Source organism: Pseudoalteromonas luteoviolacea, from assembly GCF_001696455.1.
In the GTDB taxonomy this organism is placed as follows: domain Bacteria; phylum Pseudomonadota; class Gammaproteobacteria; order Enterobacterales; family Alteromonadaceae; genus Pseudoalteromonas; species Pseudoalteromonas luteoviolacea_C.
In genome coordinates this window covers 1-57,671 of record NZ_MAUJ01000010.1, presented here as the reverse complement: position 1 = coordinate 57,671, position 57,671 = coordinate 1, and the positions used below count along the sequence as shown (strand labels likewise).

At 43.9% G+C, this 57,671-nt stretch carries 49 protein-coding genes and 1 tRNA gene (1 of these 50 running past the window's edge); 29 read left to right on the top strand and 21 right to left on the bottom strand.

Going from position 1 to position 57,671, the window contains the following annotated elements; genetic code table 11:
- Nucleotides 1-376 carry the beginning of an isochorismate synthase gene (locus A7985_RS21610; RefSeq protein WP_247684831.1) on the bottom strand. The gene continues 854 nt to the left of window position 1, outside the view, so only the first 376 of its 1,230 coding nucleotides appear in the window; its start codon is at nt 374-376; the stop codon falls past the left edge of the window.
- A 333-nt stretch (nt 377-709) separates the two neighbouring features.
- Here A7985_RS21610 and A7985_RS21605 point away from each other — a divergent pair, with 333 nt between their 5' ends.
- The gene (locus A7985_RS21605) at nt 710-2,335 is read left to right on the top strand and encodes a cyclic peptide export ABC transporter (protein WP_065792524.1); all 1,626 of its coding nucleotides are present in this window, start codon (nt 710-712) and stop codon (nt 2,333-2,335) included.
- 293 nt (nt 2,336-2,628) lie between these two features.
- Nucleotides 2,629-4,998, top strand: a complete 2,370-nt coding sequence (locus tag A7985_RS21600) for a TonB-dependent receptor (protein WP_065792523.1) — start codon at nt 2,629-2,631, stop codon at nt 4,996-4,998.
- A gap of 47 nt (nt 4,999-5,045) precedes the next feature.
- Here A7985_RS21600 and A7985_RS21595 read toward each other — a convergent pair whose 3' ends face one another.
- The 5 genes from A7985_RS21595 to A7985_RS21575 all read right to left on the bottom strand — a co-directional run bounded on the left by A7985_RS21595 (nt 5,046) and on the right by A7985_RS21575 (nt 9,441).
- A complete protein-coding gene (locus tag A7985_RS21595; RefSeq protein ID WP_065792522.1) occupies nt 5,046-5,732 on the bottom strand; it encodes a 4'-phosphopantetheinyl transferase family protein in 687 nt (228 codons plus the stop codon).
- Between the two features lie 112 nt (nt 5,733-5,844).
- Nucleotides 5,845-6,234, bottom strand: a complete 390-nt coding sequence (locus A7985_RS21590) for a hypothetical protein (RefSeq protein WP_065792521.1) — start codon at nt 6,232-6,234, stop codon at nt 5,845-5,847.
- Entirely contained in the window at nt 6,227-7,849 is a 1,623-nt protein-coding gene (locus A7985_RS21585; protein ID WP_065792520.1) for a S41 family peptidase, read from the bottom strand. The genes A7985_RS21590 and A7985_RS21585 overlap by 8 nt, the downstream gene beginning before the upstream one ends.
- A 199-nt stretch (nt 7,850-8,048) precedes the next feature.
- The gene (locus A7985_RS21580) at nt 8,049-8,669 is read right to left on the bottom strand and encodes an endonuclease (protein ID WP_065792519.1); all 621 of its coding nucleotides are present in this window, start codon (nt 8,667-8,669) and stop codon (nt 8,049-8,051) included.
- 64 nt (nt 8,670-8,733) lie between these two features.
- Nucleotides 8,734-9,441: a hypothetical protein gene (locus tag A7985_RS21575; protein WP_065792518.1), complete on the bottom strand. Its 708-nt coding sequence runs from the start codon at nt 9,439-9,441 to the stop codon at nt 8,734-8,736.
- A gap of 188 nt (nt 9,442-9,629) precedes the next feature.
- Here A7985_RS21575 and A7985_RS21570 point away from each other — a divergent pair, with 188 nt between their 5' ends.
- Both A7985_RS21570 and A7985_RS21565 read left to right on the top strand, forming a co-directional pair.
- Nucleotides 9,630-10,010, top strand: a complete 381-nt coding sequence (locus A7985_RS21570) for a hypothetical protein (protein WP_065792517.1) — start codon at nt 9,630-9,632, stop codon at nt 10,008-10,010.
- 609 nt (nt 10,011-10,619) lie between these two features.
- Entirely contained in the window at nt 10,620-11,804 is a 1,185-nt protein-coding gene (locus A7985_RS21565; protein ID WP_065792516.1) for a DUF3103 family protein, read from the top strand.
- Nucleotides 11,805-11,990: 186 nt separating this feature from the next.
- On the opposite strand, the gene A7985_RS21560 is transcribed toward A7985_RS21565, so the two are convergent.
- Nucleotides 11,991-13,631 carry an endonuclease gene (locus tag A7985_RS21560; protein WP_065792515.1) on the bottom strand — a complete coding sequence of 547 codons (1,641 nt, stop codon included), beginning with the start codon at nt 13,629-13,631 and terminating at the stop codon, nt 11,991-11,993.
- Between the two features lie 271 nt (nt 13,632-13,902).
- Here A7985_RS21560 and A7985_RS21555 point away from each other — a divergent pair, with 271 nt between their 5' ends.
- From A7985_RS21555 to A7985_RS21540, 4 genes are all read left to right on the top strand, one after another.
- The gene (locus tag A7985_RS21555) at nt 13,903-15,720 is read left to right on the top strand and encodes an assimilatory sulfite reductase (NADPH) flavoprotein subunit (RefSeq protein ID WP_065792514.1); all 1,818 of its coding nucleotides are present in this window, start codon (nt 13,903-13,905) and stop codon (nt 15,718-15,720) included.
- Between the two features lie 54 nt (nt 15,721-15,774).
- A complete protein-coding gene (cysI, locus tag A7985_RS21550; protein WP_065792513.1) occupies nt 15,775-17,499 on the top strand; it encodes an assimilatory sulfite reductase (NADPH) hemoprotein subunit in 1,725 nt (574 codons plus the stop codon).
- Between the two features lie 37 nt (nt 17,500-17,536).
- Nucleotides 17,537-18,277: a phosphoadenylyl-sulfate reductase gene (locus A7985_RS21545; protein ID WP_065792512.1), complete on the top strand. Its 741-nt coding sequence runs from the start codon at nt 17,537-17,539 to the stop codon at nt 18,275-18,277.
- Nucleotides 18,278-18,457: 180 nt separating this feature from the next.
- Entirely contained in the window at nt 18,458-18,967 is a 510-nt protein-coding gene (locus tag A7985_RS21540; protein WP_065792511.1) for a DUF4124 domain-containing protein, read from the top strand.
- Between the two features lie 44 nt (nt 18,968-19,011).
- Here the strand turns inward: A7985_RS21540 and A7985_RS21535 are convergent, their stop codons facing one another.
- From A7985_RS21535 to A7985_RS21525, 3 genes are all read right to left on the bottom strand, one after another.
- The gene (locus A7985_RS21535) at nt 19,012-20,118 is read right to left on the bottom strand and encodes an NAD(P)/FAD-dependent oxidoreductase (protein WP_065792510.1); all 1,107 of its coding nucleotides are present in this window, start codon (nt 20,116-20,118) and stop codon (nt 19,012-19,014) included.
- Between the two features lie 86 nt (nt 20,119-20,204).
- A complete protein-coding gene (locus tag A7985_RS21530) occupies nt 20,205-20,651 on the bottom strand; it encodes a PaaI family thioesterase (RefSeq protein WP_065792509.1) in 447 nt (148 codons plus the stop codon).
- Nucleotides 20,652-20,671: 20 nt separating this feature from the next.
- On the bottom strand, nt 20,672-21,055 hold the full coding sequence (locus tag A7985_RS21525; RefSeq protein ID WP_065792508.1) for an RNA-binding S4 domain-containing protein: 384 nt from the start codon (nt 21,053-21,055) through the stop codon (nt 20,672-20,674).
- 163 nt (nt 21,056-21,218) lie between these two features.
- Between A7985_RS21525 and A7985_RS21520 the strand changes: the two genes are divergently transcribed.
- Nucleotides 21,219-21,491, top strand: a complete 273-nt coding sequence (locus A7985_RS21520; RefSeq protein ID WP_065792507.1) for a hypothetical protein — start codon at nt 21,219-21,221, stop codon at nt 21,489-21,491.
- Nucleotides 21,492-21,585: 94 nt separating this feature from the next.
- Here the strand turns inward: A7985_RS21520 and A7985_RS21515 are convergent, their stop codons facing one another.
- Nucleotides 21,586-22,449, bottom strand: a complete 864-nt coding sequence (locus A7985_RS21515) for an extracellular solute-binding protein (protein ID WP_247684833.1) — start codon at nt 22,447-22,449, stop codon at nt 21,586-21,588.
- A gap of 168 nt (nt 22,450-22,617) precedes the next feature.
- Here A7985_RS21515 and A7985_RS21510 point away from each other — a divergent pair, with 168 nt between their 5' ends.
- Nucleotides 22,618-25,347, top strand: coding sequence for a putative bifunctional diguanylate cyclase/phosphodiesterase (locus A7985_RS21510; RefSeq protein ID WP_081310670.1), 2,730 nt, complete (start codon nt 22,618-22,620; stop codon nt 25,345-25,347).
- An 80-nt stretch (nt 25,348-25,427) separates the two neighbouring features.
- Nucleotides 25,428-26,249 (top strand): arylamine N-acetyltransferase family protein, encoded by an 822-nt coding sequence (locus tag A7985_RS21505; protein WP_065792505.1) that lies wholly within the window; start codon nt 25,428-25,430, stop codon nt 26,247-26,249.
- A gap of 26 nt (nt 26,250-26,275) precedes the next feature.
- On the opposite strand, the gene A7985_RS21500 is transcribed toward A7985_RS21505, so the two are convergent.
- Nucleotides 26,276-26,938, bottom strand: coding sequence for a DUF2959 domain-containing protein (locus tag A7985_RS21500; RefSeq protein ID WP_065792504.1), 663 nt, complete (start codon nt 26,936-26,938; stop codon nt 26,276-26,278).
- Between the two features lie 86 nt (nt 26,939-27,024).
- Between A7985_RS21500 and A7985_RS21495 the strand changes: the two genes are divergently transcribed.
- Genes A7985_RS21495 through dtd form a run of 3 tightly spaced genes read left to right on the top strand, consistent with a single transcriptional unit; the run spans nt 27,025 to nt 29,295 of the window.
- A complete protein-coding gene (locus A7985_RS21495; protein WP_065792503.1) occupies nt 27,025-27,897 on the top strand; it encodes a virulence factor BrkB family protein in 873 nt (290 codons plus the stop codon).
- An 8-nt stretch (nt 27,898-27,905) separates the two neighbouring features.
- Nucleotides 27,906-28,856 carry an alpha/beta fold hydrolase gene (locus tag A7985_RS21490; protein WP_065792502.1) on the top strand — a complete coding sequence of 317 codons (951 nt, stop codon included), beginning with the start codon at nt 27,906-27,908 and terminating at the stop codon, nt 28,854-28,856.
- Nucleotide 28,857: 1 nt separating this feature from the next.
- Nucleotides 28,858-29,295 carry a D-aminoacyl-tRNA deacylase gene (gene dtd, locus A7985_RS21485; RefSeq protein WP_065792501.1) on the top strand — a complete coding sequence of 146 codons (438 nt, stop codon included), beginning with the start codon at nt 28,858-28,860 and terminating at the stop codon, nt 29,293-29,295.
- Here dtd and A7985_RS21480 read toward each other — a convergent pair.
- On the bottom strand, nt 29,292-29,987 hold the full coding sequence (locus A7985_RS21480) for a spermidine synthase (protein WP_065792500.1): 696 nt from the start codon (nt 29,985-29,987) through the stop codon (nt 29,292-29,294). The genes dtd and A7985_RS21480 overlap by 4 nt on opposite strands.
- A 164-nt stretch (nt 29,988-30,151) precedes the next feature.
- Here A7985_RS21480 and A7985_RS21475 point away from each other — a divergent pair, with 164 nt between their 5' ends.
- Complete coding sequence (locus A7985_RS21475; protein ID WP_065792499.1) at nt 30,152-31,048, top strand: bifunctional GNAT family N-acetyltransferase/hotdog fold thioesterase; 897 nt, start codon at nt 30,152-30,154, stop codon at nt 31,046-31,048.
- 47 nt (nt 31,049-31,095) lie between these two features.
- Here the strand turns inward: A7985_RS21475 and A7985_RS21470 are convergent, their stop codons facing one another.
- The 7 genes from A7985_RS21470 to cysG all read right to left on the bottom strand — a co-directional run bounded on the left by A7985_RS21470 (nt 31,096) and on the right by cysG (nt 39,227).
- Nucleotides 31,096-32,115 (bottom strand): phospholipase A, encoded by a 1,020-nt coding sequence (locus A7985_RS21470; RefSeq protein WP_065792498.1) that lies wholly within the window; start codon nt 32,113-32,115, stop codon nt 31,096-31,098.
- Nucleotides 32,116-32,305: 190 nt separating this feature from the next.
- Nucleotides 32,306-33,076: a 3'(2'),5'-bisphosphate nucleotidase CysQ gene (cysQ, locus tag A7985_RS21465; protein ID WP_065792497.1), complete on the bottom strand. Its 771-nt coding sequence runs from the start codon at nt 33,074-33,076 to the stop codon at nt 32,306-32,308.
- Between the two features lie 12 nt (nt 33,077-33,088).
- The gene (gene cysC / locus A7985_RS21460) at nt 33,089-33,685 is read right to left on the bottom strand and encodes an adenylyl-sulfate kinase (protein ID WP_065792496.1); all 597 of its coding nucleotides are present in this window, start codon (nt 33,683-33,685) and stop codon (nt 33,089-33,091) included.
- Nucleotides 33,686-33,696: 11 nt separating this feature from the next.
- Nucleotides 33,697-35,391, bottom strand: a complete 1,695-nt coding sequence (locus A7985_RS21455; RefSeq protein ID WP_065792580.1) for an SLC13 family permease — start codon at nt 35,389-35,391, stop codon at nt 33,697-33,699.
- A gap of 64 nt (nt 35,392-35,455) precedes the next feature.
- Nucleotides 35,456-36,871 carry a sulfate adenylyltransferase subunit CysN gene (gene cysN, locus A7985_RS21450; protein ID WP_065792495.1) on the bottom strand — a complete coding sequence of 472 codons (1,416 nt, stop codon included), beginning with the start codon at nt 36,869-36,871 and terminating at the stop codon, nt 35,456-35,458.
- Nucleotides 36,871-37,770: a sulfate adenylyltransferase subunit CysD gene (cysD, locus tag A7985_RS21445; RefSeq protein WP_065792494.1), complete on the bottom strand. Its 900-nt coding sequence runs from the start codon at nt 37,768-37,770 to the stop codon at nt 36,871-36,873. The genes cysN and cysD overlap by 1 nt, the downstream gene beginning before the upstream one ends.
- Nucleotides 37,771-37,805: 35 nt before the next feature.
- A complete protein-coding gene (gene cysG, locus A7985_RS21440) occupies nt 37,806-39,227 on the bottom strand; it encodes a siroheme synthase CysG (RefSeq protein ID WP_065792493.1) in 1,422 nt (473 codons plus the stop codon).
- 395 nt (nt 39,228-39,622) lie between these two features.
- Between cysG and deoC the strand changes: the two genes are divergently transcribed.
- A complete protein-coding gene (deoC, locus tag A7985_RS21435) occupies nt 39,623-40,384 on the top strand; it encodes a deoxyribose-phosphate aldolase (protein WP_065792492.1) in 762 nt (253 codons plus the stop codon).
- 43 nt (nt 40,385-40,427) lie between these two features.
- Here the strand turns inward: deoC and A7985_RS21430 are convergent, their stop codons facing one another.
- Nucleotides 40,428-41,225 (bottom strand): hypothetical protein, encoded by a 798-nt coding sequence (locus tag A7985_RS21430; protein ID WP_065792491.1) that lies wholly within the window; start codon nt 41,223-41,225, stop codon nt 40,428-40,430.
- Nucleotides 41,226-41,641: 416 nt separating this feature from the next.
- Between A7985_RS21430 and A7985_RS21425 the strand changes: the two genes are divergently transcribed.
- From A7985_RS21425 to A7985_RS25875, 13 genes are all read left to right on the top strand, one after another.
- Nucleotides 41,642-41,718, top strand: a tRNA-Trp gene (locus tag A7985_RS21425).
- Nucleotides 41,719-41,845: 127 nt separating this feature from the next.
- On the top strand, nt 41,846-42,223 hold the full coding sequence (gene secE / locus A7985_RS21420; RefSeq protein WP_023400589.1) for a preprotein translocase subunit SecE: 378 nt from the start codon (nt 41,846-41,848) through the stop codon (nt 42,221-42,223).
- A 4-nt stretch (nt 42,224-42,227) separates the two neighbouring features.
- Nucleotides 42,228-42,785: a transcription termination/antitermination protein NusG gene (nusG, locus tag A7985_RS21415; protein WP_065792490.1), complete on the top strand. Its 558-nt coding sequence runs from the start codon at nt 42,228-42,230 to the stop codon at nt 42,783-42,785.
- A 186-nt stretch (nt 42,786-42,971) separates the two neighbouring features.
- Nucleotides 42,972-43,400, top strand: a complete 429-nt coding sequence (gene rplK / locus A7985_RS21410) for a 50S ribosomal protein L11 (protein WP_010387320.1) — start codon at nt 42,972-42,974, stop codon at nt 43,398-43,400.
- Between the two features lie 6 nt (nt 43,401-43,406).
- Nucleotides 43,407-44,111, top strand: a complete 705-nt coding sequence (gene rplA / locus A7985_RS21405; protein ID WP_063358452.1) for a 50S ribosomal protein L1 — start codon at nt 43,407-43,409, stop codon at nt 44,109-44,111.
- 335 nt (nt 44,112-44,446) lie between these two features.
- Entirely contained in the window at nt 44,447-44,941 is a 495-nt protein-coding gene (gene rplJ / locus A7985_RS21400) for a 50S ribosomal protein L10 (protein WP_023400586.1), read from the top strand.
- A gap of 72 nt (nt 44,942-45,013) precedes the next feature.
- Nucleotides 45,014-45,376, top strand: coding sequence for a 50S ribosomal protein L7/L12 (rplL, locus tag A7985_RS21395; protein WP_023400585.1), 363 nt, complete (start codon nt 45,014-45,016; stop codon nt 45,374-45,376).
- Nucleotides 45,377-45,639: 263 nt separating this feature from the next.
- Nucleotides 45,640-49,665: a DNA-directed RNA polymerase subunit beta gene (gene rpoB / locus A7985_RS21390; RefSeq protein WP_065792489.1), complete on the top strand. Its 4,026-nt coding sequence runs from the start codon at nt 45,640-45,642 to the stop codon at nt 49,663-49,665.
- A 104-nt stretch (nt 49,666-49,769) separates the two neighbouring features.
- A complete protein-coding gene (rpoC, locus tag A7985_RS21385) occupies nt 49,770-53,951 on the top strand; it encodes a DNA-directed RNA polymerase subunit beta' (RefSeq protein WP_065792488.1) in 4,182 nt (1,393 codons plus the stop codon).
- A 447-nt stretch (nt 53,952-54,398) separates the two neighbouring features.
- Nucleotides 54,399-54,773, top strand: coding sequence for a 30S ribosomal protein S12 (rpsL, locus tag A7985_RS21380; RefSeq protein ID WP_010387308.1), 375 nt, complete (start codon nt 54,399-54,401; stop codon nt 54,771-54,773).
- A 101-nt stretch (nt 54,774-54,874) separates the two neighbouring features.
- Nucleotides 54,875-55,345, top strand: coding sequence for a 30S ribosomal protein S7 (gene rpsG, locus A7985_RS21375; protein ID WP_039611450.1), 471 nt, complete (start codon nt 54,875-54,877; stop codon nt 55,343-55,345).
- Nucleotides 55,346-55,372: 27 nt separating this feature from the next.
- Nucleotides 55,373-57,487 carry an elongation factor G gene (gene fusA / locus A7985_RS21370; RefSeq protein WP_065792487.1) on the top strand — a complete coding sequence of 705 codons (2,115 nt, stop codon included), beginning with the start codon at nt 55,373-55,375 and terminating at the stop codon, nt 57,485-57,487.
- Between the two features lie 57 nt (nt 57,488-57,544).
- A partial coding sequence (locus A7985_RS25875) for a GTP-binding protein (RefSeq protein WP_033023824.1) occupies nt 57,545-57,671 on the top strand: 127 nt, incomplete at its 3' end.

Here is a 57,671-nt window from a genome sequence, read left to right as displayed (position 1 = left end):
GAGGGTTACCGGTGGCATCTGATTCTGACACTTGAGAATTTAACCACTGACTAAATACGCTTTTATCCCAACGGGCTACCGTCTTGGGGATAATAAACTGGGCATTCTGGTGTTTACAAAAAGGCAAGACTCCAAAGGCTATAGCGTTGTCGCTTTCACCTTGGTGTACACGCATTTGAGACTGAAGTTCCTCAACTAAATATTCAGTATTAGCAATGGGAATACTAAAGCGGTGTTTAATACCATGACCAAGTAAGCAGGTGTTGCCTGATACAAAAAGACAATCTTGATCTAATAGAAATTCGCCCAAAGACTGAGCTTGCGCTAAGTTGGATATTTCGCCAGCATGCATAATGTAACCTTTTTGCGTTGTCATTCGACTGCCGTAATAAATGCGGTCAGCCCTCAATGTGTGTTCAAGACGTGTCAATCACAAAAAGATTTAGTGCTGTGTAGGATTGTTCTGTTCTGACTATGTGACGGGCAGTAAAAATAAGACATTGGTGTGTATGCTTTGGGGTAACCTTGTTGGCCAAAAATTACTTAAATTAGCGGTTTAAATGCATTGATATTGCCGTTCTACTGGAAAGATTTTGGTCAATTTTAAGGCTTGATTGTGCGCCTACTATAAAAGCGCAGTGGATTATGAATTTTTTTGCATAGCTCTCGTCCTGTATCTAGTCCTAGTCTTATTTAAAAGAGAAGTAACGTGCTTGCTAATCTAATCCGCGCCACATGGTGGCGTTTTATTGCAACGGCCGTCACCAGTACCTTGTTTGGCCTCGTCAGTGTTGCGCTCGTTGCGCTGATCAATGAAATTATCAATAGTTCTGAGCAAGCGCGCTCAGAGCAATTTACCTATTTTGCCATTCTGGCAGTATCGGGTGTGATCTTACAGTTGTGCTCAAAAATCTTTGCTGAACAACTGACTGAGCAAAGCCAAGCCACAGTGCGAAATCAAGTCGCTGAACACGTCGTCAATGCGGAGTTCAATGATGTGGAGGCGCAAGGCGCTGGCAAAATCAAGTCGTGTTTGACGGAACACAGCCTGCGGGTGTCGGAGTTTTTCCAACGTTTACCGGGGATTTTAACGAATGCCATGATAGTGCTGGGCAGCTTTGCTTATATGGCTTGGTTAGATTGGCGCGTATTTATCTTTGCCGTGTTAACGCTGTTAGTAGGCTCAATTGGATATAGTCTGGCTAATGCGACGGCATTTAAAAAAGTCACCGAAGCTGCGCACGTTCAAGATACTTTATACAGTCAGTTCGACTCTATTTACGACGGTGCGAAGGAACTGAAGTTACACAAATCAAAGCGTCGAATTTTTGTTGAGCAAGTGATTGGAGACACCATTAAATTATTGCGTACTCGTCGCGTGCAGGGGGCAACGATTTATCACTACGCTGCATCTTGGGGTGGGTTCAGTATTTTTGCGTTCATTGGCGGCGCATTGTATTTCCTATCTGGACAAGGAAGTGACGCCACTAAAGTGATGTCTGGCTTTGCCTTATTGTTTCTTTACATGTTAACTCCGCTAGAGGTGATGTTAGCTGCGATTCCAAAAGCTGCTGCGGCCAAAGCATCGGCTAATACCATTACGGAAATGACGTCAAAAATGCATTTGATTGCGCAAACACCTCAAACTCAGTTAGAAACTTTCGACAAGATTGAGTTAAAAGCGCTGAGTCACGGTTACTATCATGAGCAAAGTGATGAAGTTTTCGCACTTACTCCGATTGACTTGACCTTACATCGCGGAGAAATCGTGTACCTTGTTGGGGGCAATGGCAGTGGTAAAACGACCTTTGCGAAACTGTTATGTGGCTTATACCGTGCTAAAGAAGGCGCGCTATATGTTGATGGTAACCCTATTAGCGCTGCACAATTAGACGGTTATCGACAACTATTCAGCGCAGTTTTCAGCGACTTTCATCTTTTTGATAGATTGCTTGATTGCCAAGACAAAGTTTTACAAGAAAAGGGGAATGGACTAATCAGAAAGCTCAACTTGCATCACAAAGTGGCAATCAAAGATGGCGCGTTTACCACCCAAAAACTGTCTCAAGGACAGCGCAAACGTTTAGCTTTGGTCGTCACGTATTTAGAAGATAGGCCTTTTTATATCTTCGATGAGTGGGCGGCAGATCAAGACCCAGTATTTAAGGATGTATTCTATCAAGAGTTATTACCTGAGCTCAGTGCTAAAGGCAAAACCATCTTTGTCATTACGCATGATGATAAATATTTCCATCTTGCCGATAGGCTACTGCGCATGGAAAATGGTTGTTTAACTGAGTGCAGTAATCATCTTGCAAGTAAAATAGCGGGCTAAATAACCCTATTTTTAAAAGGTGGTCAATGGACTGTGCTTAGCATGGTCCCACCATGACATAAAATCGAAATCTCCCCGGTAAGTTTCACTACGCCTCAACTACTTTATTACTTTCCCCAAAAATTAGCTGTTTAATCCTGTAAAGATCATATTTTTGTAAATTTAATTGAAAGTTGACTCACATTTTGAATAAAAAATAAATGGAAAGAAAATAAACACTTCCTCGATTATGCAAAGAAAAGGTACAATGATAATGATTATCATTGTTTATTTAATTGTTTAAGGAGGATGCTGTGTCTGCATCATTAGGTCGACTAGGTCGTTTTTCTCCACTTTATTGCGGTGTTGCTATGGCACTGAGCGTACACAGCGGTGCTGCGCTAAGTGATGAACAACAAGAGCTGGAAAAAATAGTTGTTACCGGGCAGAAAATCGATAGAAGCTTGCAAGAAACGCCCACCAGTGTGGCTGTCATCACGTCTGCAGCGATGGAAAAAGAGAATATTCAAGACTTCTATGATATTACAATGCGTACCCCGAACGTATCTGGTGACCCTAGCACGGGTTATCGTATTCGTGGTATTGATTCATATACCATTACCGGTGGTGGTAACGGCGGTCTAGCTCGAATTTATGTTGACGGTGCAGCATTGTCTGGAGACATGACTGCTGCGGGAGCATTCTCAACGTGGGACTTACAGCAAGTTGAAGTACTGCGCGGTCCTCAATCTACATTACAAGGGCGCAGTGCGTTGGCAGGTGCTGTGGTTGTAAAAACGCGCGAAGCTGAGCATACCTCTTCAGGTAAAGCGCGTGTGATCTACGGCCAAAATGGTGAACGGCAAGCCGCGGTGGCATTTGGCGGCAGCTTAATAGAAGATGAGTTGGCATTTCGCGTGGCGGCGCAGCACAAGCAGCAAGACGGTGAAATCTATAACCCAGTGCTGAATAAAACCATGGATGACAAAGAGAGTGATTTTGTTCGTGTTAACTTAGCGTATACACCCTCTGCAATGACTGAGCTAACGGCTCGTTTAAGCTACGCAAATTTCAGCAGCGAAAATGGTACGTTATTCCAATCCAATACGTCGCCAGATGCAAAATACCCAGTAACCGATTTATTTGATAAAAGATACCTGTTCATTAATACCGACGCCTACACTGAAAATGATTCAGCCCGTTGGGTATTGAATGTAGATTATGATCTATCGGCACAGTGGCAGGTTTCTTATACGGGTTCATATAGCGATAGCGATTATACGCGTTTAAATGACAGTGACTTTGGTATTGCCAAGTCGGATGTATGGCAGCAATCCAATGATGACAAACGCCGCGGCCATGAGCTTAAGTTCACTTATTCAGGTGATAAGCTAAGCGGTATACTTGGAGCATTCGTTGCGAATGATGATCGCAACATGAGGACGGACTCGCAAATTAGCTACGGTTTTACTGAAACAGGCGTCCGCGATCAACTTATTGCCCAGTTCACAAAATTAGGGTTACCAGCAGAAGCGATGGCTGATCAAGTAATTGGTATTTATCGTGCAGCCGGTGCTGACCCTGTGATGGTAAATGGTGCAACTAACCCAATTGAAGAAGTCGAAAACCAAGCAATTTTTGGTGATTTTGTTTATCAAATTAATGACCAATGGTCAGTGTTTGGTGGCGCGCGTTGGGATAAAGAAACACGTGCGAACTCATCGGTGGCAAGTCAAACCTTAGCACCAGAGACAACATTACCCGATCCACAAGGTTTTGCACAAAACCCTTTGATGGTTCAGCTGATCACGGGTGTTAACCAGCTGATTGCAGCCAATGCGCAGCGTGCATCAGGCGTGCAGCCTAGAGCTGAAGAATCATTTACGACCTTTTTACCTAAACTTGGTTCAACGCTTCATATCGACGAGGATATGTCAGTGAGTTTGAGCTATCAAAAAGGTTACCGTTCAGGTGGCTTAGGTGTAAACACCACCAAAAATACGATTTACACTTATGACCCAGAGTATACGCATAACTATGAACTAAGCTTGCGCAGTACCTGGCTTGATGAAACCTTAGTACTTAATGCCAATGCATTCTACATCGATTGGCGCGACCAACAGGTACGTGTGCAATTGTCAGGCAATCTTTTTGACCTAGAAGTAGTCAATGCGGGTAAGTCAGAGGTTAAAGGTTTTGAAACCAGCCTTGATTACGCTTGGTCGGATACGACCAAGGTATTTGCGGGTTTAGGTTATGCTAAAACTGAGATCACAGACTTTGAATTTAATCGTTCACAAGTGGTAACGGGTGATGACTTTGTCGGCCGCGCATTTCCAAAGAGTCCAAACTGGACCGCAAACCTCGGTGTTGATTATGACTCTGGCACAGGTTGGTTGGCAAATATCAATGTGAATTACCAAGATGGTGCAAAACAGTTTGCAGCGCCAGTGTATCAATCAGTGGATGAAAATGGCGATCGTGTATTGGACGATCCAGAAATTCCGGGTCGCACAGTGGTGAACGCTCGTGTAGGCTATAAGCCGGCTGATTGGGGCGTATTCTTAACGGTTGATAACCTGCTTGACCGTGAGTACACCAATTCACAAGGTAGTCGCCGCTGGAACTATGTTGAACTTGGTCAGCAGAGGCAAGTTGCACTACAGCTAGAGTATAGCTTCTAGTCGTCTATCTATAAAAAACGTGCTTGTGCACCGTTTTTTGTGTGTATTTATTGCTTTATATGCACGCATTCGGTTAATACCATATTGTTTGCACACTGATAATACACCGTGATTTCAAAACCTTGTGGTAACGTTTCATGGAGCGACGAGGTGAGTGCAAAACGCAACGTGCTATCACTGCAACTTACGAGACGTGCGGCATCGAATCCGAAAAAATTCTGTACTTGGCCGTAGAGCGCCTTGTAAATGCTTTCTTTGGCAGAAAAAACCAGTGTAAGTGGCCGTTCATGTCGCTGGCCAAGCTGCGCAAACACCTCGCTTTCATCTTCTCTTAGAATCTGTCCTTGAAGCTCCAGCTCTTGCTTGTCAGCCATATAGTGCTCTATGTCAATGCCGATGCCTAAAACATGCTCGGCATCGGTGACCATTGCCATGGCGATTCCTTTACTGTGGGTAATGGCACCCCGGATTTTTTCAGGCCAAATGGGCGCGCGGTTTTCCCCATTACGAAGCTCAAAATTGGTGATACCCAGCGAAGCCATGGCGTTTGCAGCGCATACTCTACCAGCTAAGTATTCAGCTTTACGCTTCGCCACTGCGCGTTGCAGTTTGTTGGGCAATGGTTGGTTAAAAAACGCGAAATCTGTATCCTGATATTGGCTAGCATCAAATGCTGTGGAGTGAAAAGAGAAAGGCAATACAGGTGTAAAAGGTGACTGTTCAGTGATGTGCATGTACAACTCCTTGGCTAAGCCAAGGTAGTGTGTCCTATTCCCGACTTATATGCAAGTTTACTAATATTTACAAAAGCTTATTTGCCACCTAGCGCGGCAAATAGGAAAGAATTTAGTCGGGCTTATACAGGATGCACTTGGCATGCTGCAGCGGTACAAACTTATCTGCCCGAGAAAAGTAGAGTACACATAAGTCATCTCTTATTTGCAACTCAAATGCACTAATGGGCAATTGCGAAAGCTCAGCTGTCATCATAGCTGGGTTATCTTTCAATTTAGAGTGCCCAGCTGTGATTATCAGCTGGGGCGAATGGGTAAGTGCATCGTGAGCAAGTGTTGGTGGCTTGCCGCCTTTTAAGGTAACAATCGCTTGCTGTAGCTCTGAAATGACAGAAGGGGAGGGGTCACTCAACAATGCTGGTGCAGGTTGAACTTTCTCATAGCTATGGCAAGCACTCACAGAGAGTGCAATTGCCAAAGCTGTCAGCCATGATCTAGTCATTTGTGGACTCTTTCACTGGTGTATAGATAGCACCTTGCTTAAACGGATGATAGGGCAAGGCAAAGTCGTCATTGATATTTTGTTTTGCAACATCTTGCACAGTCGCAGCTCGTGACGCGCGCGCAACCGTCGCAGGGCAATTTCCGGTCGACATATGATGCAACGCACCTGCCAATAGGCCTTCCGTCTGATCACCAAGTGCTTTGCTAAAGTCATCTGCAATTTCGCACCCAGGCACTCTCGCATCGAGGCCTATTTCACCAATTAACTGCTGCGCAGGCGTAATCACAAAGCCGTCTTCGTAATCACCAAATCCTTTATTGTTCGCGGATTTGTTTTGAATAGTATAGTACACCGTACCGCAGTTTTGCTGTGGCACAAAACCGTATGGTTTACCGCGGGTATTAGCTCCGATGAGAACAACCTCTACATCAATGCCGCGCAGTGCGTTAATGACGCTTTCACTAGCAGAGGCTGTGCCATTAGTCGTGAGCATGTAAACGCGCTGCATATTGGCGGCAGGTAATTTGTCGTCATTATAGGTCAAGGTAGTCCAATTGATAGACTGGTCAACAAAGCCCAGCGGTTCGTTTTTGGCACTTTGCTTATTGTTGTGAGTTTTCACGGAAAAGTTGCGATTATTGTGCTGATCTCCGGCAATCATATAAGCGACTTGTGACGCTTGAAATACTAATCCGCCGCCGTTGTAGCGCATGTCGAGTACTAATTCATCGAGGTTATTAAACTGAGCGAAACCACTGATGAGTCCTGGCTGAGCACTGGCAATAAATTGGTTAAATTGCATGTAGCCCACTTGTTTACCTTCAAATTCGAACACTTGGGTTTTGCGTACAGGTTCTAATTCGAGGTCAAGGGCGGTCAATGAAAGTTGTTTTTGTTCACCATCTTGACCGAGTAATGTTAACTCGACAGTTTGATCTTTGGCCGGTGAGAAAGCACTAATAATTTGATTAAATTGGGCAGAGTCTTGATTGTTAAATGTCGCAAACTCGAGATCACCAACTTTGAGTAATCGATCACCACGCTCAACGCCAGCTTCGGCAGCGGGCGAGTTTGCGGTCACATAAGCAACATAGGCCATACGAGACTGTGGAATCGTCCAATTGATCCCAAAGCTGGCAGACACGCCGTCTTGAGACTCCTTTTTAAAGTCTTCATAGCTTTCAGTAAAATGAAACTCGTCTTTATCGCGGCCACTGGCCGTTTTGAGTGGCGTTTTCAGCTGCGCAAAATAAGCTGCAACAGTCGAAAATTGGTTAGGATCGTTATCGATAATTTCATCGTACCACAGGTAAGTTTCGTCACTAAAAGAGCGCAACCACATTTTTTCATGCATTGCCGTGCCTGCAGCATCTGGATAGGGCGTGTTTTCAAATGGATCAATGCCCGAACGAGGCGTCTCACATAAATTGGCAAAGTCACTTGAAGGGCGGAACTGACCAGCTTGCCATGTGGGTGGTGTGGTTTGTGGTTGAGGCGTTACCACAGGGTTGCTGTTATTCGAGCCGCCTCCTGAAGAGCCACCGCAGCCCGCCAGTAAGGTCGTTGTCATTGCTAACCCAATAGCAAGGTAGAGCTTATTCTTTTGTCTCATATCCCGTTCCTAATTGTTTATGCTGCGCCACTTTTAATAAAGACCTTGTTATTCGGCACGCGCTTTCAATATGTGTGTCCAATATATTTATTATGGGCTCAAACTATCAACTGTGATGTAAGATTACAATGAAAACCCCGTGAGTTTGTACCGTTTTTATGTGGATATTAGTTTTTTCATTTTACTCGCTCGTTGGGCTTTACTTCGCCCAAAGAGTAAAGAGCTTTTGTTGGCGTTTACTGAGATTGAGGCCATACGTTTTTTGCATATAAAAATAAGCTTGTGCAATTTGTTTACGCGCATAATGTGGTGGCTCAATGACGCGTTGCTTAAAATCAATTTTTACTTCACATGCACCATGTTGATAGGGGGCGTGGGGGAGTAAACCGAAACGAAAGTTACTGCGATCGGCATTGATCTCACCGATTGCGGGCGCGAGGTTATTGATGTCGGCCTCCATTTGACGAAATTTGGCACTGACCTTACGACAGTTTTTTCGCCCGCCATTTTGCCAGCACTGTAGCTGGTGGCCAAACTCCCAAGCAGGCACTATATGCTCCCATTCTATTCGGGTTGCGCGCACATTCGGCTTACCATTGCGGGTAACGGGTTTTCTTGGTTGATAGCCGCAGCTTGCAGGGTCTGGGATAAGCTTTTTGCCCAGCTTTTTAATCTCGCATCCGCAGTATAAAGTTGTGTCGTGTGGTTGTATGTGACGCGTTAAATATTTCTTAGCTTTATAAAAGCTATTAAAAGATTGGGCGTGGGATGCTGTGGTCAACAACAGCACTATCACACCCAACGGGAGTAATTTGAGCATGCCTCTCACCTATGGTGGACTTCAGGACTGTACTCATAGTAACGAAATAAATCGTTATGGGTGATTATTTACGTTGAATGCGCCTACGTCGCCATGGCGGTGATTGCAATAGTAATACCATACCACTGATACAAAACAGGACACTGGTCGCTGAAAATGAAATCAAAAGTGGGTTGTTAAAGTCATCCCGCTCGTCGTAATCCATAATATGCAGCATCCAGAAAAAATCGAATATTCGCCATAGTGTGCTTCGGACGGTAATGACTTGACCTGTCACGCTATCCAAATAAATCGTCGTATTTACCCAATCACTATATACAACACGCCATATGTTGTGGCGGTATTGCACTTCTCTGGGACCTGTCTGAAGTTGCTCAATACTGGCCAATTGCGCATTACCCAAGTAATGGGCTTGGGCTTGCTGACGAATTTGCGACTCTGTGGGCGGGGTTAATGGCATGCCACTTTGCCCGTCAAAGAAGCGAATAGTGTCGCCGGTTGTTTTGATGATGGGTCGCTCAAGAAAGTGTGTAAATTCGATTTTTTGTAAATTAGTGGTACGCAGTTTTAAATCGTCTAAACTCGCGGTGTAATCTGTGGATTGAAAAGGGTTATCTAGGTGCCTTTGTGCTAGATGCTTTCCATGCACCATGTCTAAAGGTATTGCGCTCATTACAAAGCCACCAAGGAGCCAAGCAAATATCTGCAGAGCAAGGAGATAGCCAAGGTATTTGTGTATTTTTCTGGCTGGTTTTAGGGCTGTTTTGTTCATTACTCTATTTTTTAGTCAAAATTGCTGATAGCTTATTGAAATTAACGTAAAATCCAAGGTGACAAATTGTCGCACCCAAAAGTATGACTTTCTGGGGAGCTTGCGCTCTGAATGTGATAATTTACTGAGTAGAATTTAAACAATTAGCGGGCTTAGGTCCAATCACAAAGCAAGGTAACGCACTCGCAATGTCAGAAATCCAATTTTTAAATGTCGATTTAGAGTTAGAGTCTAAACACGACATCTCCGCTTTGGTTGAGGATCTAAAGCGCAATGCTGTTGTATTACACTATGACAAAGATGAATATAGAGAGCTCGCTAGAATTGAAGCGAGTGCTGAAGTCACCAGTCCGAATAAAGCGATCAATCACCTCTGTGAGTTAATTGAGTCGTGTTCAAAAGCCGCGCTCAAGCAATGGCTTGGGTGTAAAAAGCGCACCTTTGATATTGGCTTTACCTCAGGGACTGCGCCTAAGTGCTATTCACAGGCATTGGATGTCGATACCCTATTACGCATATCGGCGATTGGTGCAGGTATTGAGATCACACTTTACCCGCTAGAAAAATAGCTTTTCATCGTACGCAATATTGCTGTTGGTGTTGATTATTCTGCTTGGCAGCAATGCGTAAATCATTGACATTTCCACTGCCATATCGGCCAATGTTTTTCGAGCTTTTACTTAAGAACAAGATTTTAGTTCACGTTATTTTTAATTAAAAACCTATAATAGGTAAAATATTGAGGTTAACTTAATTGTTTCAAATAACTGAATAGGTGGTTAAGTTTTCCGAGAAATATGTAAAATCCTACCTCTCCAGTACATCGTATAAAAGTTTATATCCTTCCATCAAAAATCAAATAAATTATTGTTTTTATTTCGTTTAATATTCTTTTGTGACTGATGATCAAGGAGTGAATGAGTTCTTTCATTTACTCTTTACTGTGGTTGACACAGTTTTGTAATCCTTATTATTGCGATAATTTATTATCCAGTTTTTTACTTAATTACTTGATAAATCCTTAAATATCATTGTGATAAGTCCGTTATGAATTTTTTCATGTTAATCTGTTATTAATATCTTGATAAATCTATTGTGCTGTTTTATCGTGGTGTTGCACACATAGTTGTTTATCTTAGGGTAAATAAAAAACACACGGATTATTTCAAGGAAATGTTATGAATAAGTTACTTAAGTTTGCCGCGCTGAATTCAGCCATCATGATAACCAGTACAGCAGCGATTGCTGACCAACTCTCGAGCGCCAACCGCGCCGTTTTGAGCGAGTTACAATCGATAGACAGGTTTAATTCACAAAGTATGCAGGTTGCAGACATCAAAAGAGTTATGGCTAAGGCCGTTGCTCTGGAGTTAGGCACCAAACAAGCTGCTTGGTTGAATCACCTCAATAGTGCAAACACATTGAGCTTTTCAGAGTTGGGTTTACCAACATCTAGTGCGCAATTGAGCGCGCAAGCCAGTGAACAAACACGTCAGCTAAAAGGACTCTCTGTGCAAGGAGACAATGTATACCAGCTGCGATTAGCGGATGAATCAATGTTATCGCAATGGCAAAGTGGTGACGTACCACTTATCGCATTTGCGCCGCGTGGTGAAGATACCGAGTGGGTCCATGTTGAAGCATTTGATGCACATGGTGAGCTACATTTATTAGACGCACACAAGATGCCTAAGCGACCAGTTTTGGTTGTAGAGTTAGATAAACAACTTGTACAGCGCGAAGGCATTGAAGTCATGCGCAAGGTGTTCAATCAAAATCGCGAACTTGTTGATGGCAACAGCAATACACAGTCTTTCGGGTTTGTGCAACCACAAGCTGCGCCTATCTCTACTTCAGTTATAAGCCGAATTCGCTTAAATGACGACAAAGAGCCGTGGATATCTGGTGCTGCGGAAGTGTATGCCGTGGTAAATGGGGTAAATCCAACTCGTGACGAACCGGCATTAGATGTTGTGGATTTACCTTATTTAGACCACGATGGACAAGACTACACACCCAACCAGATATTGATCCACTGGGAGAGATACCGTTGGCAAGCGGCGGATGTGTTGTTGATGGAGCACGATGACAATACTAACTATCAAGAGCTTGCAACGACGTTCTTGAATATTGTGACGCAAGTGATGAGGTTGATCCCCGATCCGAACGTCCAAGGTTATGCGATTATCCCGCAACTAACCAATGAGTTAATCAAGGCAATGCCGAGTCACTGGTTCACTAATGATGATGACTATGTTGATGTATTTTATACGTTATTTGAAAACCGCCAATACAATAATGTAATGGGGGCGAGCAATAACGCAAAAATGACTTTATCTCCCTTAACGATAGAGCCAAGGTAAGTACACTTGTAAATCGCGGCGGTGGTGGAAGATCAAAACGGTTTACAGGATAGGAAGAAGGTTAGCTTACCTTTATTAAACACTCACGTAGACTCTGCGCTGAGTATGTTGCGCGGCCTAATGGATTAGGCCGCTTTTTTCTTGTCAGTCTTTCAGCCCATTTGAAAGCTGAGAGACCTGATACATTTACCAGATTTTTTCGACAAACTCTGGATGATCGACGTATGGGTTACGGTTACCTTGATATTCATAGGCCGCTTGGTTGCGTGCGCGCTCCACATCGTCCACAGGATCTTGTTGATGCCAACGTTTAAGCAGTGCAACTACCCAAGGCTCAAAGACAACATTCGCTGTGCCATTTAAAACATCATTGCCATAGCTGGATTTGTTTTGCCATCCTGCAACGACATTTTCATAGCGCGTTGCCATGTAGAAGTAAATGCGTGCGACATCTCCTTTGAACTGATCGATAGGTTCAAAAACAGTCCCCGAATAGTTGATGCCACTCGCACTACCAAGTTTACTGCCGTTACTCGAGGTATAACTGGCACTACCGACTTCGCCAAATGGGTAACTGTTACGTTTTGCGTTGACAAATCCATCTGATGCAAAGATATGGTGTACATCTGAATTCATGGGCTCGACCTTGCCACCGAACCAGCTCTTTGGAAATGAATGCTCTCGGTTGTAACAATCACCTTCTACACGGTAGCTTCCGCATTGATCACCGACGGCTGTGAAGTTGACGGTGTCAGCAGAGTTTGGCTTTTCAGAATATCTATCTAGTACGGTGTTATCTTTTTCGAAGTGGCTATCACGTTCATATTGATCTATGAATGACCAAAGCGCACTGTAACCGCGATTATTATGATCTTTAATAATCGTATGTAGTTGAGATTTTAGAGCAAAACCTGATAAACCTGCGGCTGATGCGTAGTAACCAGTTGGGTCTTGACCACCGCCGTCACCACCGTCATTACCTAGCGTGAATTGTTTTTGCTCTTGATTACTAAATTGGCCACCAGAAACCAGCACTTGATTATTGAGGGTTAATTCATAACTACCGTTGCCTTGTGAACAACAAATACCATCTCCGTAGCTATCTGAAATGATAAATGTATACGTATCATCTGCTAAGCATAATGACTCAGTGTATGTTGTGGTATTGGCATAGCCACTGCCGTTTTTGACTGTTTGTCCTTGCTTGTTTTTCAACTCCCAACTGGTCTCACTGGCATAGTTATCGGTGACAAGTTTAAATTGGACGGTGTTTTGTTGGCATGTCGTTGGCGGCGGCGGTGGTGGCGGAGTTGTCGTTGAATCACTGGGTGTAAAATGATCGACATAGACCACTTCTGAGCCATCGAACCCGCTGGTGTCATAAAAGCGTAGGCCTACTTCAATGTTTTTACTACTGCTGGCTGTATATTGATAGGTGATTTGTTGCCATTGGCCAGTTTGATTCTCATTGGAATAGCCTCTATAACCATCGACGTATAACCTTGCCTTGACGTTGCCCTCGGTATGATAAACCCAAGTACTGAAGGTATAGCTTTGCCCACCGGTGACCGAAACCGTTTGACGTAGGTCGGTATTGCCTTGTGTCGCCGTTTTTACGGCAACCGATGCAGCACTTTGACCGTCTTTTACAGGTGAGCTTACTTGGCTAAGTGTAATTCCTGTGTCAATGGTAGACCAATTACTCGGCGTGTTTTGTTGCCAATTTTCGAAGCTACCATTATTGATTTCAGCGCTGACTGTTGGGCAAACTAACCCAATTAAAACAGCAGTCTTTATACTGAACCTGTGATTTTTACGGTGTTTCATTTTTCTCTCTTATTATTTTGAGTAGGTTAATTAAGGTCAGATAATGTACTTGATGGTTATTAAAATGTTAAATAACTTTTGATCAAAAAATGATCTTTACTTTTAATCTGTTTTATTTGGAGTTTTTTTCTTTTCATAACTAAAAGGAATAACAAAGCAGATACAGTTCTTTTTTTTTGTGGGATAGGAACAGTATCCTGCATGCTATTAAATGACCTGCACAATCAGGTGCCAGAGCAAGTAAATCGAAATGGGTTACGGGGAATAATCAATGTTGTTAAGTCAACTGAGTGCTGCGGCAAGTCCGCTTTCACAAGAACAACTGCAAAAGTTACAAGGGTTGGTGGCTGAGCTCAATCCAATTCAACAGGCTTGGGTGAGTGGTTACTTGGCTGCAAATGCCAATACTGCGGCGCTCGGTGGCGTAATTGGACAAACGGCTGCGCCAGCACAAGAAGCTGCACCACTTACTATTTTATATGGTTCGCAGACTGGCAATGCCAAAGGCGTTGCGGCACAGCTTGAAGCGCAGGCTAAAGCGCGTGGTTTAACCGCTAAGCTTGTTAATATGGCTGATTATAAGCCGGGCAATTTGAAAAAAGAAAAATTCATTGCTGTCGCCGTATCTACATACGGTGAGGGTGAGCCACCAGAAGATGCTGAGAATTTACACGAGTTCTTAGTCGGTAAAAAAGCACCTAAGCTAGATGGCGTTAAGATTGCTGTGTTAGGGCTTGGGGACTCAAGCTATGAGTTTTTCTGTCAAACAGCGATTGATTTTGAAGAGCGCTTACAAAAACTAGGTGCAGAAAGTGTTGTCACACGTGCAGATTTAGATGTCGATTATGATGAGCAAGCAGAAGCTTGGATAGCATCGACTTTAGACGCATTTGAACCAGAACTAAAAGCACAGCAAAGTGCTGGTGGTGCAAATGTCGTCAGTGCACCTTTTGGCGCACCACAAGTGGCACACAGTCAATATACTAAACAGAACCCATTTACCGCTGAAATTTCATCAGCAGTTAAGATTACTGGCCGTGATTCCACCAAAGATGTTCGCCATATTGAAATTGACTTAGAAGGGTCTGATATTAGCTATCAACCAGGAGATGCACTTGGTGTGTATTTCTTAAATGATGAAGCTTTGGTTGATGAAGTACTAAACGCTCTGAAAATCGAAGCTGATGCGCAAGTTAAACTGGGCGACGACACGCTCAGTGTGCGAGATGCATTAATTGAAAGACTAGAGCTGACACAGTCTTACCCAGGTTTTGTTGAGAAGTATGCTGCGGCTACTGGAAATGAGGAACTCACCAAGCTTGTTGCTGATAAAGCAGCACTTCGTGAGTATTTAGAAGCGCGTCAGATATTTGATGTTATAAAACAAAACCCGAGTGACATTGCAGCACAAGCACTGGTTGATTGCTGTCGTAAAATCCAAGCGCGTTTATATTCAATCGCTTCAAGTCAAGCTGAGGTAGAAGAAGAAGTCCACCTGACGGTAGGGCTAGTAGAGTTTGAAGCGTTTGGTGAGCAACATTTTGGCGGGTGTTCTGGCTTCTTGGCACATCGTGTAGAAGAAGGTACAAAAGTCAAAGTATTCAGTGAACACAATGATAACTTCCGCTTGCCGGCTGACGATAATACGCCAGTAATTATGGTGGGCCCAGGCACAGGTATCGCGCCTTTCAGAGCATTTTTACAAGAGCGCGATGCACGTGAAGCAGAAGGTGAAAACTGGTTGTTCTTTGGCAACCCCCATTTTACTCAAGATTTCTTATATCAAGTTGAAGTTCAAGGGTATGTGAAATCTGGATTGCTGAATCGTGTTGATTTGGCATTTAGTCGGGACCAGGCAGAGAAAATTTACGTCCAAGATCGTATTCGTGAGAAGGGCGCAGACGTTTTTGCTTGGTTAGAGAAAGGTGCGCATTTCTACGTGTGTGGTGATGCCACACGAATGGCGAAAGATGTGCATCAGGCGCTGTTAGACATTGTTAAGACCCATGGTGGTAAAGATGATGAGCAGGCCGAGCAATATTTAAAAGAGCTGCGTAGTGCTAACCGTTATCAAAAAGACGTCTATTAATAGGCGTCAAAACGCACTTATTTACCGTCACAGCATACGAATTTAGGAATAACAATGAGCAACCAAGATTACAAGCCAAATAGTAAGCATGATCCCGATGCTAAATTTGCTGACAACGAGCGATTAAAAACGCAAAGCCAGCACTTACGTGGCACCATTGAAACTGACTTAGGTGACCAATTAACTGGTGGTTTTACCAAAGATAACTTCCAACTGATCCGTTTCCACGGCATGTATCAGCAGGATGACCGTGATATTCGTGCAGAGCGTGCGAAGCAAAAGCTTGAACCTCTGCACAACGTGATGTTACGTGCGCGTATGCCTGGTGGGATTATCAAGCCAGAGCAGTGGTTAGCGATTGATAAATTTGCAGAAGACAAAACGTCTTATGGCAGTATCCGTCTTACAACGCGTCAAACATTCCAATTTCACGGTGTGTTAAAGCCGCATATCAAAGAAATGCATTTAACACTTCATGATGTCGGCATTGATTCAATCGCAACGGCGGGTGACGTAAACCGAAACGTTTTATGTACTACTAACCCAGTAGAGTCTGAATTACACCAAGAAGCGTATGAGTGGGCTGCTAAAATCTCAGAGCATTTATTACCAAAAACACGTGCTTACTTAGAGATTTGGTTAAATGGCGAACGTAAAGACTCGACAGACTTAGAGCCAATTTTGGGCTCAACCTACTTACCTCGTAAGTTCAAAACGACCGTTACCATTCCTCCTAATAATGAAGTGGATGTGCATGCTAACGACTTGAACTTTGTTGCGATTGCAGAAGAAGGCAAGCTAATTGGCTTTAACGTACTTGTGGGTGGTGGTCTAGCGATGACGCACGGTGATGTGAATACCTATCCGCGTCGTGCCGATGACTTTGGTTTTATCCCGCTAGAGCACACTTTAGCTGTGGCAGAGCACGTTGTAAGCGTACAGCGTGACTGGGGTAACCGTGTTAATCGTAAAAACGCTAAGACCAAATACACACTAGATGCGTTTGGTATTGATGCCTTTAAAGAAGAAGTCGAAAATCGTGCGGGTGTAAAATTTGCACCAAGTCGTCCATTCGAGTTTACTCACCGTGGCGATCGTTTTGGTTGGGTCGAAGGTATTGATGGTAAGCACCACTTAACGTTGTTCTTACAAAGTGGTCGTATTCTTGATTACCCAGATAAGCCACTAAAAACAGGCTGTCGTAAAATTGCAGAGATCCACAAAGGTGATTTCCGCATGACCGCGAACCAAAACCTGATCATTGCAGGTGTGGCTGAAGAAGACAAAGCGCAGATTGAGCAAATTGCGCGTGAGCACGGCTTGATTGATGACACACACACAGAGCAAAGAAAGAGCTCTATGGCGTGTGTGGCAATGCCGACTTGTCCACTAGCGATGGCTGAAGCTGAGCGTTACTTACCAGATCTTGTCGAGAAGACAGAAGCATTGCTTGTTAAGCATGATATCCCAAATGACGACATCATTCTGCGCGTTGTAGGCTGCCCTAACGGTTGTGGTCGTGCGATGTTGGCTGAGGTTGGTTTAGTTGGTAAAGGTCCTGGTAAATACAATGTATACCTTGGCGGTAACCGTGAAGGTACACGAGTACCTAAGCTTTACTTAGAGAATGTGGGCGAAGAAACCTACCTACCAGCGTTGGACGAATTGATTGGTCAGTGGGCTGCAGAGCGCAACGAGCAAGAGTGTTTTGGCGATTTTGTTATTCGTAAAGGCATCGTTGCTGAAGTGAAAGTTTCAAAAACGGATTTCCACGCTTAATTGATGGGCGCAATGCGCCCGATAAATAGGACAAGCTATGAGCGAATTTAAGCAAATATTGACGTTAGACAAAGCAACACAACAGGCAATGCTTGCTGATGCTAATGGCATGTTGGCACAAAAAAGTGTTGAAGAGCGTGTTGCTTGGGCGCTAGAGAACTTGCCTGATACCCATATGCTGTCGTCCAGCTTTGGTATTCAGGCTGCGGTGATGTTGCACTTAGTATCACAGCAAAAGAATGATATTCCTGTGGTCTTAACTGACACCGGTTACCTATTTCCTGAAACGTATCAGTTCATTGATGAATTGACCGAAAGACTGAAGTTAAATCTACAAGTTTTTCGCAGTGAATACAGCCCGGCTTGGCAAGAAGCAAAATTTGGCAAGTTATGGGAGCAAGGGGAAGAAGGGATTAAAAAGTACAACACCCTAAACAAAGTCGAGCCAATGACGCGTGCTTTAAAAGCACTTGGTGTCGGCACCTGGTTTAGCGGGTTGCGCAGACAACAATCCTCCTCTCGTGCTGACAAGCAAATACTCGAAATTAGCCGTGGCAGTGTGAAAGTGTACCCGATTATTGAATGGAATAATCGCGACGTATACCAGTACCTGACTAAGCATGATTTACCTTACCACCCACTATGGGAGCAAGGGTATGTGTCGATGGGAGATGTCCATACGACACGCAAACTTGAGCCTGGTATGACGGAAGAAGAAACACGCTTCTTTGGTTTAAACCGAGAGTGTGGCCTACACATTGATGGTGATGGAATTTAAACCTGTTTCACTTAAGTTCAATTTTGTATAAAAACAGCCGCTGATTACAGCGGCTGTTTTTGTTTGAGCTGGATGAATTAGTGCAATTTTGAATTGATAATTTTCTACTCAATTGTCAAACTCTAGCTTAGAAAGCGCTATACTATAAATGTGTGGCCTCAAGAAACAGGGAGTGCCGAAATGAAATATTCTAGTTACCTGATGATAATGATTATGCTGATTGGGCTGGGATCATTATTTGTGATCAAACGTCCCGATGGCAAACCGTGGCTAAGTGTGGATATGATCTTTGGAGAAGCACAACAACAAGCAAGCACGCTGTTAGACAAATCCAAGCAAGAGCTGAATAGCGTCGTGAACTCAGCTAAAAAAGCCCTCAATGACGAGGAAACGACAACCTCTCAAACAACCATATATAGGTGGCAAGATGCTAAGGGAAATTGGCATTATTCTGATAGGCCCAATACCAGAGTAAATAGTCAAGTACACACCTTAGATCCCACCAAAATCACGATTATGGCTGCTGAGAATACGGAAATATTAGAAACGCTAGGTCAAGACAAAGGCCAAGCCGAAGGTAAAATTGACGTGGATAACATGAAGCCAACGGATGTGAAAAAATTAGTCAAAGACGCTCAGGGTCTACAAAAACTAATGGATGAACGAGCCAAGACATTGGAAGATATTTAACACGATTTTGTAAAGTACTTTCAGGGCTGCTTTCGCAGCCTTTTTTATTTATGCTCAGCGACAAGTTGAGCTTCAACCGCCTTGGCAATGGCTAAACTGGCTGTGAGGCCCGGCGACTCGATACCAAATAAGTTGACCAGCCCAGCAAGCCCATGAATGCTTTTTCCCTCAATTTGGAAATCCTGCTGGCCTTGACGCTGTGTTTTTGGACGTATACCTGCATAATCTAATTGTAGACGTCGCTTATCAACATTTGGCCAATAGCGTTTGATTGCTTGGTAAAACGCTTCTAATGCAGTCCCATCGGTTTCATAGTTCAATTCGTCGATAAATTGAGTATCCGGGCCAAAACGCAATTGCCCAGCCAAATCTAACGTCGCATGGATACCTAAACCATGCTGTTCTGGTACGGGGTAAATCAAATGTTTAAATGGGTGGCTCCCTTGGTAACTGAAGTACTGACCTCGGCAATAGTGGATCGCAGGGACATGGATAGGTTGCAGCCCTTCAATCAAAGTCGCATTGTGCTGAGCAAACAGCCCACCTGCATTGACTAAATGGCGACAGCGCAATTCAAATGGTGTGCCATCGCAATCTAGTTTGACTGCAAAACTATTTGCAGTGGGAACAGCCCCAACAAATTGAGTGCGGGATACATACTGGCCTTGATGACTTTCTAATTGGCCAAGTAGAGAAAGCATAAACTGATGGCTATCCACAATACCGGTAGAGGGAGAGTACAACCCCGCAATAGCATTAATTTGCGGTGCCTTTTGCACCAACTGCTCTTTACTTAGCCAGCATAAATCATCTACGCCATTGTTTTGTGCCTGTTGGAGTAGCGAGGCGAGCTTCTCTTCCTCTTGCGTATTTTGGGCCGTGATCACTTTGCCGATTCTGGCAAAAGGCACAGAAAATTCTGTGCAGTGAGTATATAACTGTGCTTTTCCTTCTACGCAAGTGCGCGCTTTTATACTGTCGCTAGGATAATAAATGCCGGCATGAATGACTTCGCTATTTCTGCTACTGGTATGCTCACCAAAGTGATGCCCTTGCTCGACCAGGACAACTTCGCTGTGTTTGCTTAACCTTGCCGCAATGGCTAGCCCGATGACGCCCGCGCCGATGACTAAAGTGTCGACTTGTTCCATTGTATTTTCATTCCTGCATAGGGGATTTATTGTTTGCCGCTTTGTTAAGCTATTGTCGCTATCTGTGCCTATTGTATGAAAAAAGCTTATTTTACCGCGCGCTCGATAACCGCTGCGGTCATTCTAGAGACGCAACATAGCTCGCCTTTGGCGTTGGTAATTTTAACTTCCCATACAGAAGTGCGTTTACCCAAGTGCAGTGGTTTTGCAATCGCCGTTAATACCCCGTTGCGAGAGGCTTTGAGGTGATTCGCGTTGATCTCTTGTCCCACACAATAAAAACGCTCAAAATCGATAACGAAGTTGGCGGCATAACTGGCTACGGTTTCTGCCAGCGCAACATTAGCGCCACCGTGGACCATGCCTATGGGATTGTGATGATGCGGGGTTGCAGGCATTGTAGCAACAAGGTAGTCATCGCCAATCTCGCTGATTTCGATACCAAGGGTCGCCATTAAAGATCCTTTGCCATGAAGCCCTTGATCCAAAGATTGGCATAATGCCTTTGTAACTGGTCTAAACCAAATACTCATGTTTGTCCTTGATAGTTTAATTATCCAAATGAGATAGGCTTTCTGCCTGTTTTGCTATCTACTTGAGGCTGTTTGTTACGCTTCTTATTGGATTGCTTTTTAGTTGGCTTTTTAGCTGGGACATTACTTTGCGTAGGTTTTACTGTTGGTGTGGCTGGTCTCGGATTTGGGATTGCCCCTTCAGCCAATGTCAGCAAGAAGGTTTCGCCATCAAACTTAAGGCTATCACCTGAGTACATTTTTTTACGCTTTTGCGTGCATAACTCGTTGTTAACCGCGACATATCCCATCGCGATTAGCTGCTTGGCTTGTCCGCCAGTTTCCGCAAAATCTAGCACCTTTAATAGGTTACAAAGTTCAATAGGTTCTTCTTCGAGTTCAATTTCGATGTATTCTTGATTCATATCACAACTCTAAACACGTCTTTGCGACAGTATACCGCGCTGACAAGATGAATGACGAAACTTTTTCGTGATTGTGGTGGTCTTTAATGTAAATGCAGCAATTGGTGTGTATTTTGCTTGCAGTTTTAATTAATTCCATTATGACAACACAGGGAGACCTACGATGGGTATTCGCTCTGCATTAAAAAAAGAATTAATGAATTTAGATGCGCTGGGCTTAATGACCGCAGATGACGTGCGCGCATATCTAAATGCTCACCTTAAACGAGCGAAGGATAAATTTGCGCTAATTTCGCGCTTTAATACGCATCATAGCCAAGTACAGGCTGGCCTGCCAAGTACTGAGAAAGAGTTGAAGTTTGAGCGACACCGCTTGTTCAAAGATGTCTTATACCCCAAGTCTGCAGTACAGAAATGGGCTGCGCAAACCCATTAATTCAGTATATTTCAGTGCGCTATGATGTGGCATGACCGCACTCATTTGGCGCACTGTATGGTCATATTATATTGCTTTAACCTCAACAAGGTCGCTATGACTTGGGCAGAACATTCTGCACCTTTTGCGTATAATTTAAACTCTTGTTCATGCTTTCTAATGCTGGCTGGAATGGCAGCTCATAGCCATTGATTTTCATTACTGGGAATTCATTGATGAGGTTTGCATACATTTTTTGTGTTTCGGGCAACAGTAAAAAGTCAATGAATGCCAGCGCATTTCGTTTGTTTGGCGCATGCTTGGCTATCGCTGCTGTCGTCGTTGAAACGGGCGTTGTGCCGTTTGCCATTTGCAAAAAGTGCATCTCAAGTTGCGTTGCAAGTTTGACATCTTGTTTGTTTGAAGACTGCTTCATCATGTGCCAGTAATAATGATTTGCAAGCGCAAATTGGCATTGGCCTTTTGCCAAAGCTCGAAGCTGATCTCTGTCTCCTCCCGAAGGGCGCTTAGCTAATAATTGGTTTGCCTTTTTAAGCCAGCGGGTATTGGCAGGGTTGTCACTGGCGAGTAAGCTGGCAAAAAGCGTCCGATTGTAACTGTGTTGCCAATCTCTGACACAAAACTGTCCCGCAACTTTGGGGTCGCTAAACTGTGTAAAGTAGTGAGGTATAGGTGCCGAGGTATTACGCTTGGTAAAAAGAGCGCGCGTGCGCATCGACAAGCTTACCCAGCGTTGCTCGGGATCTTTAAATACCTTTGGGACTTCAGGCCATCTCTTTAACTCTGTCATTGGTTGTAGCAGTTCATGATGGGCACTGAGCTGAACTAGGTCAGAACTCAGTATGACATCTGCTCGAGAGTTTTCCCCATCGCTGCTTAGTCTTGAAAGTAAAAATTGTGATTTACCATTTACAAGATTGACGCGAACGCCACTTTGCTTTTCAAAGGCATGGAGCATGGGTTTGATTAATTCATATTTTCGAAACGAGTAAACGTTGAGTTCGTTATTTTTGGCTAAAACTTGGGTACTTAGTAGCAAAATCGGGTAAAAATAGAAAAGTTTACTTTTAATCATCGCAAATAAGAATTATTATCAAGTAGTGCAATGGTACAGTGTTATGAGCGGATGTCTAGAGTAAAAAAGTGGGATAAAGTGTTTCAAGCGCCAGCTAAGTTTGGTGGGTGGATATATGGCTTTTATTTGTGTGTAATTTGTTATGTGGGGTTTGAGTTTAATACACACTTTAAACAACGCTCCCATCACCAATTAGAGCAACATGTGTCCCAGTATCAATCTCGCTTGAATAATCAATTACAGCGGTTTGCGCATTTGCTTTATTCCATTGAGGCTTATCAAAGAGCGCGTGCAGATATCACGCCGGAGCAATTTTATCATTTAGCCCAATCTCAACTCGCAGGGTTAGAGTTGGAGCTAAGTTTAGAGTCCTACGCCATTATTGAGCGAACGCAGGTACCGAGTTTAGAGCAAAAGTATCGTTCTTTGGGTTTTTTTGATTTTACAGTGCGCCTGCCTAATGGTGATAGTGGTCCATTTTTGACGACGCTCAAAGCGGCGCCAGTTGCGGAGTTTGGTCATTTATTGGGATCGGCTGTGGCCATCTCCGAGCCATTTATTCAACGCATAGGAAACAATGAACTGCAAGCCGTAAAATGGCATCAAGCACAGCGATGGAGTGTCGTCATTGAGCAATTTGATATGCGGAACCCTCAAGCGTTGCGTGCATTAGGGATCGGCTTTCAGTTGGATCACCTCCTCGAAGGAATGTTTGGTCAGTTACATCAGACCAGCGGTCATCATATGCATGTCGTTGCTGATGAACAGTTGGTATTTACATCGGATTGGCAGAACCAATTTCAACTAACGGCAAAGCAAGCGGGTATTTCCAAAGAGCTCGATTTTTTTGGTACGCCAATTTCTATGCATCTTTATACCCAAGCGCAACTGACCCCATCGCTGTTAAACAACTATACCTTGATTATATGGAGTGTTACGTTGATTGCCGCCGCACTCGGTTTCATGGTGTTGATGCAAGTACGATATTTAACCGCTCGCCACGATACAATCAATAATCTGGTTGAAGAGCGAACGGCACGGTTGGCACAAGCTAACCAACAGATCCAACATGAATCTAATAAACGCCTTGCGGCGCTGCAACAGCATATTGTCGCAGAGCGTAAATATAAGAGTCTGTTTGTGAATAGTAGTGAAGGTTTGTTTGTGTTGGACAAGTATGGTGTTCTAGTGGATGCCAACCCCGCATTTAAATCATTGCTGCTCGTTGATGAGCAAGCTCATTCGAGACTCACTTTGAGTGACTTGATGCTAGATAGCGAAGTCGCGGAGCGTTGGCAAAAAATGGTTGAGCAGCTGCAACCACATGAAGAATTAGAGTGGTTAGCGGGGTCTATGCAAAGTAGTGGGGTATGGGTAAGACAAACCGGATCTTGGATCTGCCACAGCCATGAGGTGATTTATGAAGGGCGTATTACCGATATTACAGCACTTAAACTGTTTAACGAGCAATTAAAGTACAAAGCACAACACGACAGCCTAACAGATTTGCTTAATCGACAGACATTTTTGCAATTGGTAGAGGCAAGTCGCACCGAGTCACAGGGACAATTTATTTTACTTTACCTCGATTTGGACCGCTTTAAGTTAATCAATGACACTTTGGGTCACTTAGCGGGTGATAAATTATTAATTGAATTTGCTACAAGGATGCGAGAGTTGGTGGGAGGGTTTGCTGATATTGCGCGGTTAGGAGGAGATGAGTTTGCAATCTTATTCGATGCTGAGAAGTTAAGCGCTCCCCTAGAGTTATTACTGGAAGATATTTTGACTGCAATCCGGGTACCCTTTGAGTATCAAGGTATGGCACACACTGTCAGTGGCAGTGTCGGAGTTAGGCGTTTTACTGCCCCTTGTTCGAATTATGAAGCGGAAAAACTGTTACATGATGCTGACGTGGCCATGTATGAAGCTAAAAAGCGTGGGAAAAATGACTACCATATCTTCACCTCTGCCATTGCCAGTGAAGCGTCGAGAAGGCTGCAAGTTGAAAGAGAGCTGCAAACGCTTGATATGGATCGAGAGTTGTCTCTGCGTTTTCAGCCAATTTATTGCAGTCTTGGCAAGGCGATAGTTGGTTTTGAAGCACTCGTACGTTGGCATAGTCCACTGCTCGGCGTTGTGAGCCCAGCAGAGTTCATTCCGATTGCAGAGGAATGCGCGCAAATTGTTAAGTTGGGGCAATGGGTGTTTGAGCATGCCATGTTATTTAAACAGCAACTGCCTGACGGTGATATGTTTATTAGTGTCAATGTATCTCCAATACAGTTACAACATAAAGGATTTATGAACTGGTTATTCGTGCAATTTGAAAGCGCTGAATATCGCCCATCGCACTTCAAAATAGAATTGACTGAATCAGCAATGATGACGGAGGAAAACTCATTGATAGCACCGCTACAAAAACTCCATGATCTTGGATTTGGTATCTATATTGATGATTTTGGTACGGGCTATAGCAGTTTATCGAGATTGAATGTACTACCTGTGGACGGGGTGAAGATTGATCGAGCGTTTATCAATGGTATTGAAGGTATGGGCAAGCCTAGACAGTTGATCGAAGCCATTTGTGCAATGGCAAAAAGTTTCAATTTAACTGTTACAGCAGAAGGCATTGAACAGTTTGCTCAGCTGCAGATCTTATCTACGCTTTATTGTCAGCAAATGCAGGGGTACTTTATGAGTAAACCGCTGTGTGATTTTGAAGCGCTACAATTGGTACACCATCATGGTTCTAAAAACTTGTTAAATGAAGTGAGTTAAATGTTGACCTCAACTTAGCTTAAGGTTTTAAGCTACTGTTATTCAATTAAGGAATCAACCGAGATACGTAGAGGAATGACATGAACCAAACGCAATTAGCCACTTATTTATCAAAATTAAATATTGAGAATTCTGCTTCTATGGATTTAGCGCTTGTTAGTCAGATTGTGCAAGCGCATCTTAAACGGTTTAGCTTTAGCAGCTTCAATGCCATGCAAAACAAATTACTCAGTGTCAATAATGAAGACTTATTCGAGCGATTGATAACACAGCAGCAAGGTGGTTACTGTTTTGAACATAACAAAATTGCCATGTTAGCGTTGCAAGCATTGGGCTTTGACGTATCTCCATTGCTTGGTCGAGTGCTTTTAAACGGCACCACAACTAACCCTCGAACACACCGATTAACACATTTGAAGTATAAGGGGGCTGAGTATTTGGTTGATGTTGGCTTTGGTGTCAAAACACCACGCGTGCCTATTCCGATTGACAGTACAGCCCAGTTTCGAGAAGGCATAAACCTATACCAAGTGGAAAGAACTGTGAATAGTGTCACGGTTTCATTATTGCAGCCGGAGCAGGTTACGTTGTATCAAGTTGACTTGCTCGATACCTATGAAAGTGATTGTGATGTGGGTCACTTTTATAGTCATCAGCACCCTGATGCGAGTTTTGTAAACAATCTCGTGGTGTCTAGGATTTCAGAACATGAGCGCTCTGTACTGCGTAATCTTACCTATGTGCATTTCAATGAGCTGACAGGTGAGCAAAGCGAAGTTTCGATTGAGCATGTGGAGCAGTTACTTGAGTTACTCAATCACGTATTTTACTTAGAACCAACGATGAATGAAGTGAGCTGGGTTTTTGATAAGGTACTGACTCGGCAACAACAAGCCAACTAAGCTTTCGCTCAGTTGGCTCCTACTTTTTAGCTTTTATTCAATTGTTCAATAAAGCTAGATGAATCAGCGATAGAGCGGTTCATATCCGTGATTAAACTTTGGATATCACGCTTGAGGTTGGTAAATTCGCCTTTGATCGCAGCAATAGCGCGAGCGTTAAGGTTATGCTTTAAGTATAAGACATTGTCCTTCATTGAATCCAAGACTGGTTGCATCTTGGCTTCACTTTTACGCATCGAGCGGATTAACTTTTTATATTGTTGTTGGGTTTGCAGCAGAGTCTTCTCGCTGTTGCGCTTCAATTGTGGGTTAGAATACTGCTCTAATTCGCTCTGCCACTCTTCAAATAAAGCTTCTGCGACAGACTCAACCTTATTGATGTTGGCTGTGACCGTTTCTGCCGATTTTTGACTTGCTTCGTAGTCACTGTTTAATTGCTCGTATACGGTTTGTAATTCTCCACCATCAAAGTCAATTAATACAGAGAGTCTCTCAAGTGCACTTTGAAACTCTTGTTGAGACGCTTGCTGAGAAGCTTGCGTGTCTTCTACACGGTCAACGAGGATATCCCGTTTGTGTACACCCACTTGCTCCCACGCAGCATAATAGGCATTTTGCGCGCTTTTACAGCCGCCCAGAAGAGAGGCAACTAAAATCAAAACGGTTATTTGTATATATTTTAGAGGCATACTTTATCCCTTTACTTTAAATGGCTACTTTAAATTATGAAGCGGATTGGTAATATGTGCAAAGCAATCATTATCATTGAATCATCATGAAGCAACATTGGCCAACCATAAAAGCGCAATTGCGAACATACTTAGAAGCCCAGCCAAGCTGGTGGAAACGCTTTTTTGAGCGCTGCAAAGAAGATCAACTGACCATCAATGCTGGGTATTTGGCCTATGTGACGCTTTTGTCATTGGTGCCCTTAATTGCGGTAGGTGTTGCAATATTTACCGCTTTTCCCGGGTTTGAAAACACCCGACTGGCAATAGAAAACTTTATATTTACCAACTTTGTACCGACCTCGACCGATACCATTAAATCGCACATCAGCGCGTTTGCCGGCAATGCAAATCAAATGACAGCAGTCGGGATCAGCTTTTTGGCCGCCGTTGCCTTGTTGCTCATTCGCAATGTGGACAGTGCACTTAATCGCATTTGGCGGGTTGAAAGTAAACGTCCCTTGATGATTTCGTTCGCCATTTATTGGATGGTTTTAACTTTAGGTCCAGTGTTATTAGGGGCCAGTATAGGCGTCACTTCATACATCGTTTCTTTGGTATCTTTTGCCGATCAAGGGATCCCAGGGTTTAGTGGCTTGCTACTCAAATTACTGCCTTATGTAATTTCAATGGCGGGCTTTATTATGCTCTATACTTTAGTACCAAATACACGTGTGTCGTTTCAAGCCGCGATACCCGGTGCGTTGTTTGCCGCTTTTCTATTTGAATTGACAAAACGGGGGTTTGCTATGTATATCAGCCACTTCCCGTCTTACGAAGTGATTTATGGCGCATTGGCGACTATCCCAATTTTGTTTGTATGGGTGTACTTATCGTGGATAGTGGTGTTACTAGGTGCAGAGTTTACTGCCTGCCTAGAAGAAAACCATAACAAGGAGACTGACACACCTCAAGATTGAGGTAAGTCATGACCTTACTTTATCAGCCAAGTGCTGTACTGCGGAGCTTTCATTTACCCGTTTCCCATGGTCACCAGATACATGTCGAAGAGTATGGTAACCCCGAAGGAGTACCTGTTCTGGTGTGTCATGGCGGTCCGGGCGGCGGCTTGCAAAAGCTGACACAAACTTACTTTAATCCTGCTCGTTATCGCATCATCCTATTTAGTCAGCGAGGGTGCGGAAATTCATCTCCCCACTCTTTAGAGCACAATAATACCGATCTTTTAGTCGCTGATATGCTGGCGTTGCTGGACTATCTAGATTTACCTAAATGTGTGATAGCGGGAGGCTCGTGGGGAGCAACATTGGCATTGTTGTTCGCGCAACTTCACACAGAAAGGGTGATTGGGTTGATCATCTGGGCTAGTTTTTTTGCTGCCAAAGATGACTTGGCATGGCTATATGGTGCCACGGGCGCTGGTGCGCAGTTTTATCCTGAGCGCTTTGCTATTTTCTCTCACGGTGAAATGCACCATGAACGTGTTTTAGAAATCTATAAAGAGCAGTTGTTTGGTGAAGACGAGTTATTGCAGCATAAAGCGGCTCAACTTTGGCTTGATTGGGATCAGCAACTCAGTGTGGAAATCCAATTACAACGTTATCAATTACAATCCGGTTGTCATTTAGTGACACAGGCAAAGTTGATGGTGCACTACATGTCGGCGCGATGCTTTATCGAAGAGCAGCAGCTCCTCCACAACGCGCAGCGCATTGCGCAATTACCTATTTGGATGATACACAGCCGTCAGGATCTTGTGTGTCGATTTGCTTCGGCCCAAAAGTTTGCAGAACAAGTGCAAGCGCGACTGTTAATCTTAGAAGGGGTTGGGCACAGTGCGACAAATAAAGTATATTCTGAGGCCATTCGAAGAGCAGCAGACCTATTGCTGTGTAAAATAGATAAAAATAGAGGTTGATGTGCAGGGACTCATTCAAAGGGTTAAATTTGCGAAAGTTGAAGTTGGTGGTGAAGTGGTTGGTGAAATTGCGCAAGGGATCTTGTTATTACTTGGAGTCGAAAAGCAGGACGATGAAAGTCACGCTGATAAATTACTTCACAAAGTGAGTAATTACCGAATTTTTACCGATGACGCAGGCAAAATGAACTTAAGCCTCAAGGACATTCAGGGCGAGCTGTTAGTGGTGTCTCAATTTACACTCGCAGCAGATACCAAAAAAGGCATGAGACCAAGCTTTTCTTCTGCGGGTACACCCCAGCAAGCTTTATCATTGTATGAGTACTTTGTGGCCAAAGCGAAAGAAGCGGGTATACCGGTAGCAACAGGGGAATTTGGTGCAGATATGCAAGTGAGCCTGTGTAACGACGGCCCTGTCACGTTTAATCTATCGGTTTAACGCTCAATAACGATAATGTAATTTGAATAGCCAGGTACATTGTGGATATGTGGCTTTTTACCGAAATTAATAATGAGTAAATGTTCTAGCTGTTTAAGCTGAGATTCGTGCTCGGCAATAAAATTAATGAATAGCATACCCTGTTCAGTGAGTGTATTGCGCAACAGGGTATAAAACTTATGCTGGTACAAAAATCGTGGTGCATCCAATTCACTGAACAAATCTAATATTATCCAATTGAATGGCACCGTACTTTCTAATTCCAAAACTTTGTAGGCATCGTTACAGTTAACCTCGCTGATGTGGTCACCGCCAAAGTAGCGCTTGTAGCAATGAATAATGTCTGGGTTGTTATCGACAGAAATAACTTGGCAGTTGTCATGGACACTGTGTAAATAGTCGCGAATAGCCCCTGCCCCCAATCCTAATTCCAATACGCGCTGGGGAGGAGGGCATTTTTGCCATAAGCTCTCTAGCACTTGCAAGTGAGGAAACAGCAAGTGTTCTGGGTGGTTCAGTTCAACGATCGACTGTAACGTGTTGTTTATTAGTAGCCAACGAAGCGTTTTTTCTTGTCGAACTTGAATGCTCGTTTTTCCATGCTTATGCCAATATAACAAATGGCCTAGCTGGTGGCTTTGGGTTACAAAATCGCTGCTGACGGTTCCTGATTCAGTTAAAAATTCCTGCATAGTTACATCAGCATAGCTAAGGATTGAGGTAATTCCACTGTGTTTAGATGATTTTACACATTTAGTCGATGATTTTACCCTGAGCATTTCCTGTTCAGAGTTTTTCTTGTAAGGTAGAAAGCAAAAATTGGCACTAGCATAGGTGTGCTCAAAAAGGAGTAAATATGTTTCCAGTAACTTCACCTCAAAGTAGTCAGGATTGGCAGGATTATTATCAATTGCGTTGGCAGGTACTTCGTGCGCCTTGGCACCAACCAAGAGGCTCTGAACAGGATGACTTAGAACAAGAGTCTGAACATCGATATATAAAAAATAATGATGGCGAGGTGTTGGCGGTAGCTAGATTGCATTTCAATAACCACTTGCAAGCCCAAGTTCGCTACATGGCCGTTGATGAATCACACCGAGGTCAACATCTTGGCAGCCGTTTGTTACACGAGTTAGAAAAAATAGCGTGGACCCAAGATGCACAAGAGTTAGTGCTTTTCGCCAGAGAGCGAGCATTGGCGTTTTATGAGCGCCACGGGTATCAAGTGCTGGAAAAAGCACACCTTGCATATGGTGATGTCCAACACTGGAAGATGGTTAAGCAGAAGCCATCTGAGCCGGGCTGGTTTCGCCATCCTGATTGGACACAAGTCCTACAAGATACATGGCGCGAGTCAATTCCCATTAGTGATGCGATGGGGATCAAGGTTGAGAGTTATACCGATTGGCAATTTGCAACCAAAGCTGATCTGAAAGCGAACCTAAATTTACATAACTCGATGTTTGCTGGTTCTGTGTATAGCATGGCAACGTTAACTGGTTGGGGCGCAACTTATCTAGCGCTCAAAGAGCATAACTTAGAAGGGGATATTGTGTTGGCTGATGCCAATATTAAATACCTTAAACCATTGACTACGGCGCCAGGTGCAACGGTCACCTTGTCGGAATGTGAAGGCGAGCTTGCCGAATTGGAAAGCGCGGGCAAAGCAAGATACACAGTGCCTGTTAATGTTTACGATGGTGATGTGTTAGTGGCAAAATTCTGCGGAGAATTTGTTGTTATAGCCAAGTAAGTCTTATGGCGACCAAGCAAATTAAAGGCTTGGTCGCTCGTTAGGCCTTAAAGTAGATCTGTAATGGCAATGCCGATCCCTAGCCTTTGAATGTGCGCATTGTAGTCAATCAAACTCTCACCATACCCATTAAAGTACTGTGCGTAGCCTCTCACCCGTCCGGTGATAGGAAAAGACCAATCTAATTGAACCGCACCGCGATTATCGCCTCCAGCATTATTTCTCAGCATCATGCCCACTTCGTGATCATTGCTAAAACGGTACGCACCACTGAGCTCGAAATAGCCCATATACTTATGGATATCTGGATTGTCATCGCCTTTGGCGGACGTTTCATCAGGCTTATCGTCTTCAGGAAGCCGATACCAAGGTTTAAAGCTAAAAACGAAGCCATCGTATTCCCAAATAAAGTTCGCATAGATACGATTCCAAGAACGCGAGTTAGGTTGGCTGCGCCCATTGGACTGATGGGAGATCCCGAGTACAAACGCCATCTCGTCTCCCCACAGTACGTTTTCATCGTCTAGGAAGTTAATCCAAAAGATTTCTGGTTCGTAATTGGTTTCACGAAATGGTGAAGAAATATCTTTGTTGTAAACCTGCCAGTAAGACTGCAAAGTTACGCCCATATAAATGGCTTGATCTTTGTCTTCAAAATCATGGTAAAGCGGTAATTTCAGGGAGATTTGGTATTTTGCTTCGACATTATCCAGCGGTTCACCTTGCTGCTCACCTTTTTCCATGAAGCGGTCAAAAGGACGGTTGTTTGGGTTTTTAATATAGGAAACTGGTAAAATATAATTACGATGATGCGGTGTTAATACATTGCGATTTTCTTCCGTCACACGCTCTCTGGCGATACGTTTATCAAGCTGACTTAATCCCCCAATCTGTTGCTCACAATACTGACGCACCTCTTTCATCGTCCTATTTTCGTCTCCAGACATAGCCTGGCTAAGAATACATTGGTTGAGGGCTTCTATTTCATCCGCAGAAGCTTTTTTGGCGATGGCTTGCTGTGTCGGAAGCATGATCAGAGCGGCCATAGAGAGCAGTTTAAAGTCCATATTACTTTCCAATTTTTAAGCTGTATTTGTGAGCATGTATAAGCGGCTGACGGTTTGCGATTTATAGCATGTCGAATTGAGCGCTATATTATAAGCAAGTAGCTTAAAATCCTAGTATAAACGGGATAAATGCTAGTAAGCGCAATCGTGAAGGGCATCACGCCGCAGCTCAGCGTGATGCGATAGCAAACTAATTGTCTAATCTAGATACGATGAAGTATGGATTTAAGTAAGATTCTTTTTGGTTGTATTTTAGGGGGGAACCATCATGCTGCGTAACCGTCGCACCTGCAATTTCAGCCACTGCATGCCCTGCGCCAGTATCCCATTCACTTGTCGGTCCAAGGCGGGGGTAAATATCAGCTTCCCCTTCAGCAACGAGGCACAATTTTAGTGAACTGCCTTTAGGCACCATTTCAACATCATCAAATTGGGCTAAATAGTCCGCCAATTCAGGAGATGGATGAGAGCGAGAGCCGACAACTTTAATTTTACCTTGCTTGTTTTTACGAGTGACTTTGAGTTCAATGCGCGCTTCATCACACTCTCTGAACGCACCAATGGCTTTCGCCGCAAGGTAGCAAGTATTTAAAGCAGGCGCATAAACCACCCCCATTGTCGGAGTGCCATTTTCAATTAAGGCAATATTAACCGTAAACTCGCCATTCTTTTTAATAAACTCCTTGGTGCCATCAATGGGGTCAACGAGCCAATAACGCTGCCAAGTTTGTCGCTCCTGCCAACTGATATCGGCACTTTCTTCGCTGAGTATAGGAATGTTTGGTGTGAGACGTTGCAAACCTGCTGTGATAACACGGTTTGCTGCAAGATCTGCGTCTGTTACTGGGCTATCATCACTTTTGTAATCGACCGCAAAATCTTTGGCGTAAATTTGCATAATTTCTTCGCCTGCAAGTCGTGAAAGTGCGACAAGCTCTTCTAGCAGATCTGTATCGTTCATTGCTATTCCTTATTACTGTATGACTTTTTTATTTTTTAAATATTCAATGAGTTGTTGTACGGACTCTTCTAGTGAGTTATCACCCGTATTTATTCTCACCTCTGGAGAGAGCGGCGGCTGATAGTCTGAGTCGATACCTGTGAAGTTCTTAATTTCTCCAGCGCGTGCTTTTTTATACAGACCTTTGGGGTCTCGCTGCTCACAAACGTCTAGTGGCGTATCTAAAAATACTTCTATAAACTCACCTTCGCCAACCAGATTACGCACCATATCGCGCTCTGCTTGAAATGGCGAAATAAAAGCCGTCAGTACAACTAGCCCGGCATCAACCATTAATTTGCTCAGTTCACCAACGCGACGAATATTCTCAACGCGATCGGCATCGCTGAAGCTCAGATCTTTGCATAAGCCGTGTCTTACATTATCACCATCTAGGAGATATGTATGTACGCCACTTTGATGTAGCGCACTTTCTAGTGCATTTGCAACTGTACTTTTTCCTGAACCTGAAAAGCCAGTGAACCACAAAATAACAGGCTTGTGGCCTTTAAGCTCGCCACGGTGTGCTTTTTCTACGGCATAGTTATGCCAAACAATATTTTTATCCATGAAGCTGTCCATTAAAAGGGAAAGACCATTGGGATCAAGGTTAAAACCGTGATGGAATAGATTATTGAGAGCGGTACCCCGATCGTTACGTAATCTCTAATACGATAGTTTCCGGCACTATATACCATCAAGTTTGTTTGATAGCCAAAGGGCGAAATAAAGCTGGCCGAAGCACCAAATGCTACCGCCATAATAAAAGGTAGTGGGTCGACACCAAATCCTACTGCCAACGCATAGGCGACTGGAAATGACAATGCGGCAGCTGCATTATTGGTAATGAGTTCAGTAAATACCACCGTCATCACAAATATGGCGATAAATGCGCCATAGGGGCCAAAGTCACCTAACAACAAAAAAAGCGCATCTGATATTTTGCTGGCGAGGCCTGTATCTATCATTAGTTTTGCCAACCCAATCGCACTGCCTACAATGGCTAGCAACTCGATTGGAAATCGGCGTTTCATTTCACTGACTTTAATTGTGCCCATAGCCACCAAGGCCAAGAGTAAAACCATTAAACCTTTCACGAGAGGGACAATATCAAATATGCCCAGTCCAATAACTGCAGCAAAGCCCAGTAAAACCTGATTCGATTGCTTTTGGTTTAAATGTGTCTGTAAATCTAAACCTGAAATATATACAAATTCGCGCTTTAAATCTGGCAGCTCGTAAAAATCACTACTTGGCGCAAGAATTAATGAATCACCCGCTTGCAACTGTACTTTACCTAAACCGCCTTGGAGGCGATCGTGGCCGCGTCGGATAGCGATGACCGCGGCATGGAACTGCTCTCTGAAGCGAATTTCTTTGATTGTTTTACCAAGAAATTTAGATGATTGACTGACAACGACTTCAACTAAGTGTTCAGCATCTTTTTCGTGTTTATCATGCACGACTTGAAGGCCATCGAACTGCCTTAATAAAGGCACTGATTTAATGTCGCCGACAAACAGTAATACATCGCCCTGACGGATCTCTTGTTGCGGCGTCACGGCACTGATACGTCTTTCACCACGCATTATCTCTGCTAAAAATAGGTCTTTTAAATCACGTAAGCCGTTTTCTTCCACCGTACGCCCAATGAGCTTTGAGCCTATTCCCACCTTTCCCTCTAAGTAAAAAGGCACAACTTCTTCGGTTTCTGTGCCGTGATCTGGGAGAAACTTAAGAAGGAGTAGAATCGTGATTAAGCCGACAAATAAAGCACCGATGCCGACAAGTGTAAAATCAAAGAAACCCAGTGGTGCCATACCCGCGTCAACGGCAAAGCCGTTAACGATTAAATTAGTTGATGTGCCTATCAGTGTTAATGTACCACCCAAAATAGCGGTGTAAGAAAGAGGCAAAAGCAGTTTAGAAGGGGAATGTGTTTGGCTTTCTTTAATCGTACTTATCAACGAAGCGACAACGGCAGTGTTGTTAGTAAAGGATGATAACAAAGCAGTGGACAACCCCAGTTTCATAACTGATTTAGACAGGCTGCCACTGGCCAATGTGCTGGCGAGTTTTTGTACTAAGGTCGTTTTTTCAATGGCAATAGAGACGATGATCAAAAGTACCAAAGTAATTAACGAGGGGTTGGCATAATTAACCAACATAGACTCCAACTCGATTAAACCAGTCAAATAGCTGATGCCAATTGCGCTGACAAATAACCAAGCGGGATTGAGTCGTGTACCAAATAAGCACACGACTAGAGCGAGCATAATGCCTGTTAAGATGATTTGATCAACTAGCACGTTTTTCTCCTTATAACAGGCATCAATGCGACTATTTCAGCTTGCTAATATCAAGCGCTTGCCAATGTGGGAAGTGCTTACGTACTAGGGCGTTAAACTCAAGTTCAAACGCGCTGAACTCGCTCGGCTTCACAGACTCTTCTGCAAGCAAAGCTTCAATCATGCCAGCACCGATAGTCAGATTACTGATACGGTCAATAAGGATGAAGGAACCTGTTTCGTGGTTGTTGCGATAGATATCAGCCACAATACTTTCAGTTAGCTCAAGCGTAACAATCGCAATTTCGTTTAGTTGAAGCTGCTCTGCTTGGCCTTTCTCAAGTGTGTTCACGTCGATTGTGTGGTCGATTTTGCGAACAATCGCTGAGGTATTCTTGCTGCCTAACTTGAAGTTGTAGTTCTTGCCTAGCACAAGCGGTTCTTCGTGCATCCAAACTAACTTCGCCTGAATGAGGTTAGTCACAGCGGCTGTTGATTCAGCTGGCACAATAACATCGCCGCGGCTAACGTCGATTTCATCAGCCAGAGTAATCGTAAACGCTTGACCGGTTTGTGCTTGTTCTAAGTTACCATCAAAGGTGACTAGTTCTTTGATTGTTGACTGCTTACCTGAAGGTAATACTTTAACTGCTTGACCCGTAGTGAGTGAACCAGAAGTTAAAGTGCCTTGGAAGCCTCTAAAATCAAGATTAGGACGTACGACATACTGTACCGGGAAACGCGCTTCAAAGCTGTGGTTCGCTTCAGCCGCTGGAGAGTCTTCTAATAGCTCTAATAGTGGCTTGTCGGTGTAATATGGCGTATGTTCAGAGCGTGTTACAACGTTATCGCCCTTCAATGCGGACATAGGTACAAATTTGATGTCTGATACATTGAGCTGTTCAGCGAATTTCAAGTAGTCAGCTTTGATCTTTTCGAATACGGCTTCATCAAAGTCGACAATATCCATTTTATTGATTGCAACAACGAATTGTTTGATTCCGAGAGAGTCACAAATAAAGCTGTGACGCTTAGTTTGAATCTGTACACCATAACGTGCATCAACTAGGATAATCGCAAGATCGCTGGTTGAAGCACCCGTAACCATGTTGCGTGTATATTGCTCATGTCCTGGTGTATCCGCGATAATGAACTTACGTTTTGCCGTAGAGAAATAGCGGTATGCAACGTCAATGGTGATGCCTTGTTCACGCTCTGCTTGTAAACCATCAACTAATAGCGCAAGGTCTAGTTCTTCACCAGCATTACCCACTTTTTCGTTGTCTTTGTGTAATGCCGCTAATTGATCTTCATAAATTTGGTGGCTGTCGTGTAGTAAGCGACCAATCAAAGTCGATTTACCATCGTCAACACTGCCACACGTCATCATGCGCAATAGGCTCTTATCTTGTTGGCGAGACAGGTATGCTTCAATACCTAACTCTCTTACTTCATTTGCTGTAGACATTAGAAATACCCCTCGCGTTTTTTCTTCTCCATCGAGCCTGATGAATCGTGGTCAATCACACGACCTTCACGTTCTGATGATGTGGATAGCAACATTTCTTCAATGATACCTGTCAGCGTGTTTGCTTCTGATTCAACGGCACCAGTGAGCGGGTAACAACCCAGAGTACGGAAGCGCACTGACTTCATTTCAGGTACTTCGCCTTCTTTTAGCGGCATACGCTCGTCATCTACCATGATCAACGTGCCATCACGTTCAACCACAGGGCGTTTTTCTGACAAGTAAAGTGGCACAATTTCAATATTTTCTTGGTAGATATATTGCCAGATATCCAACTCAGTCCAGTTTGAAAGAGGGAACACGCGGATACTTTCACCAGGATTTACTTGGCTGTTATAGGTATTCCACAATTCAGGACGTTGGTTTTTAGGATCCCAACGGTGGTGCTTGTCACGGAAAGAGTAAACGCGCTCTTTGGCTCGAGATTTTTCTTCGTCTCGACGTGCACCGCCAAACGCAGCATCAAAGCCATATTTGTCCAATGCTTGCTTTAAGCCTTGTGTTTTCATGACGTCAGTGTGCTTGGCTGAACCGTGTGTAAATGGGCCTACGCCCATTGCAATACCTTCAGGGTTCTTGTGAACAATCAGGTCAAAGTTATACTCTTTCGCTAAGCGGTCGCGAAATTCAATCATTTCACGGAATTTCCAATCCGTATCTACGTGAAGTAGAGGGAAAGGGATTTTCGCTGGATAAAATGCTTTACGCGCCAAGTGAAGTAACACTGAAGAGTCTTTACCAATTGAGTAAAGCATCACTGGATTGTCAAACTCTGCAGCGACTTCGCGAATAATCTTTATACTTTCAGCTTCAAGTTGCTGAAGGTGGGTTAAAGCCATTGTTCGTCGTCCTACTGTTAATTAAATTAAAACGGTTAAGCTACTTTGGTTATAGGCTGAGCAAAGCTACTGATTTGCTCGCTTTGCCCAAACCATGCTAGTTCTTCATGTAGTGCCGCAACTTCTCCAATGATTAAAAGCGCTGGAGATTTGATTTGATGTTGCTCAATCTTTGCTGCGAGTTCACTGAGTGTGCCTCTTACCACGCGTTGTGATTTTCGAGTGCCATTTTCAACGATTGCGATGGGGGTTTCTGGTGCTCTGCCATGTTCAAGCAGCTTTGCCTGAATATGTGGAGATTTGATAACACCCATATAAATCGCAAGTGTTTGGTTTGATTGTGCTAGGCCACGCCAATCAAGTTCTTGGCCTTCTTTTTTACAATGGCCAGTGACGAATTGAATTGCCTGCGCGTGATCTCTGTGTGTCAGTGGTATGCCAGCGTACGCACTGCAGCCAGCTGCAGCTGTAATACCCGGCACAATTTGATATTTCACATCGTGGTTTGCCAGTATTTGTACTTCTTCACCACCGCGACCATAAATAAATGGGTCACCGCCTTTTATTCGGCAAACTTTCTTACCCTGTTTCGCAAAATCTACCAACATTTGATTGGTGTCTTCTTGCTTCACGCTATGGTGGCCTGCTTTTTTACCTACACACACCAAATCTGCATCGCGTCTTACAAGATCCATAATCTCATCCGACACTAAGTAGTCATATACCACGACATCCGCTTGTTGCATTAGCTGTAGTGCCTTAATTGTCAGTAGTTCTGGGTCACCTGGGCCTGCACCAACGATATAAACCTCGCCTTGTGGCTGCGTTTCTTCTGCTAGTAAGTCATGCATTTGTTGTTCGGCACCAATTTGGTCGCCTACCTGTACTTTACTTACCACGCTTGAATCAAATACGCGCTCCCAAAATTGACGACGTTCTGAAAAGCTTTTAAAGCGTGCTTTTACTTGATCTCTAAAGTTACCAGCCAAGCGCGCAAGTGCACCAGTATGATGCGGGATCAGGGTTTCTAATTTTTCGCGGATGCGACGTGCTAAAACAGGCGCTGTGCCAGCGCTTGAGATCGCAATCGTGATAGGGTCCCTATCCACAATAGAAGGAAAGATAAATCCACATTTGGGTTGATCGTCGACGACATTGACAAATATATTTTGGTTGTTTGCGGCGTCGAACACAGCCTTATTAACAGCTTCGTTGTCGGTTGCTGCAATGATTAACATCATGCCCAATACATGGTGGGTATCAAAATACTCTTTGATCAGGTTGACTTTACCTTCGTTTGCCAATGATACAAGCTCATTGCAAAACTCAGGGGCCACGACAGTAACATGGGCGCGTGCTTTCAAAAACGCTTGGCATTTTCTCAACGCCACATCGCCACCACCTACAACAAGTACTGGTTTGTCGTCTAGTTTTGTAAATATTGGTAAATATTGCACAGCCTTTGCCCCTAATGCATAACCTTGGTTTAAATCAACATATCTGACTTACTGAAATGCAGAATATATTGACGTGGAAAGACTAAAAAATAATATTAACCCAAAATATATAACAAAAAGTTATATACCAACTTTGATTTTGGTTTAAGGCTTATAATTCAAGGGATAGAGCGCAAAATGTATCGATATTAGCAACTTATAGCGATTGGTTATGAGATATAATTGAAAGCAGAATACGGGCTGGCTTACTGGTTCGGTGTCGAAAGAATTCAGAGTGCGGACAAATGTCCTGTAGGGTGAGCGTTGAATGCATTTTACTGGCTATGGAACATAACAGGAAAATTGAGAGCGCTATGTGGCCTGTCATAAGCTGCACAAAGCGTTAAGGAGATGTAATGAGTTCAACACGAGTGAATTTGCACGAAAAGGCAAAACGCGCGCTTGAATTGATGGATCTAACGTCGTTGAATGAGCATGATACAAACGAAAGCATTATTGCGATGTTAGACGAAATTGACGCAGAAGCTGGGCTGCCCGCGGCAATATGTGTGTACCCGCAGTTTGTTGCGCTATGTAAAGCTCAGTTACAACAACGAGGCTTTGACAGTGTAAAAGTTGCGACTGTCACGAACTTTCCGTCAGGCAAAGAGCCGCTCGAGGCTGTGCTTGAGCAGACGCGACAAGCGATCACTGATGGTGCCGACGAAATTGATTTAGTGATGCCATATAGCCAAGTAATGATGGGTGACCCTGATACGCCTTGGCAATATGTTCGTTCTAGTAAAGATGTGTGTGGTGACAAAGTGCACCTTAAAGTCATTATAGAGAGCGGGGTATTGAGTGAGCCGGACGTGATTGCGCAAGCGAGTGACATTGCCATATTGGCCGGCGCCGACTTTATTAAAACAAGCACAGGCAAAGTGCCAGTGAATGCCACTTTGCAGGCAGCAGAAATTATGCTTTCTCGTATAAAGGCGAACAATAAGCCAGTTGGTTTCAAAGCGGCGGGGGGGGTAAAGACGGTAGCTGAAACATTACCTTATATTAATGCTGCTGAAAGCATAATGGGGGCATCATGGGTTAATGCCGGACATTTTAGATTTGGTGCATCAAGCTTACTTGCGGATATAAAAGCTATATTGGCAGAAGCGTCTTGATTGTCAGTGAGGGAGTAGCGAATACTACTCCTCTAAATCCCTGCTAAAGGGGCGTTGTAAAGTCAAGGATTTGCTGTCCAATCTGGCCGTTGAAATAGTTGAATGCAACGTATACCCGCCAAGGCTTTTCGCACTCAGCAAGCTTGGTCAGGTCTACAGTAAGCTGGTGATTGAGCTCAGAGTAGTGTCTATCCTCGGGGTGCTGCTTTTCCCCATTTTGTGTCGACTTAAACCAGCGCTGATGAATTTTTGCTGGACAAGTTCTATGCTGTTCTGGTGTTTGAATAGAGAGTTCTATATTTTTTAAATCGCTGTCGGTTTGGGGTTGCCAGCTCAGTGTTAGTTCATCACTATCTAACGTGATGGCTTCTAGATCCTGGTCGTTACTTGGATAAATAAACTCGACCAATTGAGGCAAAGTTACAGCGCCAAATGACGTGACAGACTCATTTCTAGATAATGTAACTTCAAAGTTATCTTGTGCTGTCGAAGGGTCTTTTAGCACCGCTGAGATAACGCAGCAGTGTTCAGGTGTTGCACCTAAATTTGCGTACTGTTTATTTGAAAATCGATAGGTTTCACCGCTCGTGGTTACGAGCTTTAAGCTATCCGCGCCCGTCAACTTGATTAACTTTCCGTCTTTATCTTCCAACGTTACGGTGCCTTCAATAGTCGCTTGAAGATATGGCTGATAGTTATTTCTATTAGTATAAAATTGAGAGATGATAAAACTCTCTTGTGATAACGAGGTGGTCGACAGATCTTCAACCTTGTCCGAGTCTTTACTGTCACAACCAACAATAAGAGTGGCGGTGAGTGCCAAAATATACCTTTGAATCATTCAAACTCCCTTGATTGTTTTTATTTATCCCGTGTGAGGGCTATTCGCAATAGCGGTGAAAATTTTAAAGGTTAACTTGAAGTTTCATACTTTAGCCCAAAATATATGCTCAGTATTAAGGGGACAAAGCAAGCCGGCTAGCACGGTGCTGCTCAAAGTGTTACTGCGCTATGTGGGTATATTTGGGTGTAAGCATTGAGACCTTCATAGTTGATTGAAGTGTATCTTTTTTAAGCGGTTATGCAATAATAAATGCTTGTTATTGAGCAAAATACTGGCGACAAATACGCTTTCTAAGAGACGCGATAGAGCGTGTCTATTTCTGTCGAGACAATAAAAGCTGGGAAAATAATGCGATGTATAACTTTTACACTTGTTTTCAGTTTGTTCGTCAGTATAATGGGCATCCACTTTGCAGGGGCGTAGTTCCAATTGGTAGAACAGCGGTCTCCAAAACCGATGGTTGCGGGTTCGAGTCCTGCCGCCCCTGCCACTCAAAACTTTTTAGTCCAAATCTAAAATAATGTGTGTTTTCTTGTCGCTTATTTATAAATTTGGATTTAATGGATTAACCCTGTCAGTGACAGGGTTGTTGTGTCTGTATTTAAGGTAAAACAATTATGAGCACTAATGTTGAAAACCCGTCTAGCTCGATGGACACGGTAAAATGGCTAGTTGCAGTTGTACTACTCACTGGCGCAGTAGTTGGTAACTACATGTATGCAGATATGTCTGCACTGGTACGCGCTGTAGGCGTTGTGGTTGCAGTGGGTGCCGCTTTAGGTATTGCCGCAACAACCGAAAAAGGACGTACTTTTATTGCTTTTGCAAAAGAGTCTCGTATTGAGGTTCGTAAAGTTGTCTGGCCTACGCGTCAAGAAGCAACGCATACTACAATTATCGTGATGGCAGCAACAGTAGTGATGGCACTTATCCTTTGGGGATTAGATGGCTTGCTATTCCGTGCTGTTGGCTTTTTAACTGGATTGGAGATCTGATCCCATGTCGGATGAGAACAAAGAAAAGAAATTACGTTGGTACGTAATTCAAGCGTTTTCTGGTTTTGAAAAGCGCGTTGCTCAAACTATTATCGAGCATATTAAAATTGAAGGCTTAGAAGAAGACTTCGGTGAAGTACTAGTACCTACAGAAGAAGTTGTAGAGATGCGCGCTGGTCAAAAGCGTAAATCTGAGCGTAAATTCTTCCCAGGTTATGTGCTTGTTCAAATGGTGATGAATGATGCATCTTGGCATTTGGTGAATAGCACACCACGTGTTATGGGCTTTGTTGGCGGTACTTCTGATCGTCCAGCACCTATTAGTCAGCGTGAAGCTGATCGTATTCTTAACCGTCTACAAGAGAATGCTGAAGCACCTAAGCCAGCTACTCTATTTGAGCCGGGTGAAGTGGTTCGCGTTATTGATGGTCCATTTGCAGATTTCAACGGTGTTGTTGAAGAAGTGGATTATGAAAAGAGCCGCTTAAAAGTATCTGTACTTATCTTTGGTCGTTCAACTCCGGTTGATCTTGAGTTCGGTCAAGTTGAGCAAGATACTTAATTTGCAGTAATTTTGTACAATTGCAAAAAAAAATTGAAAAAGGCCGCTGATTAAACTATAATCAGCGGCCTTTTTGTAGGTAGTGAAATACTACCGCGAAAAGTAAGAATTTTTTAATCGGGAAGCCGTTTGAGTACGCGTCCTCGCGCGCACAAGGCTAAGACCCATCTAACGAGGTTATTTAACATGGCTAAAAAAGTTGAAGCTCTAATCAAGCTACAAGTTGCTGCTGGTATGGCTAACCCTAGTCCTCCAGTAGGTCCTGCACTAGGTCAACACGGTGTAAACATCATGGAATTCTGTAAAGCGTTCAACGCACGTACAGAGTCTATCGAAAAAGGTGCACCGGTTCCTGTAATCATTTCTGTTTACAACGACCGTTCATTCACTTTCGACATGAAAACTCCGCCAGCTTCTTACCTACTTAAGAAAGCTGCTGGTATCAAGTCTGGTTCTGGCCGTCCTAACACTGAAAAAGTTGGTACTGTAACACGTGCTCAACTAGAAGAGATTGTTGAGACTAAACGTCCAGATCTTACTGCTGCTGATATGGACGCAGCTGTACGCACGATCGCAGGTTCTGCACGTGCAATGGGCTTGAACGTAGAGGGGTAATTGAGAATGGCTAAATTAACTAAACGTATGCGTACTATCCGCGAAAAAGTGGAAGTAACTAAAGAGTACGAAATCAACGAAGCTGTTGCTCTTCTTAAAGAACTAGCTACTGCTAAGTTCGTTGAAAGTGTAGACGTTGCTGTAAACCTAGGCATCGATGCTCGTAAATCAGACCAAAACGTACGTGGTGCAACTGTACTACCTCACGGTACTGGTCGTGAAGTTCGCGTTGCAGTGTTCACTCAAGGTGCTAACGCTGACGCTGCTAAAGAAGCGGGTGCTGACTTAGTAGGTATGGAAGAGCTTGCTGAGCAAGTTAAGAAAGGCGAAATGAACTTTGACGTTGTTGTTGCTTCTCCAGATGCAATGCGCGTTGTTGGTCAACTAGGTCAAATCCTAGGTCCACGTGGTCTTATGCCTAACCCTAAAACTGGTACTGTAACGCCTAACGTTGCAGAAGCAGTTAAAAACGCTAAAGCTGGTCAGGTTCGTTACCGTAACGACAAGAACGGTATCATCCACACTACAATCGGTAAGGTTGACTTTGACGCTAACCAGCTTCAAGAAAACCTTGAAGCACTTATCGTTGCTCTTAAGAAGGCTAAGCCTTCTCAAGCGAAAGGTACTTACTTGAAGAAAGTAAGCATCTCAACGACTATGGGCGCGGGTGTTGCTGTAGACCAAGCTACTCTAAACACGCAAGTAGCGTAATTTAGATTTTAGCGTTTACATGGCGTAAAAATTAGACTATAATTTTGCGCCATTTCGTTGAGAAGTGACTTCCAACGAAGCAAAGAATTCGGGTTGAAGCGCATAATTTCGAACTGTTGTTTATCAAATTTGGTCTACAATAAAATCGATAAATTGCGTTTCCGTCCAAGACCGTAGGTGTAACTCTGTTACTTAATCTTCCTACGTAGACGGTGTGAATCCCAGCTAGATTTTCCTAATCTTCTGGTTCTCGCCGTAAAAAGCAGCTCAAGGTCATTTGGCTTTGAGTAAAGTAGAACTAGGGACATGTTCCCTATCAACCAGGAGTAACACCCATGGCTTTAAATCTTCAAGACAAAAAAGCAATTGTTGCTGAAGTCAACGAAGCTGCCAAAGGTGCTCTATCTGCAGTAGTTGCAGATTCTCGTGGTGTAACAGTAGATGCGATCACTGCGCTTCGTAAAGAAGCTCGTGAAGCTGGCGTATGGATGAAAGTTGTCCGTAACACGCTTGCTAAACGCGCTGTTGAAGGTACTGATTATGAGTGCCTTAACGAATCGCTAGTAGGCCCAAGCCTAATCGCTTTCTCTTCAGAGCACCCAGGTGCTGCTGCTCGTATCTTTGCTGATTTCGCAAAGAAAAACGAGTTGTTCGAACTGAAAGCGGCTGCATTTGAAGGCAATGTTGTTGACGTAGATATGCTTGCTAAGCTACCTACTTACGACGAAGCTGTTGCACGCTTAATGAGCGCTATGAAAGAAGCGTCAGCTGGTAAATTGGTTAAAACAATTGAAGCTGTACGTGTTCAGAAAGCTGAAGAAGCTGCTTAATCGCACCTTTTACACTTTCATCAATAAATTTTTTTGAACCTCATGGGTTCGTGATTAATTAGGAAACTTAAAATGTCTGTAACTAAAGACCAAATCCTTGACGCGATTGCTGAAATGTCAGTAATGGAAGTTGTTGAACTAGTTGAAGCAATGGAAGAAAAATTCGGTGTAACTGCAGCTGCTGCTGTTGTTGCTGCTGGTCCTGCTGAAGCTGCTGAAGAGAAGACTGAGTTCGACGTAATCCTAGCTGGCGCTGGCGGTAACAAAGTTGCTGCTATCAAAGCTGTACGTGGTGCAACTGGTCTTGGCCTTAAAGAAGCAAAAGCTCTTGTTGAGTCTGCTCCTGCGCCAATCAAAGAAGCTGTTTCTAAAGAAGAAGCTGAAGCACTTAAGAAAGATCTTGAAGAAGCTGGTGCTGAAGTTGAGATCAAGTAATCTAGCATACGCTAGGTTCGCTGCCTGAGAAATCAGGCAAGGGCTGGTGATTTTTTAATCACCGGCCCTTTTGCGCTCTAGAGCGAAAGTATTACTATTGCGCAATAAAAACCTAAATTCTTCATGTTTTTCAATGGTTTAATCTTTTTGGGAACTGTTGAATTTGGGGAGACAATTTAGATGTTGTTATCATGGCTTAGATGCCAATGAATGCTGTTCTGCATGAACAGGTTGGGTCAAAGATCAGCAAGCTGAGGAACCCCATGGCTTACTCTTATTCTGAAAAGAAACGTATCCGTAAGGATTTTGGTAAACGTCCACAAGTATTGGATATACCTTTCCTTTTGCAAACGCAGTTGGAATCGTTCAAAAAATTCATTACTCCGGACGCGGATGGCGATACTGGATTGGAAGCTGCATTCCGTTCTGTGTTCCCTATCAAAAGCTACTCGGGCAATTCTGAACTTCAATACGTGAGTTACCGTATCGGAGAACCAGTATTCGATGTAAAAGAATGTCAAATTCGCGGTGTGACTTATTCTGCTCCACTTCGCGTTAAATTACGTCTTGTGCTAATGGACAAAGAAGCGCCAGGCACAGTAAAAGACATTAAAGAGCAAGAAGTTTACATGGGCGAGATCCCGCTCATGACAGACACAGGTACTTTCGTTATCAACGGTACCGAGCGTGTTATCGTTTCTCAGCTACACCGTTCACCTGGTGTATTCTTTGATAACGACCGCGGTAAATCTCACTCTTCGGGTAAAGTGCTTTATAATGCACGTGTTATCCCTTACCGTGGTTCATGGTTAGACTTTGAATTCGATGTTAAAGATAACCTATTCGTTCGTATTGACCGTCGTCGTAAGCTACCAGCTTCAATCATTTTACGTGCGCTTGAATATACAACGGAAGAGATTCTTGAGTTGTTCTTTGAGACAACTGCGTTTGAAGTATCAAACGGTAAAGTGATGATGGAACTAGTACCTTCTCGCCTGCGTGGTGAGACAGCTGTATTTGATTTAAAAGATGCAGAGGGTGAAGTACTAGTTGAACAGGGCCGTCGTATCACAGCTCGTCATATTAAAAACATCGAGAAGAAAGGTCTCACACAGCTTGAAGTACCGCATGAGTACATTATTGGTCGTGTTATCGCTAAAAACTACATTGATGAGTCAACAGGTGAGATCATCGCTGAAGCGAACGCTGAATTGTCGCTTGAGTTGATGGCTGAGCTTGTTAAGGCTGGTCATACTAAAATTGATACACTATATATCAATGATGTAGATAGCGGTGCGTACATGTCTGAGACTGTTCGTATTGATTCTTCTTCAAACCGCCTTGAAGCATTGGTAGAAATCTACCGTATGATGCGCCCAGGTGAGCCACCAACGAAAGAAGCTGCTGAAGCTTTATTCGATAATCTATTCTTCTCTGATGAGCGTTATGACCTGTCAACTGTTGGTCGTATGAAGTTCAATAGCCGTGTTGGTTATGACTCAGATACAGGCCCAGGCACGCTGAGCAAAGAAGACATCGTTTCTGTTATGAAAGTTCTAATCGACATTCGTAACGGTAAAGGTGAAGTGGATGATATCGACCACTTAGGTAACCGTCGTATTCGTTCTGTTGGCGAAATGGCTGAAAACCAATTCCGTGTTGGTCTAGTACGTGTTGAACGTGCTGTTCGTGAGCGTTTGAGCCTAGGTGATCTAGACAACGTAATGCCACAGGACTTGATCAATGCTAAGCCGATTTCTGCAGCTGTTAAAGAATTTTTCGGTTCTTCTCAGTTGTCACAGTTCATGGACCAAAACAACCCGCTTTCAGAAGTAACGCATAAGCGTCGTATTTCTGCATTAGGTCCGGGTGGTTTGACACGTGAACGTGCAGGCTTCGAAGTACGTGACGTACACGTAACTCACTACGGTCGTGTTTGTCCAATCGAAACGCCTGAAGGTCCAAACATCGGTCTAATCAACTCACTATCTACGTATGCGCGTACAAACGATTATGGCTTCCTAGAGACGCCGTATCGTAAAGTTGTTGACGGCATCGTAACTGACGAAGTTGATTACCTATCTGCAATTGAAGAAGGCCAATTTGTTATCGCACAGGCGAACACAAACTTGACCGAAGCAAACCAATTTGCAGAAGAGCTAATTCCATGTCGTTATAAAGGTGAATCAACCTTTATGCCAAGCGACAGCATCCAATATATGGATGTATCGCCTCAACAGGTTATTTCTGTTGCTGCGGCACTTATCCCATTCCTAGAGCACGATGATGCGAACCGTGCATTGATGGGATCGAACATGCAACGTCAAGCAGTACCAACACTACGCGCTGATAAGCCGTTAGTCGGTACAGGTATCGAGCGTACACTTGCAAAAGATTCAGGTGTAACAATCGTTGCTAAGCGTGGCGGTGTCGTTAAGTATGCTGATGCGAGTCGTATCGTTGTAAACGTAAATGAAGATGAGCGCGTTCCTGGTGAAGCGGGTATCGACATTTATAACTTAACTAAGTACACGCGTTCGAACCAAAACACTTGTATCAACCAAAAGCCAACTTGTATGGTTGGTGAGCCAGTAGTACGCGGTGACGTACTAGCTGATGGTCCTTCTACGGATCTTGGTGACTTGGCACTTGGTCAAAACTTACGTGTTGCGTTCATGCCTTGGAATGGTTACAACTTCGAGGATTCAATCCTACTTTCTGAGCGAGTTGTACAAGAAGATCGTCTAACTACGATCCACATCCAAGAGCTTCAGTGTATTGCGCGTGATACTAAGCTTGGTCCAGAAGAGATCACAGCTGATATCCCTAACGTAGGTGAGTCTGCACTTGGCAAACTAGATGAGTCAGGTGTTGTATACATCGGTGCTGAAGTAAAAGGCGGCGACATCCTAGTAGGTAAAGTAACGCCTAAAGGTGAAACGCAGCTAACACCAGAAGAAAAGCTACTACGTGCGATCTTCGGTGAGAAAGCATCTGATGTTAAAGACAGCTCTCTACGTGTACCTAACTCTGTATCTGGTACAGTTATCGACGTTCAAGTTTTCACCCGTGATGGTGTGGAAAAAGACAAGCGTGCGCTAGAAGTTGAAGATATGCAGCTTCGTGAAGCGAAAAAAGACTTTAACGAAGAATTCAAGATCCTTGAAGGTGGCATCTTGACTCGTGCGCGCAAACTACTTGTTGAATCTGGTCAAAACGAAGATGCAATCGCTCTTCTAGGTGCTGAAAAGCTATTGACTCAGAGCCTAGCTGACGAAGCGCAACAAGCAGAACTTGAGCAGCTAGCTGCACAGTATGACGAGCTTAAAGCTGAGTACGACAAAAAGTTTGAGAACAAGCGTCGTAAGATCACACAAGGTGATGATCTAGCGCCAGGTGTTCTTAAGATTGTTAAAGTTTACCTAGCTGTTAAACGTCGTATCCAACCGGGTGATAAGATGGCTGGTCGTCACGGTAACAAAGGTGTTATCTCGACTATCGTACCAGTAGAAGATATGCCTTACGATGAAAGAGGTCGTACGGTAGATATCGTTCTTAACCCACTAGGTGTACCGTCTCGTATGAACATCGGTCAGATCCTTGAAACGCATATGGGTCTGGCGGCACGTGGTATCGGTGAGCGCATCGAAGACATGATGAAAGAACAAGCGGAACTTCATGAGTTACGTGATTTCATCAAGAAAGCGTATGAGCTTGGTGACTGCCGTCAAGAAGTAGACATTGCTAGCTTCTCTGATGACGAAGTTCGTCGTCTAGCTAACAACCTGAAAGGTGGTCTACCAATCGCGACGCCAGCATTCGATGGTGCTAAAGAAAGCGAAATCAAAGAGCTACTAGAGCTGGGTGGTTACCCGTCAAGTGGTCAGGTTACGCTTTATGATGGTCGTACTGGTGATGCGTTTGAGCGTCAAGTAACTGTAGGTTACATGTACATGCTGAAACTAAACCACTTAGTAGACGACAAGATGCACGCGCGTTCAACCGGTTCTTACAGCCTTGTTACTCAGCAGCCGCTGGGTGGTAAAGCACAGTTCGGTGGACAGCGTTTCGGTGAGATGGAGGTATGGGCATTAGAAGCATACGGTGCTGCCTATACACTACAGGAAATGTTGACAGTTAAGTCGGATGACGTAAATGGTCGTACGAAGATGTATAAGAACATCGTAGACGGTAACCACAAGATGGAACCGGGTATGCCAGAGTCATTCAACGTATTGTTGAAAGAAATCCGCTCGCTAGGTATCAACATCGAGTTGGAAGAAAGTTAATCCGACCGGCAGCTCTTTGGAGCTGCCAATCCGGACTGTAACTTTAAAGAATGAAGGGGTGAGCAACGCTTGCCCTCAAGATTAACTCCGACAGGAGAGCTAAGGTGAAAGACTTACTTAAGTTTCTGAAGCAACAAAATAAGACCGAAGAATTCGATGCAATTCGCATTGGTCTTTCTTCTCCAGACATGGTTCGCTCATGGTCATATGGTGAAGTAAAGAAACCTGAGACAATCAACTACCGTACTTTCAAGCCTGAGCGTGACGGCTTATTCTGTGCCCGTATCTTCGGCCCAGTAAAAGATTACGAATGTTTGTGTGGTAAATACAAGCGATTAAAACACCGTGGTGTTATCTGTGAGAAGTGTGGCGTTGAAGTTACACTAACTAAAGTGCGTCGTGATCGTATGGGTCACATTGAGCTTGCAAGCCCAGTAGCGCATATTTGGTTCCTTAAATCACTACCGTCTCGTATCGGCTTAATGCTTGATATGACACTTCGTGACATCGAGCGCGTACTGTACTTCGAATCTTTCGTAGTAACAGAGCCAGGTATGACAACGCTAGAGCGTGGTCAACTATTAGGTGAAGAAGAGTACCTAGATGCACTTGAAGAGCACGGTGATGAATTTGAAGCGAAGATGGGTGCAGAAGCTGTACTTGACCTACTTCGTGAATTAGACCTTGGTCAGTTAATCGCAGAAATGCGTGAAGAGTTGCCAACAATTAACTCTGAGACTAAGCGTAAGAAAATTACTAAGCGTCTTAAGCTAATGGAATCATTCCACCAATCAGGTAACAACCCTGAGTGGATGATCATGAGCGTACTACCTGTACTTCCACCAGATCTACGTCCACTAGTACCACTAGATGGCGGTCGTTTTGCGACATCAGATCTGAACGACTTATACCGTCGTGTTATCAACCGTAACAACCGTCTGAAGCGTCTACTAGACCTAGCTGCACCAGACATCATCGTACGTAACGAAAAGCGTATGTTACAAGAAGCGGTAGATGCACTACTTGATAACGGTCGTCGTGGTCGTGCGATCACAGGTTCTAACAAGCGTCCTCTTAAGTCGCTTGCAGACATGATCAAAGGTAAGCAAGGTCGTTTCCGTCAAAACCTTCTTGGTAAGCGTGTTGACTACTCAGGCCGTTCTGTAATCACAGTTGGTCCAACACTTAAACTTCACCAGTGTGGTCTTCCGAAGAAGATGGCACTAGAACTATTCAAGCCATTCATTTACGGTAAGCTAGAGCGCCGTGGCATGGCGACTACCATCAAAGCTGCGAAGAAGATGGTAGAGCGTGAAGTACCAGAGGTTTGGGACGTACTTGATGAAGTGATCCGTGAACACCCAGTTCTATTGAACCGTGCACCAACACTTCACAGACTTGGTATCCAAGCATTTGAACCGGTACTTATCGAAGGTAAAGCAATCCACCTACACCCGTTGGTGTGTGCGGCATATAACGCTGACTTCGATGGTGACCAAATGGCGGTACACGTACCGTTAACATTAGAAGCACAGCTTGAAGCACGTGCACTAATGATGTCTACAAACAACATCCTTTCACCTGCAAGTGGTGAGCCTATCATCGTTCCTTCACAGGACGTTGTATTAGGTCTTTACTACATGACGCGTGACCGCATCAATGCAAAAGGTGAAGGCATTGCGTTTAAAGACCCGAAAGAAGCAGAAAAAGCTTACCGTACAGGTACTGCTGAGCTTCACGCACGCGTAAAGGTTCGTTTAACAGAAACTATTGTTGACGAGGAAACAGGCGAGCGTTCGGAGAAAACTCATATTGTTGATACAACAGTAGGTCGTGCGATCCTTTCATTGATCATGCCAAAAGGTCTACCGTTTGAGCTTATCAACAGAGCGCTTGGTAAGAAGCAGATCTCTGGTCTTCTTAATGAGTGTTACCGTCGCCTAGGTCTAAAAGACACAGTCGTGTTTGCTGACCAAGTGATGTATACAGGTTTCCACTACGCGATGAAGTCAGGTGTGTCTATCGGTATTAACGATATGGTTATTCCACCTACGAAGACTGAAATCATCGAGCGCGCTGAAGCTGAGGTTGCTGAAATCAACCAACAGTTCCAGTCTGGTCTTGTAACTGCGGGTGAGAAGTACAACAAAGTTATCGATATCTGGTCACGTGTTAACGAGAACCTTTCACGTGAAATGATGGCTAACTTATCGAAAGACACAGTAGTGAATGCACAGGGTGAAGAAGAGCAACAAGACTCTTTCAACTCAGTATTCATGATGGCCGACTCGGGCGCACGTGGTAGTGCAGCTCAGATTCGTCAGCTAGCGGGTATGCGTGGTCTAATGGCACGTCCAGATGGTTCAATCATCGAGACGCCAATCACAGCTAACTTCCGTGAAGGTCTAAACGTACTTCAGTACTTCATCTCAACGCACGGTGCACGTAAAGGTCTTGCCGATACCGCACTTAAGACAGCGAACTCAGGTTACCTAACTCGTCGTCTAGTAGACGTTGCGCAAGATTTGGTTATCAACGAATCAGATTGTGGCACGTTAGAAGGCCTAGTAATGAAGCCGCTTATTGAAGGTGGTGATGTTGTAGAACCACTTCGCGAGCGTGTTCTAGGTCGTGTTGTTGCTGAAGACGTATGTAAGCCTGGTACTGACATCGTACTTGTTGAGCGTAACGTAATGCTTGACGAAAAACTGTGTGACCTTTTAGAAGAGCACTCAGTAGATGAAGTTAAAGTACGCTCTGTAATCACTTGTGAAAATGACTTTGGTGTTTGTGCATTCTGTTACGGTCGTGACCTTGCACGTGGCCACATCATCAACCCAGGTGAAGCAGTCGGTGTAATCGCTGCTCAGTCAATCGGTGAGCCAGGTACACAGCTTACGATGCGTACGTTCCACATCGGTGGTGCGGCATCAAGAGCATCTGCTGAAAACAGCGTACAAGTTAAAAACAACGGTAGCATGAAGCTACACAATGCCAAATATGTATTGAATACTGATGGTAAGATCGTTGTAACTTCACGTTCGACTGAAATCACGGTTATCGATGAGCAAGGTCGTGAGAAAGAGCGCTATAAAGTACCTTACGGTGCGGTTCTTTCTGTACAAGATGGCGCTGAAGTTAAAGGTAACGACATTGTTGCTACGTGGGACCCGCATAGTCACCCAATCGTTATCGAGCACCAGTCAAAAGTATCGTTCAGCGATATCGATGACTCAAACACTGAAGCACAGACTGACGAGCTAACTGGTCTAACGCGTGTTGTTGTTAAAGACTTAGCAAAGGTGAATGCAAAAGAGCCTAAGTTAATCATTGAAAACGAAGAGCGTGGCCTACAAGAAATTCGTCTACCTTCATTCACCACGATTGAAATCACAGACGGCGCAACGGTTCAGCCGGGTGACGTATTAGCACGTATCCCGCAAGAAGGTTCGAAGACGCGTGATATCACCGGTGGTCTACCTCGAGTTGCTGACTTGTTCGAAGCGCGTAAGCCGAAAGATCCTGCAATCCTTGCAGAGATCACAGGTACTGTGAGCTTCGGTAAAGAGACGAAAGGTAAGAAGCGTCTAGTAATCACGCCTGATCAAGGTGATGCTTACGAAGAGATGATCCCTAAGTGGCGTCAGCTGAACGTGTTCGAAGGTGAACAAGTTGCTAAAGGTGAAGTTATCGCCGATGGTCCTGAGTCTCCACATGATATCCTACGTCTACGTGGCGTGACTGATGTATCAAACTACATCACGAACGAGGTTCAGGAAGTTTACCGTCTACAGGGTGTAAAGATTAACGATAAGCACATTGAGACGATCGTTCGTCAGATGCTGCGTAAGTGTATCATCCTTGACGGTGGTGACACTGAGTTCCTAGCAGGCGAGCAAGCTGAAGTGGCACGCGTAAACATCGCAAACCGTGAGCTTGAGAAGCAAGGCAAGATCCCAGCTAAATTTGAAATTCAGCTAATGGGTATTACCAAAGCATCACTTGCAACAGAATCGTTTATCTCTGCGGCATCGTTCCAGGAGACAACGCGTGTTCTAACTGAAGCTGCTGTAAATGGTAAGAGCGATGAGCTACGTGGTCTGAAAGAAAACGTAATCGTTGGTCGCTTAATCCCAGCGGGTACTGGTTTCGCTTATCACCAAGACCGTATCAACCGTCGCAAAGAAAGTGAATTGCCAGTTGAAGAGCAAACAGTTAGTGCAGAAGAAGCATCTCAAGCACTTACTGATGCATTGAACGCTGATCTACTAGGTGGTAACGAGTAAGTTAAGCTTACTTAGTGACACTGACGTAAATTAAAAAGCCGCCTGTACAGGGCGCTTTTTTGATCTAACGACTAAGCTTTATAAGCAAGCCAAAAAAGCCAGCTAATTTGGCTGCTACGAAATACTGTAATCTACTTGTCTTTTACACTTGATATTGTCTCTGCAAAGTTGGCTGTAAAAACAGAGATGTGATTGTTCATTTTCGAGGTTATAAGTACTGAACCTTTCCAGACGCTACACTGCTGCGTTTATATCTTTCTCATCACTTTAGTACCCTGAAACAACAAAATTAGCGAAAAATACGGCCGTAAAATGGATTTTTATTGACAGGTTAATCTTTGCTCATTAAAATTCGGCCACCCATTTACTCGTTCCATCAAAATGGCATGTGTAAAAGGGTCGATTTTATTTTTTCAGTAGTAATTTTAACTAATCAGGAGCTATTTAATGGCAACTATTAACCAGCTAGTACGTAAGCCACGTCGCAGCAAGGTTACAAAGAGCAACTCTGCTGCTCTTAAAGCTTGTCCTCAAAAGCGTGGTGTATGTACTCGTGTATATACAACTACACCAAAGAAACCAAACTCTGCATTACGTAAAGTAGCGCGTGTTCGTCTTACGAACGGTTTCGAAGTAACTTCTTACATTGGCGGTGAAGGCCACAACCTTCAAGAGCACAGTGTAATCCTTATCCGTGGTGGTCGTGTTAAAGACTTACCAGGTGTGCGTTTCCACACTGTACGTGGTGCGCTTGACTGTGCGGGTGTTAACGATCGTAAACAAGGTCGTTCTAAGTACGGTGCAAAACGTCCTAAGGGCTAATGGTTCTCCGTTAGTAAGGCCAAGCACTTAAGTTTTAATATTGAATAATTTGTTTTGGGGATTCGTTGAAAAAACGAACCTGAAGATATCGGAGAGATAAAATGCCTAGAAGACGCGTAATAGGTCAACGTAAAATTCTTCCAGATCCGAAGTTCGGATCAGAACTTCTTGCTAAATTCGTTAACGTAGTAATGTTAGACGGCAAGAAATCTACTGCTGAAAAAATCGTATATGGTGCGCTAGACGTGGCTGCTGAAAAATCAGGCAAGTCGCACCTAGAAATCTTTGAAGCTGCACTTGAAAATGTACGCCCTGCGGTTGAGGTTAAGTCTCGCCGTGTTGGTGGTTCTACATACCAAGTACCAGTTGAAGTACGTCCAGTTCGTCGCAACGCATTAGGTATGCGTTGGTTAGTAGACTCTGCACGTAAGCGTGGCGAGAAATCAATGGGTCTTCGTCTTGCACAAGAGATCCTTGACGCTGCGGACAATAAAGGCACTGCGGTTAAGAAACGTGAAGACGTTCACCGTATGGCTGAAGCGAACAAAGCATTCGCTCACTACCGTTGGTAATCTGCCCAAGACCTTTAAGAGGATATTATGGCACGTACTACTCCAATTGAGCGCTATCGTAACATCGGTATTTGTGCTCACGTAGATGCAGGTAAAACCACCACGACAGAACGTGTACTTTACTACACGGGTCTATCTCACAAAATTGGTGAGGTACATGATGGTGCTGCAACTATGGACTGGATGGAGCAGGAGCAGGAGCGTGGTATCACCATTACTTCTGCTGCGACAACGTGTTTCTGGAAAGGTATGGATGCTCAGTTCCCTGAGCATCGCATCAATATCATTGATACTCCAGGACACGTAGACTTTACTATCGAAGTAGAACGCTCTTTGCGTGTACTCGATGGTGCAGTTGTTGTTCTTTGTGCTTCATCAGGCGTACAACCACAAACAGAAACTGTTTGGCGTCAAGCCAATAAATACGAAGTTCCTCGTATGATCTTCGTCAACAAGATGGACCGTACAGGTGCGGACTTCTTGGCAGTTGTGGATCAGGTGAAAGAGCGCCTCGGTGCGACACCTGTGCCTATTCAGTTACCTATTGGTGCTGAAGACGAATTTAAAGGTGTTATTGATCTCATCAAAATGAAAGCTATTAACTGGAACGAAAGTGACCAGGGAATGACTTTTACTTATGAAGAGATCCCTGCAGAACTTCAGGATTTAGCTGAAGAGTGGCACTCTCACTTAGTTGAAAGTGCAGCTGAAGCGACTGAAGAACTAATGGACAAATATTTAGAAGAAGGTGAGTTGAGTGAAGAGGAGATTAAGTCTGCTATTCGTCAACTAACATTGAGCAACGAAATTGTGCCAATGTCATGTGGTAGTGCATTCAAAAACAAAGGTGTTCAAGCAGTGCTTGATGCAGTTATTGAATTCATGCCATCACCAACAGAGGTTAAAGAGATTCAGGGTATCCTTGAGGATGACTCTGAAGCTACTCGTCCAGCTAGTGACGACGCGCCGTTTTCGGCGTTGGCGTTTAAAATTGCGACAGACCCATTTGTTGGTACATTGACTTTCTTCCGAGTTTATTCTGGTACGGTTGGCCAAGGTGACTCTGTTTATAACCCTGTAAAGGGTAAAAAAGAGCGTTTTGGTCGTATTGTTCAGATGCACTCAAATTCGCGCGAAGAAATTAAAGAAGTTCGCGCCGGTGATATTGCTGCTGCGATTGGACTTAAAGACGTTACCACTGGTGACACGCTTTGTTCTCAAGATTCAGTGATCACATTAGAGCGTATGGAATTCCCAGAGCCTGTGATCTCAGTAGCGGTAGAACCGAAAACAGTCGCTGATCAAGAAAAGATGGGTGTTGCACTAGGTAAACTGGCTGCAGAAGATCCTTCTTTCCGTGTTGAGACTGACGATGAGTCAGGTCAAACGATCATCTCTGGTATGGGTGAGCTTCACCTTGATATCATTGTTGACCGTATGAAACGTGAATTCAACGTTGTTTGTAACGTTGGTAAGCCGCAAGTGGCATACAGAGAAACCATCCGTGGTTCTGTAGAAGCTGAAGGTAAGTTTGTACGTCAATCTGGTGGTCGTGGTCAATATGGTCACGTATGGCTGAAATTGGAACCAATGGATTTTTCTGATGAAGACGCACCTACTTACGAATTCGTTAACGAAATCGTAGGCGGTACGGTTCCTAAGGAATATATCCCAGCGGTTGATAAAGGTATTCAAGAGCAAATGAAACAAGGTGTGCTTGCGGGCTATCCTCTGTTAGGTGTGAAAGCAACGTTATTTGACGGCTCTTTCCACGACGTTGACTCAAACGAAATGGCCTTTAAGATCGCTGGTTCAATGGGCTTCAGAAACGGTGCTTTAGAAGCGCAACCAGTGCTTTTAGAACCTGTTATGAAAGTTGAAGTCACTACCCCTGAAGAAAACATGGGTGATGTAGTAGGCGACTTAAATCGTCGTCGCGGCATGATCGAAGGTATGGAAGACGCTTTTGGTGGTCTTAAGCTTGTCAATGCACAAGTGCCACTGTCTGAAATGTTTGGTTATGCAACCGATTTACGTTCTGCAACGCAAGGTCGTGCTTCGTACTCAATGGAATTCTCCAAGTACGCAGAAGCGGCGAAAAACGTTGCTGACGCAATAATTGCAGCTCGCGCTGTTAAGTAATTTTAGTTCGGTCCGGTCTTAGGACTGGACTTTAATTTCTTTATAGGAAATTTTAAAATGGCAAAAGAAAAGTTTGAACGCGTAAAACCGCACGTAAACGTAGGTACAATCGGCCACGTTGACCACGGTAAAACAACTCTAACAGCAGCAATCACTAACGTACTTGCAAAAGTATACGGTGGTG

What these genes read in the sequence shown, in the direction of transcription:
- A7985_RS21595 (WP_065792522.1), bottom strand. Translation starts at nt 5,732, where the DNA reads ATGCACATCACTGAACAGTCACCTTTTACACCTGTATTGCCTTTCTCT.
- A7985_RS21590 (WP_065792521.1), bottom strand. Translation starts at nt 6,234, where the DNA reads ATGACTAGATCATGGCTGACAGCTTTGGCAATTGCACTCTCTGTGAGT.
- A7985_RS21585 (WP_065792520.1), bottom strand. Translation starts at nt 7,849, where the DNA reads ATGAGACAAAAGAATAAGCTCTACCTTGCTATTGGGTTAGCAATGACA.
- A7985_RS21580 (WP_065792519.1), bottom strand. Translation starts at nt 8,669, where the DNA reads ATGCTCAAATTACTCCCGTTGGGTGTGATAGTGCTGTTGTTGACCACA.
- A7985_RS21575 (WP_065792518.1), bottom strand. Translation starts at nt 9,441, where the DNA reads ATGAACAAAACAGCCCTAAAACCAGCCAGAAAAATACACAAATACCTT.
- A7985_RS21570 (WP_065792517.1), top strand. Translation starts at nt 9,630, where the DNA reads ATGTCAGAAATCCAATTTTTAAATGTCGATTTAGAGTTAGAGTCTAAA.
- A7985_RS21565 (WP_065792516.1), top strand. Translation starts at nt 10,620, where the DNA reads ATGAATAAGTTACTTAAGTTTGCCGCGCTGAATTCAGCCATCATGATA.
- A7985_RS21560 (WP_065792515.1), bottom strand. Translation starts at nt 13,631, where the DNA reads ATGAAACACCGTAAAAATCACAGGTTCAGTATAAAGACTGCTGTTTTA.
- A7985_RS21555 (WP_065792514.1), top strand. Translation starts at nt 13,903, where the DNA reads ATGTTGTTAAGTCAACTGAGTGCTGCGGCAAGTCCGCTTTCACAAGAA.
- cysI (WP_065792513.1), top strand. Translation starts at nt 15,775, where the DNA reads ATGAGCAACCAAGATTACAAGCCAAATAGTAAGCATGATCCCGATGCT.
- A7985_RS21545 (WP_065792512.1), top strand. Translation starts at nt 17,537, where the DNA reads ATGAGCGAATTTAAGCAAATATTGACGTTAGACAAAGCAACACAACAG.
- A7985_RS21540 (WP_065792511.1), top strand. Translation starts at nt 18,458, where the DNA reads ATGAAATATTCTAGTTACCTGATGATAATGATTATGCTGATTGGGCTG.
- A7985_RS21535 (WP_065792510.1), bottom strand. Translation starts at nt 20,118, where the DNA reads ATGGAACAAGTCGACACTTTAGTCATCGGCGCGGGCGTCATCGGGCTA.
- A7985_RS21530 (WP_065792509.1), bottom strand. Translation starts at nt 20,651, where the DNA reads ATGAGTATTTGGTTTAGACCAGTTACAAAGGCATTATGCCAATCTTTG.
- A7985_RS21525 (WP_065792508.1), bottom strand. Translation starts at nt 21,055, where the DNA reads ATGAATCAAGAATACATCGAAATTGAACTCGAAGAAGAACCTATTGAA.
- A7985_RS21520 (WP_065792507.1), top strand. Translation starts at nt 21,219, where the DNA reads ATGGGTATTCGCTCTGCATTAAAAAAAGAATTAATGAATTTAGATGCG.
- A7985_RS21515 (WP_247684833.1), bottom strand. Translation starts at nt 22,449, where the DNA reads ATGCTCCATGCCTTTGAAAAGCAAAGTGGCGTTCGCGTCAATCTTGTA.
- A7985_RS21510 (WP_081310670.1), top strand. Translation starts at nt 22,618, where the DNA reads ATGTCTAGAGTAAAAAAGTGGGATAAAGTGTTTCAAGCGCCAGCTAAG.
- A7985_RS21505 (WP_065792505.1), top strand. Translation starts at nt 25,428, where the DNA reads ATGAACCAAACGCAATTAGCCACTTATTTATCAAAATTAAATATTGAG.
- A7985_RS21500 (WP_065792504.1), bottom strand. Translation starts at nt 26,938, where the DNA reads ATGCCTCTAAAATATATACAAATAACCGTTTTGATTTTAGTTGCCTCT.
- A7985_RS21495 (WP_065792503.1), top strand. Translation starts at nt 27,025, where the DNA reads ATGAAGCAACATTGGCCAACCATAAAAGCGCAATTGCGAACATACTTA.
- A7985_RS21490 (WP_065792502.1), top strand. Translation starts at nt 27,906, where the DNA reads ATGACCTTACTTTATCAGCCAAGTGCTGTACTGCGGAGCTTTCATTTA.
- A7985_RS21480 (WP_065792500.1), bottom strand. Translation starts at nt 29,987, where the DNA reads ATGCAGGAATTTTTAACTGAATCAGGAACCGTCAGCAGCGATTTTGTA.
- A7985_RS21475 (WP_065792499.1), top strand. Translation starts at nt 30,152, where the DNA reads ATGTTTCCAGTAACTTCACCTCAAAGTAGTCAGGATTGGCAGGATTAT.
- A7985_RS21470 (WP_065792498.1), bottom strand. Translation starts at nt 32,115, where the DNA reads ATGGACTTTAAACTGCTCTCTATGGCCGCTCTGATCATGCTTCCGACA.
- cysQ (WP_065792497.1), bottom strand. Translation starts at nt 33,076, where the DNA reads ATGAACGATACAGATCTGCTAGAAGAGCTTGTCGCACTTTCACGACTT.
- cysC (WP_065792496.1), bottom strand. Translation starts at nt 33,685, where the DNA reads ATGGATAAAAATATTGTTTGGCATAACTATGCCGTAGAAAAAGCACAC.
- A7985_RS21455 (WP_065792580.1), bottom strand. Translation starts at nt 35,391, where the DNA reads ATGCTCGCTCTAGTCGTGTGCTTATTTGGTACACGACTCAATCCCGCT.
- cysN (WP_065792495.1), bottom strand. Translation starts at nt 36,871, where the DNA reads ATGTCTACAGCAAATGAAGTAAGAGAGTTAGGTATTGAAGCATACCTG.
- cysD (WP_065792494.1), bottom strand. Translation starts at nt 37,770, where the DNA reads ATGGCTTTAACCCACCTTCAGCAACTTGAAGCTGAAAGTATAAAGATT.
- deoC (WP_065792492.1), top strand. Translation starts at nt 39,623, where the DNA reads ATGAGTTCAACACGAGTGAATTTGCACGAAAAGGCAAAACGCGCGCTT.
- A7985_RS21430 (WP_065792491.1), bottom strand. Translation starts at nt 41,225, where the DNA reads ATGATTCAAAGGTATATTTTGGCACTCACCGCCACTCTTATTGTTGGT.
- secE (WP_023400589.1), top strand. Translation starts at nt 41,846, where the DNA reads ATGAGCACTAATGTTGAAAACCCGTCTAGCTCGATGGACACGGTAAAA.
- nusG (WP_065792490.1), top strand. Translation starts at nt 42,228, where the DNA reads ATGTCGGATGAGAACAAAGAAAAGAAATTACGTTGGTACGTAATTCAA.
- rplK (WP_010387320.1), top strand. Translation starts at nt 42,972, where the DNA reads ATGGCTAAAAAAGTTGAAGCTCTAATCAAGCTACAAGTTGCTGCTGGT.
- rplA (WP_063358452.1), top strand. Translation starts at nt 43,407, where the DNA reads ATGGCTAAATTAACTAAACGTATGCGTACTATCCGCGAAAAAGTGGAA.
- rplJ (WP_023400586.1), top strand. Translation starts at nt 44,447, where the DNA reads ATGGCTTTAAATCTTCAAGACAAAAAAGCAATTGTTGCTGAAGTCAAC.
- rplL (WP_023400585.1), top strand. Translation starts at nt 45,014, where the DNA reads ATGTCTGTAACTAAAGACCAAATCCTTGACGCGATTGCTGAAATGTCA.
- rpoB (WP_065792489.1), top strand. Translation starts at nt 45,640, where the DNA reads ATGGCTTACTCTTATTCTGAAAAGAAACGTATCCGTAAGGATTTTGGT.
- rpsL (WP_010387308.1), top strand. Translation starts at nt 54,399, where the DNA reads ATGGCAACTATTAACCAGCTAGTACGTAAGCCACGTCGCAGCAAGGTT.
- rpsG (WP_039611450.1), top strand. Translation starts at nt 54,875, where the DNA reads ATGCCTAGAAGACGCGTAATAGGTCAACGTAAAATTCTTCCAGATCCG.
- fusA (WP_065792487.1), top strand. Translation starts at nt 55,373, where the DNA reads ATGGCACGTACTACTCCAATTGAGCGCTATCGTAACATCGGTATTTGT.